Here is a 56,269-nt window from a genome sequence, read left to right on the forward strand (position 1 = left end):
GGTGAACGCGCCGGCCCAGCAATTGTTGGGACAACCGCTCGCCGCGGTGGAAAGCCTGGCCGGCCAGGCCGCGACCCGGGTGCAGAGCGTGCTGTCCGCCATCCCGGGCGCCGGCGCCGCCAACCTGTTCGGCGCGCTGGGGTTGGCGCCGACCGGCGGTCTCGGCGCCCTGACCACCGGGCTGCTGGGACCTGCCGCGGCAGCGCCCGCTGCCGTCCTCCCGGTCTCGTGGGCCACCGCGATCGAGAACCTGTACCTGGAGGTCGAGCCGTGGGTGGCCTACGGTTTCGACCTGGCCTCCTACGCGGTGGGCTGGTTGCCGTGGATCGGCATCCTGGGGCCGCAGATCAACTTCTTCTATTACCTGTTCGAGCCGATAGTGCAGAGCGGGTTGTTCAACATCCTCGACTGGCTCAGCGGCACGGTCAGCTTCAGTCAGGGTCTGAGCAATTTCTGGTCGGCCACCACGTCGTCGATCAGCCAGTTCATCAACACCGAGATCAACTGGTTCTGGAGCTTCTTCCCGCCGCTGCCGCCGCTGCCGCCCTTCCCCTGATCCACGCTTTCAGTGGCGGCGCCGCCACAACACCCACACCGGGGGTGCCACCCCGAACACGATCAACAGCAGCGCCGCATAGGCCATCACGCCCTGTCCGCCCAGGACGATGTCGCCACCCGGTCCGCCCAGACTCAGCACCGCAACCGTCAACAGCCAGGTCCACAGCGGCAAAGCGGCCAGCCGCGGCGACGTGGTCCACCGCGCCGCAGCCCACACCAGCGCACCGTTGAGCAGTCCGCTCAGCACAGCGCTCAGTGGGAATGGGACAGAGCCGATGTATAAGGGCAGCAGGAGCGCCCCGGCCAGGGCTGACAACACACCGTCGACGGCCAGCAGCGCCAACACGACAAACCGGATCGCCGGATCCGTCGCGCCCACCTCTTCGATCGAGGTGGCGCGTGGCTTGGTATCGGTCAGGTTGGGACGCTGTCGATCTGCGAGACGATCGATCCCAGCACCCACTGCAGGCTGTCGAGGCGGTCCTGCCAGTGCTGCAAGTTGGGGTCCAGGTCGGGGTCCATGTGAGTTTCCTCCGGTAAGACTCTCAAGGCTGCCTTATAAAGCCTACGTGCCCGGGCCGTTGAAGCCCAGCCCGGCCAGTAGATCCGTCTCCCAACCGCGCTCGTCGCGGCCACCCGCCGCGCCGTCAATAAGGACGTAGTGTTCGGCTGCCATGATGGGCAGCGCCAGATTGTTCGACAGTGCACAGGCCCGGCCGGTGGGGCCCACCGTCACCTGCGTGGCATGAGCGGTGAGCGCGGCGGCCTTGGCGGCCTGCGCGTCCGCGTCGGCCTCGACGACGGCGGTGACGCTCTCGTCGGGGAAACCGAACGGAGTGTCCAGCGGCGGCAGCACCCAGTCGGGGCGCAGATCGTCAGGGACCAGCGAGCGCAGTTCAGCCGCCACCGCCGCACGCGCCAGCACGGTCCAGTAGAACTTCGGCACGCTCCACGGGTCACCGGACCCGTCCGGCTTGCCGGCCTGGGCCACGGCGGCGGTACACACCGCGTGGGTACGAATGTGGTCGGGGTGTCCGTACCCGCCGTCGGGGTCGTAGGTGACGACGACGTGTGGTCGCAGCTCGCGGATCAAGGCGACCAGCTCACCTACTGCCGCCACTTCGTCGGCGTCGACGAACCGTGGGACGGTGCGGTAGCCACCGCGCGGCTCGGTGCCGGCCATGCCCGAATCGCGCCAACGTCCGGCGCCACCCAGGTAGATGGGGTCGCCGACGCCCAACGCGGCCAGGGCTTGCCGTAGTTCGCCGATGCGGTAGCCGCCGAGCTGGTCCGCGCGGTCGGCGGCCAGTTGCGCCCAGCGGTCGCCGATGACCTCGCCCTCTTCACCGAGGGTGCACGTGACGACGTGGACCTGCGCACCGCGGGCGGTGTAGTGCGCAATGGTCGCGCCGTTGCTGAGGCTCTCGTCGTCGGGATGCGCATGCACGAACAGCAGCCGCGGCTTGGACATGGACGAACCCTACCGCCGTCGGGGAAATCGCCCCGCTGCCGCCGAGAGCCCACCCGGCTGTGGCCCCGCTGCCGCCGAACGTCACGCAGCTGCGGCCCCGCTGCCGCCGAACGTCACGCGAGCGTGACGCTGGATGCCGAACGTCACGCCAGCGTGACACTGGACGCTGGCGCCCACCCAGCTGCGGTCCCTCTGCCGCCGAACGTCACGCAGCTGCGGCCCCTCTGCCGCCGAACGTCACGCCAGCGTGACGCTGGACGCTGGCGCCCACCCAGCTGCGGCCCCGCTGCCGCCGAACGTCACGCCAGCGTGACGCTGGACGCCGAACGTCACGCCAGCGTGACACTGGACGCTGCCCACCCAGCTGCGGCCCCGCTGCCGCCGAACGTCACGCCAGCGTGACGCTGGACGCCGAACGTCACGCCAGCGTGACGCTGGACGCTGGCGCCCACCCAGCTGCGGCCCCCGTAAACGACCAGTAGGAACGCCAACGGCTACTATCGTCAGATGTCGCAGGTGAGCCACACTGTCGGCCGGAGCCGCCGGCGCGGCGAAGTACTCGAGCGTGCGCTCTACGCCGCGACGGTGGCCGAACTGGCCGCTGTCGGATACGGCGGCCTGACGATGGAGGGCATAGCTGCGCGGGCCCACACCGGCAAGGCGGCGCTGTACCGGCGCTGGACCAGCAAGCACGACCTGGTACAGGCCGCGCTGATCCACACCGTGCCGCCACTGCCCGAGCCGAGACCCGGGCAGTCGGCCCGGGAGAACCTGCTGACGGTCTGCACGGCGCACAGCGACGTGCTGGCCGGCAAGACCGACTTTCCCGGCCTGCAGATCATCAGCCAGCTCATCCACGAACCCGAGTTGCGCGCGATCTTCGCCGACGCCGTGGTGGCGCCCCGCATGAAAATCATCGAGTCGATCTTGCAGACCGCGGTCCGCGACGGCGAACTGGATCCCGCCACCCTGACCCCGTTGACCGTGCGGATCGGCCCCGCCTTGATCAACCACCACTTCATGCTGACCGCCACGCCACCAACGCGGCGCGAGTTGGCGCTGATCGTGGATACCGTGATACCGCCCAAACCCGTTGCAGCGCAGGCGGATTAGGCGCTGAACGGCTCGGTGACCAGCCCGACGAAGTTGAGGCCGGCCGCCAGACCCTGACCGAAAGCTCCTGCAACGCCGCCGATTTGGCCGCCGTTGTAGGACTGCGCCCCGGTACCCTGCAACAGGGTGGACGTGAAGTTCGCCGGCTCCTCGACACCGAAGAACAGGTTCACCGCCTGCTCACCGGTACCCAGCAACAGGTTCCCGGCGTTGAAGCTACGGTTGAGCACCCCGTTGAAGGCGCTGTCGGTGCCGAAGAGTTGCTGCTCGAACGCCACCTGGTTGGCCACCAGCGCCTGATTGAAAGCGATCTCGTTGGCCAACAGGTTCGAGGTGAACCCGATGTGCGACGCCTCCAACTGTCCGAACGGGACCGACGGGATCCCCGCTATGGCCACCGTGGGCGCCAGACCCAGCACATTGGCCGGGACCGTCAAGCCTTGATAAAAGGCGCCGGCCAAACCGCCGACCTGCCCACCATTGAATGGTTGTGCGCCGCTACCCAGCAGCAGGCTGGAGGTGAAACCGGCCGGCTCGGGTGCACCGAAGAACAGGTTCACCGCCTGCTCTCCAGTACCCACCAACAGGTTGCCGACGTTGAAGCTGCGGTTCAGCACTCCGTTGAGTGCGCTGTCGGTGCCGAAGATCTGGCGCTCCAGCGCCACCTCGCTGGTCACCAGCGCTTTGTTGAACGCCAGCTCGTTGGCCACCAGGTTGGTGTTGAAACCGATGTGCAACTGCTCCAGCTGCTGCAGCGGCCCCGCGGCCGCGGCATTCGCGGCCGCCTGCAGCGGAGTGGCGTTGGCCGCCTCCGCACCGGCGTAGGCATTCGCGCCGGCCCGCAACACCTGCACAAACTGGTCGTGGAACTGCGTGGCCTGGGCACTGAGTTGCTGGAACGCCCGCCCGTGCGAATCGAACAATCCCGCGATCGCCGCTGAAATATCGTCGGCGCCGGCGGGTAGCACCCCCGTCGTCGCCCCCGCGACCGCCGAACTGGCCGCCCCGACCGCCGAACCGATACCGGCTAGATCGGTGGCCGCAGCCGCCACGAATTCCGGCACCGCCGCTACAAATGACATCGCACACCCCCGTTAGCGCCACTGCAGCCTCCCCGACTGCACATGTGGCTATCGACAATGAGCGAATGCTAGCGATATCCGTGGCGCCGGACCGGGGTTTTCTCTGAATTGCATTGGAAAATCCGGTGCAGCCCGCTGAGCAGCTGAGATCGCTACGTGCCGACCGAACCGCCGACGCTCACGCCGCCCGACAGGGCGGTGGACAGCTGGGTGAGCAACGCCGGCAATCCGCCGGTGAGCGTCAACTGAATCGGGAAGCCGAGCAGGCTGAGCAGCGCCGCGTCGAACAGCCACTTCTGTTCGAAGGCGCCGAGCAGGCCGCCGGTCTCCAACCCGCCGAAGACGTCGGCCTCGCCACCGAGTTGCAGGTCGCCGACGAATCCGCCGCCTACCGGCGCGCCGAGCAGCACATTGATGGTCTGCTGCCCCGCCCCGATCGTGAAGTTGATCATGTTCCCGAAGTTGTTCAGCGCGCCGTTCAGCGGACTGGCGGTGCCGAACAGGCCGACCTGCAACGCGATCTGGTTGGCCACCAGGTTCTGATTGAACTCCAGCTGGCTGGTGAGCAGGTTGGTGGCCAGGTCTGCCCGGAAGGCGCCGAACTGCTGCACCAGCGACGCATCGCCGCCCAGGGCCGCGTTGAGCAGCAACAGCTGGTCCACGATCCCGGTCAGGCCGCCGGTAGGGGCGATGCCCGGTACCGCGCCGCCGATGAGCAGGCTGCCAATGAAGTCGTAAGGCATCTCCGCACCCAGCAGCACGTTGACGGTTTGTTCTCCGGTGCCCAGCACCAGGTTGAACGCGTTGAAGCCGTTGCTGATGGCGCCGTTGAAGGCGAACTCGCTGCCGAACAGGGCCCGCTGCAGAGCGATTTCGCCGGAGACCAGGGCCTGGTTGAACGCCAGCTGCCCGTTGACAAAGCTGGCCAGCAAGCCGGTCTGGATCAGACCCGCCTGCGTCAGAGCCAAACTCGGCGCGCCGGCCGCGAGGTTCACCAGCGCGGCCACGCCGGAGAAGTCGCCGTTGACCGCCCCGGTGAAGGCAGCGTTGACCTGGGCGCCCAGCCCCGACAGCGCACCGTTGAAGTTGGCCGTCAGCGCCGGCAGATCCAGCCCGAACGAGCCCACCAGGGCGGGCAGGCCGACATTGAAGCCACCGCCCAGGCCGGCCAGTGCGGCATTGAAATCGCCGACCAGCCTGGCTCCGGTCTGGCTCAGCACGGACAGATCCGGCAATCCGAGGTTTCCGGACAACGCCCCGGTCAGGGCGGCGTTCAGTTGCGCGTTCAGACCCGAGAGCCCGGCGTTGAGGCTGGCCGCCAGGCCGGTGAGATTGAACGGGAATCCACCCGGCAGGGCGGGAAGTACCAAACCGAAGTTCAGCGCCGGCAGCCCGGCGATGAAGTCGCTGAACAATGCGGCGCCGGTCTGCGTCAGGGCCGAGAAGTCGGGCAGGCCGACACCGAAGTTGCCCGACAGGGCTGCGTTCAGCGCCGCGTTGAACCCGGCACCCAACCCGGAGAGCTGTCCGCTGACGTTCGCCGCCAGGGCAGGCAGGTTCACCCCGAAGCTGCCTGCCAGCGCCGAAAAGTCAGGCAGCCCCCCGGCAAACGCCCCGGTGAGCGCCGTACCCAACTGGGCGCCCAACGAGCTGCCGGTCTGAATCAGACCGTTCAGACCCGCGATCCCCGAATTCAATTGCGCGATCACCGAATTGCCCGTCTGCACCAGTACGGAAAGGTCCGGCAGACCCGCGCTGAGGTTCCCCGAGAGGGCGGCATTGAGTTGAGCGCCGAGGGCGGACAGGTTGCCGCCGAAGGCACCCGACAACCCGCCGAATCCGACGTTTCCGGTGCCGTTGACCGCCAGGCTGGCGTTGAAGTTAGCCGGAACCTGCGCTCCCACAAGAAGATTCAGGCCTTGCTGGCCCGCCCCCACAACGGAGTTGAATGCGTTGAAGCCGGCGTTGACCGCTCCGCCCAGTGCGTTGTCGGTACCGAAAATCAGTTGCTGTAAACCGAGCTCGGCGCCCACCAACGATTGGTTGAACCCGATTTCGGCGTTGACCAGGTTGGTGGTGAAAGCGGCGTGCGCCTGAGCGAACACGTCCAGCGGCGCGGCCGGCGCGGCTAACAGACCGGTCAGCGCCTGCGCGGCGCCGGCTTCGGCTGTCGCGTATGCGCTCGCCCCCGCGGCCACCGTCTGGACGAACCGCCCGTAGGACTGGGCCACTTGTGCGCTGAGCTCCTGGTAGCCCACCGCATTCTGGGAGAAGAGCGCCGCTATCGCCACCGATATCTCATCCTCGGCGGCGGACAGCAGCGCGGTGGTTGATCCCGCCGCGGCTGTATTGGCGGCGCCCAGCGCCGAGCCAATTCCTTCCAACTGCGACGCGAACGAGGCAACTATTTGTGGCTCGACAAAGACAGATGACATGGTGACCCCTCACCTAGCAAGACGCTGGTTGACCCCAACTCGCCATGTTGCCCCCGACGGCACCCGGGCGAACGTATCGCGGGTGTTGACCGCTCGAGCGAAATCCAAACCATATTTTTCGTAACAATTTGGCACGAGCGCAATTAGCCGCCGAAAGCCCCGGCCAGAGGGCCGTGTGGCGGTTGATTTTCCCTGGTGAGGGCCGTCAGGGGCCGGTCTTCACCCACTGGCCGGCGTCCCCGACGATGCCCACCGGGACCGCTCCGGTCAGGCTGACGTTCTGCACGCTCGGTCCCGCCCCGACGATCGTGGTGTCCTGCAGGATCGGCAGCACCGTCGACATGTTCCACAGCCGAGGTTCGACGGCGGTGATCACGTCGTTGATGTTCTTGCTGCCGTTGAGGGCGGCGTCGATATTGGACTCGAGGCTCGGATCGCAGGTTCCGGTGAGGTTGGACGGCGCCTTGACCAGCGCTCCCGGCTCCGGTGGGCGGCTGGAGGTCGTCGGTACCGGGGTCGTGGCCGGTCCGGCCGACGGGCTGGATGTCGTCGAGCCGGCCGGGCTGGTCGTCGACGCGATCGGCGGTGAGACCTGGGTCGCCTGCAGCGCGGCACAGCCGAACCGGGAGGCCAGCGACGCGGCAAGGTTTCCGCCGGCCTGATGCCAGCCGACCAGCGCGTCCACCTGGTGGTTGGTCAGGGCTTCGCGGTACAGCGTCACCGGATCCAGCGCCAGCACGCTGGCGGCGATGCCGACATTGCGCAGCTGGTCGGCAGCGGTGTTCGCGACTGCCACTGAGGTCGGGTCGTTGACCGCCACCCCGATCACCAGCGACAACTGCTTGCCGTCCCTGCTGATCCGGCCGTGAATGCCTTCCGATGGTCCGGTACTCACCGCAGCGCTGGGCGGCGTAGCGGATGCGGTCGTGGTGTCGACCTGGAAACCGGCGGCCTCCAACAGACCCAGCGCCGCGACCCTGCTCATCGCCGCGGGCGCCGTCGGGACATAGCCCGGGTCACTGGGCGAACGGATCAGAGCCTGGTCCAGGGTGACGGTGTTGTCACTGCCGGCCCCCACCGCCGCGAGCAGGTCGACGCCCAGCAGCCCCAGCACTGCTCTGCGGACCTGCACGTCGGCCAGCTTCGGTTCGTTCGCCCGCAGCGTCAGCTGCATGACGCGCGGTGTCACAATCCGCGCGGTCCGCACGTCGGGAATCGCCGACAGCTGGGCGAACGCAGCCGAACCACCGTGTACCTGGGCCACCTGGGTATCGCCGTTGCGCACCGAATCGGCCAGCGCGGCCGGCGCCCCGGCGCGGCGGAACTGGATCAAGGCGGGCTTGGCGGGGGCACCCCAGTACCGGTCGTTGCGCGCAATCAGGATCTCGTCGCGCTGCGGGTCGATGTTCTCCACCCGGAACTGGCCGCCCGTCACCGGCAGCGCACGGGCCAGCCCGGAGGCAAACCCGCCCGGCACGTCCTTGACGATGTGCGCCGGCAGCAGGTTGTTGAACAACTCCCGCCACGCCGGGTAGGGCTGGGCGAAGGTGACGACGGCCTGCTTACCGCCCTCGAGCGACTGCACCGACGTGATCAGGTCATACCCGGCCGGGTCGACCACTCCGGGCTGGCTGACCATTTGGCGCCACAGGTACCAGAAGTCGTCCGCGGCGATCGGCGCATTGTCGGTCCATTGCGCCTCGGGACGGATCTTGTAGGAGACGGTGAACGGGTTTTCGCTGGTCACTTCGGCGGACACCAGCAGGGTTGGATCCATTTCCCAGCGCGATCCCGTTGCGGCATTCGGGTCGGGCACCGGCCGGAAGGCGCTGGGCAGCACCAGCGCGCTGATCGCGGCGTTCACCGGGGACAGATCTGAGAGCAGATGCGGATTGAACCCGGCGCCGATCGAGTCGATGCCCATGATGATCTGGGTCGGGTGCTGCGGAGGGGGCGGCGTGTTGCGTGGGGTATCGGTGCTCTGCGGCGCCGGCGGCGGACTCACCGTGCAACCTGAGAGCACCAGACCGATCGCGGCCACCAGCACGCCGAGCACCACCAGGACGTAGCGGGCTCGGTGCAGCACGCCCCACAGCGTATCGAGCAGCACCCGGTTTAACCCCGAGCCTTCGCGCGCGACCGCGAGCGGGCCCGGGATGTCGCATCCAGTTCTACTTTGCGGACCCGGACGATCTCCGGGGTCACCTCGACGCATTCGTCGGCCGCACAGAATTCCATGGCCTGTTCCAGGTCGAGTTCCAGCGGCCTGGCCAGTGTCTCCATCACGTCGGCGGTCGAGGAACGCATGTTCGTCAACTTCTTCTCGCGGGTGACGTTGACGTCGAGATCCTCAGCGCGCGGATTGATCCCGACGACCATGCCTTCGTAGGTGTCCTGGCCCGGTTCGACGAAGAACTGGCCGCGGTCGGCGAGTTGCAGCATGGCGAACGGGGTGATGGTGCCGGTGCGGTCGGAGACCAGCGACCCGGTGTGCCGGGCGCGGATCTCGCCGGCCCAGGGCCGGTACCCGTCGAACACGGCGTTGGCGATGCCGGTGCCGCGGGTCAGGGTCAGGAAGTCGGTGCGGAAGCCGATCAGACCCCGGCTGGGCACGATGAAGTCCATCCGGACCCAACCGGCGGCGTGGTTCTTCATCTCCTCCATCCGGCCTTTGCGCCCGGCCATCAATTGGGTGATGGCGCCGACGAATTCTTCGGGACAGTCGATGGTCATCGCCTCGAACGGCTCGTGCAGCTTGCCGTCGATGGTGCGGGTCACTACCTGGGGCTTGCCGACGGTGAGCTCGAAACCCTCCCGGCGCATCTGCTCGACCAGCACCGCCAACGCCAGCTCACCGCGGCCCTGCACTTCCCAGGCGTCGGGCCGGCCGATGTCGACCACCCGGATGGAGACGTTGCCGACGAGTTCGGCGTCCAGGCGGTTGCGGACCATGCGGGCGGTCAGCTTGTGCCCGGAGACCTTGCCGGCCAGTGGCGAGGTGTTGGTGCCGATGGTGACCGAGATCGCCGGTTCGTCGACGGTGATGCGCGGCAACGCGTGCGCGTGGTCGGGGTCGGCCAGCGTGTCGCCGATCATGATCTCGGGCAGCCCGGCCACGGCGACGATGTCCCCGGCCACCGCCTCGCTGGTGGCACTGCGCTCGACGCCCTCGGTGGCCAGCAGTTCGGTGATCTTCGCGTTGGTGATGACCGGCAGTCCGTCCACCTCGCGCATCCACGCCACCTGCTGGCCCTTGCGCAGCTTGCCGTTGTAGATGCGCACCAGCGCGAGCCGGCCTAGGAAGGCTGACGCGTCCAGGTTGGTGACCAGGGCCTGCAGCGGCGCCTCGGGGTCACCGGTCGGAGCGGGGACGTGTTTCTCGAGGACTTCGAACAGCGGATCCAGGTTGGTGCCGTCCGGAACCTGTCCGTCCAGGGGTTGGGTGGTGCTGACGACCCCGGCCCGCCCCGATGCGTACAGCGTCGGCAAACCCAGCGCATGTTCGGCGGCGGCGGCGGCCTCGTCGTCGAGGTCGGTGGCGACATCGAGCAGCAGGTCGTGGCTGGCTTCGACCACTTCGGCGATGCGCGCGTCCGGCCGGTCGGTCTTGTTGACGACGAGGATCACCGGCAGATGCGCGGCCAGTGCCTTACGTAGCACGAACCGCGTCTGCGGCAACGGCCCCTCGGACGCGTCGACCAGCAGCAACACCCCGTCCACCATGGACAGTCCGCGTTCCACCTCGCCACCGAAGTCGGCGTGACCGGGGGTGTCGATGACATTGATTACGGTGACCGTCCCATCCGGACCGTGGCGGTGCACGGCAGTGTTCTTGGCCAGGATGGTGATGCCTTTTTCCTTCTCCAGGTCACCGCTGTCCATGATGCGTTCCTGGGTGTCGTCGCCGCGGTGGGTCAGGGCGCCGGACTGCCGCAGCATCGCATCGACCAGGGTGGTTTTGCCGTGGTCGACGTGAGCGACGATGGCGACGTTACGGAATGGCACGTCGGTGATTGTGGCAGCGGGGCTCGCGGATAGCGAACTGGGTGAGGCCTGGATGGGCTGATTGTCAGCCGATTCACTCTGCGGCCAAGGCGGAGAAGTGCGAGTTCAAGACGCCCCCAGCGCAGAATCAGCGCTGGGAAAGAGGTCGCGGGTCAGAGCGCGCGGGCCAAGTCGGCCAGCCAGGCGCGGTCGGCCGGCACCCAGTCGACGTCGGGCAACTCGTCGGCGGTCACCCACCGCAGCGCCTGGTGGTCGTGGGCGCGCGGTTCGCCACCGAGCAGCCGGACCCGGTAGGCCCGCAGCGTCGTCGCCGCATTCACGGTGATGTCTTCGCCCAGGCGCTCGACGACTGCCACGTCGACCCCGAGCTCCTCACTCAACTCGCGCACCAGCGCATCGGGCTCGGTCTCGCCGGGTGCCACCTTGCCGCCGGGCAGTTCCCAGCGTCCCGCCAACTCCGGTGGTCGATTGCGCTGCGCCACCAGCAGAGTCGCGTCGCGGATCAGGGCTCCCGCTACGACGATCTGGTTTGGCATGGGCAGTGAGGGTATACCTACGAGCCATGGCTGTGTTATCCGACGAGCAAGTAGACGCCGCACTTCCCGAGCTCAACGGCTGGGAACGGGTCGACGGCACCATCCGGCGGGCCGTGAAGTTTCCGAAGTTCCTGGACGGTATCGACGCGGTACGCCGGGTGGGCGAGCACGCGGAAGCCAAGGACCATCACCCGGATATCGACATCCGTTGGACGACAGTCACTTTCGCCCTGGTGACGCACGCCGAGAACGGCATCACCCAGCACGACATCGACATGGCGCGCGATATCGACGGGATCGTCGGCGACTGACTCAGCGATCGCCCGGCTGCGCGGGTGCGGGCGCCTCGGTTGACGTGCGGCGCGTCCCGGCGATCCAGACCAGCGTCACCATCGCGGCCACCGGGTAGACCAGGCCCGCCCACGCCAGATACCACGGCCGGCTGATCACCCAGATCGTCGGCTGGGCGAAGCTCAGCAGCCAGGGCACGCCGATGACGGTGAGTACCAGCCAGCCCCACCCGAGGATCTTCGCCCCCGGCCGTTCCCCTAGCGGCCCGTGGATCAGCCAGATCATCAACGGCACCAACCAGACCCAGTGGTGCGTCCAGGAAATCGGTGACAGCAGCAACCCGAATATCTCCACTACCAGCAACCTGCCCAGCTGGTCGGCGGCCGCCAACGCCCGCCACGCCAGGACCGCGACCAGGGCCGTCACCGCGATGGCGATCAGCACCAACGGCCCGTAACCGGCGTCGTAACCCAGGATCCGCGAGATGGCGCCGCGCCAGGACTGGTTGAACGACGTCGCGACCGGCCCGATCCGGTGCGCGTCGCCCAGCAGGTCGGTGAAGTAGTAGCGGGCCTGGTCGCCCACGATCAGTAGCGACACCCCGACCGTCGCCAGGAAAACGATCGCCGAGAACAGCGCCGCCGCCCACCGACGCGCACCCAGCAGGTACAACCCGGCCACCGCGGGAGTCAGCTTGACGCCGGCCGCAAGCCCGACCAGCAGGCCCGACCACCACCACCTGCTGGTGCACACCGCCCACAACACGGCAAGGACCAGGAAGACGTTGATCTGCCCGTAGTCGAAGTTGCTGCGCAGCGGCTCGATCCAGATGGCGGCCGCAGTCCACAGCATCGCCGCGCGCCGGTCTGCAGCCACCCCGAGCAACCGTTGGCTCAGCCGCACCACGCCATAGAGCGCCGCCACGGTCGCGGCCTGCCACAGGAAGGCCAGTACCCCAAACGGCAGGACATGCAGCGGGTAGAACACCACCGCAGCAAACGGTGGATAGGTGAAGGGCAGCGGAAAGTCGGGGGTCTGATCGGCGTAGACGTAGCTGTACAAGGTGCCGGGGTGGTTCAGAGCCGAGGCGCCTCCCACGTATACGTGCAGGTCGACGAAGTTCGCGCCGTGCGGGGCCAGGTACGTCCAGCCGAATCGCGCGCCGACGCTGAAGATCAGCGCCAGCGGTGCCAGCGAAGCGACCCATCGCCGGTTGGTGGGCATTGCCGCCGGGGCGGCCGAAGTGGTGTCTATCCGCCCGACTTTAGTCAGCGCACCATTCTGCGGGTGTGGCGCCGCGTTGCATCACGGCGGCGTAACGAATCCCAGGTGGCCGGTCACTGCTGCCACTCGTATCAGTAACGATCCCGTAAATGCCACACGTGTCACTTGAGTCACTTCTGTACCAGGCTAGCTTCGTCCACAGGGGCCTCCGGGGGCCTGCTGAAGCCAGTTGAAGACAACCAGGGAGAGTCATGCCATCCATTTGGACCTACGCACGGGCCGCCGCCGTTCTGGTCGGTTCGTCCGCCGCACTACTGACCGGCGGTATCGCCCACGCCGACCCCGCGCCGGCGCCGGCGCCGCCCAACATTCCTCAGCAGCTGATCGCTTCGGCCGCCAACGCCCCGCAGATTCTGCAGAACCTCGCCACCGCTCTGGGCGCCACCCCGCCGTTGGCGCCGGCGACGTCGCCGGCTCCGCAGGGTGTGCTGCGCGCACCGGACCCGGCGCCCGCCGCTCCGGGCGGGTTGAGCCTGCCCGCGGTGATCCCGGGTCAGGCCGCACCCGCACAGGCCGCACCCGCACCTGCCGCGCCCTCACCCGGGACGGTCCCGACGATTCCCGGGGTGAATGCACCGATCCCAGGGATCGGCGCTGCGCCTGCTCCCGTGGCACCTGCCCCGGCCAGTGTCCCGTCCATTCCGGGCGTCAACACGCCGCTGCCGTCCCTCGCCGCGCCGGCGGCTGCCGCCCCAGCCCCGGCCGCTGTGCCGGGCATCCCCGGTGTGACGTCGCCACTTCCGGGTTTGAGCGCTCCGGCGGCGGCTCCGGCTGCACCCGCGGCGTCGCTGCCCGGGCTGGCGTCGTCACTTCCTGGACTCGCTGGCGCGATTCCGGGTCTGAGCGGAGCGATTCCGGGGTTGTCGGGCGCCGGGGCACCCGCCGCCGCCGCGCCCGCGGCAGCAGGTCCGCAGACCCTGCTTGCGGCGCTGCCCTGAATCCTGTCCGCCGACGGCTGACCAACTACTGAAAACCGGGAGAAACACCGTGGCAAGCACTTGGAGTCTGTCCAGAGGTTTGGCCGCAGTCGTCGTCATATCGGCTGCCGCGTTCGCACTCAGTCCGAGCGCGGCAGCCGACCCGGCGGCACCGCCGACCGACCCTGCCCAACAGCTACCTGGGCTGCCGGCGTTGACCCAGTTGAGTCCGATCATTCAGCAAGCAGCCAGCGACCCGACCCAAGCCACGCAACTGTTGATGGCCGCGGCGCAGGCGTTCACCCGCAACCCGGCGGCACCCGCCGAATCCAAGAACGTCGCGTCGTCGGTCCATCAGTTCGTGGCCGAACCGGCCGTGCCGGCGGCCAACCCCGCCGAGTCCGGTCCGGTGCCGCACGTCCCCGCGCCCGGGGTGGTGCCCGGCGTCCCGCAGCACCTGCCGGCCGGCGTCGATCCCGTCTACGCCGCGGGCCCGCCACCGGTGGGCGAGCCGGTCAATCCCCGTCCGGTGTCGCCACCGCTGCCCGGACCCGCGCCGGTCCGTGCCGAGGTCCCGGCACCGAGTGCACCACCGGCCGCACCCGCACCCGTCGCCGCTCCGGCGGCCGCCGCGGCCACACCCGCACCCGCCCCTGCCCCGGCAGGCGCCCCCGCTCCCCCGCCGGGTTTCGGCCCGGACACCCCGCCCACCCAGGACTTCATGTATCCCTCGATCGGCACCAACTGCCTGGGTGAGGGCTCGAACGCCCTGGCCACGGCGCTGTCGGTGGCCGGTCCGGCCGCCATCCCGACGCCGGGCCCGGCGGCAGGCCAGACCGCCTACGTCTTCACCGCGGTCGGCACCCCGGGACCCGCCGAGGTGCAGCGGCTGCCGTTGAACGTCACCTGGATCAACCTCACCACCGGCAAGTCCGGCAGCGCCACGCTCAAGCCGCGCACCGACATCAACGGTGAGGGGCCGACGACGCTGACCGCGATCGTCGAGACCGGTTCGGGCAGCATCATGTCGACGATCTTCGGCCAGGTGACGACCAAAGACCGGCAGTGCCAGTTCATGCCCACCATCGGCACTACGGTCGTGCCCTAGCACGCAACCGCCTTCGCCAGGCGGCGCGGGGACCTGCAGCTAGTAGGCCATGAACAAGATCGCGTCGCGGTCGTAGTCCAACCCCGGGTGCACGCTGGCCAGGTGAGCCTGGGTCAACTCCACCAGCTCGTCCTCGTCCTTGCCGACGATGGCTTCACCGCACGGACACGTAATGTGCGTCTTCACTTGGCCGCCTTTCCTGTTGCGTTCTCTTTGGCCGCAGCTTTCATCTGCTTCTTGTACGACCGCACCCGGCCGAGCGACTCGGCGTCGAAGATGTCGGCGACCGACAGATGGCTGCCGGCCTTGCCGTACTCGCCCGCTGCAGCCCGCCAACCCGTCGGCGTCACGCCGTACTGCTTGCCGAGCAACGCCAGAAAGATCCGCGCCTTCTGCTCGCCGAAACCGGGCAGCGCCTTCAGGCGCTTCAACAGTTCCTTGCCGTCGGGGTCCCCGGCTTGCCACACCGCTGCCGCGTCACCGTCGTAGCGGTCCACGATGATCTGCGCCAACGTCTGGATCCGCTTTGCCATCGAACCCGGAAACCGGTGTATCGCAGGCTTTTCCGAGCACAGCGCGGCGAACTTGTCTGGGTCGTAGTCGGCGATCTCGGCGGCGTCGAGGCCACCCATCCGGTCGGCGATCTTCTTGGGGCCGGCGAAGGCGACCTCCAGCGGAATCTGCTGATCGAGCAACATGCCGACGAGCAACGCGAAGGGATTCTCGCTCAGCAGGCCGTCGGCGGCCGGCTCCTGGGCAAGCTGCAGCTTCGGCACGAGCTCAGTCTAGAACTGCACGGGCGCAACACCACAGGCTGACCGCGATCCGACGTCGACCCCGCCGTGAGTGCACCAGGACCATCTTGTCGGACAACAGCTTTCGCGGAGCCTGACTAGCCGCTCTTGCGGCGGAATTCCCGACGATTGCCGACGGCACCGTGCGCCCGTGCCTGCTTACCGCTGCCATCCTTGTGGTCAGATCCCCCCGCCGACTTCGCGGACTTGCGTTCCAAGGCTTCCCGAAACTTGCGCTTGGTCTCGTCCTCCGGGGATTGCGATTCAGCCATGCTCGGCAGCCTATCGCTTGCCGGGCGGCATCCCGTACACGTGCGAGATCGGCAACGTCAGCAGCACCCGCCGGTCGGTGACCATAGTTTCGCGGTATTCGTCCCAGTCCGGGTGTTCACCGGCGATGTTGCGGTACAAGCTGATCAACGCCTCGACCGTGGCGTCGTCGGGCGCGGCGGCCGGCGGGGTGAGTTCGGCGACGCCCTCTGCGACGGCGTAGGACCAGCCGTCGTCGGCGTCGACCAACAGCGAGGCGCGCGGATCGCGACGCAGGTTGCGCGTCTTGGCCCGCGGCTCGGTGACCGAGACCTGCAGCAGCAGCTGCCGCGGGTCGAAGTGGTACTGCACGTTGGACAGCTGGGGACGCCCGTCGCGTTTGATGGTGGCCAGCACCCCAATCGAATTGCAACTGATCACGGCAAGCAGCTTGTCGTCGAAGACTTGACGCCCCATGCCGAAAGCCTACGTCCGATACCGGCCTGGTGAAATTGAGCCATGACCAAGTACGCGGCATTCTTGCGGGGCGTCAACGTCGGCGGCGTCAATCTCAAGATGGCCGACGTGGCCGCGACCCTGACCGAAGCCGGGTTCGAGAACGTGCGAACCATCCTGGCCACCGGCAACATCCTGCTGGAGTCGTCGGCCGGGGTCGCCGCCGTGCGTGAGAAGGCTGAGGCCGCCCTGCGCGAGAGGTTCGGGTACGAGGCGTGGGTGCTCGCGTACGACATCGACACCGTGCGCGCCATCGACGAGGCGTACCCGTTCGAACGCGAGCGCGACGGGTACCAGTCCTACGTCACGTTCGTCAGCGACGCCGACATCCTCGACGAACTCGCCGACCTCGAGCCCGTCCCGAAGGAGCAGATCAGCCGCGGCGACGGCGTCATCTACTGGCAGGTGCCCAAAGGCAGCACCCTGGACAGCACCATCGGCGCGACCATGGGCCAGAAGCGCTACAAGTCGTCGACCACCAGCCGTAATCTGCGCACCCTGGGCAAGGTGCTCAGGTGAGCCAGCAGCCGCACCAGGTGACGCTCACCGGTGTCTCGGAAACGGCGCTGCTGACCCTGAACGCCAGAGCCGGCGAAGCGCGCCGCCCCGACGCCATCATCGAGGACCCGATGGCGGTGACCCTGGCGGATTCCATCGACTTCGACTTCGCCAAGTTCGGCCGCACCGGCCAGGACATCGCGCTGCGGGCGCGGGCCTTCGACAGAGCGGCCCAGGAGTATCTCAGTACCCACCCCTCGGCCACCGTGGTAGCGCTGGCCGAGGGTCTACAGACCAGCTTCTGGCGGCTGCAAGCCGCTCTGCCTGACAGTCAATTCCGTTGGCTCACGGTCGATTTAGCGCCGATCGTGGATATCCGACGGCAGCTGCTGCCGGCGTCGCCGCGGGTGTCGGCACTGGCTCAGTCGGCGTTGGACTACAGCTGGATGGACGCGGTGGACCCCACCGACGGGGTGTTCGTCACCGCTGAGGGGTTGCTGATGTATCTGCAACCCGAGCAGTCGATGGAACTGATCACCGAATGCGCCAAGCGGTTCCCCGGCGGTCAGCTGATCTTCGATGTGCCGCCGCGCTGGTTCAGCCTGTTCACCCGGGTGGGCCTGCGGACGTCGTTGCGCTACAAGGTTCCGGAGATGCCGTTCAGCCTGTCGGTGGCGCAGGCCGCCGACCTGGTCAACACGGTGCCGGGGGTGAGCGCGGTACATGACGTGAAGCTGCCACCCGGGCGCGGCCGGGTGCTCAATGCCGCCATGTCGACGGTCTACCGGGTGGGCCTGTTGGACTCGTTGCGGCCCAACATCACTCTGCTGGAGTTCAGTCGTCCGGGACGTTCGTGAGGTAGCGCATCGCGTCGTTCTTGGTCAGCCCCAGGGCGTGGGCCACGTCGACGTACTCTTTGGCGGCGGCGGCCATCGCGGCGTCGGTCGGATCGAACCGGGAGATGAAAGTGCCGAACCGCCCGCGCGTTTCGACGACGGCCGCGGACTCGAGTTCGCGGTAGGCGCGGGCCACGGTGTTGGCCGCCACGCCGAGCTGGCCGGCCAGCTCGCGCACGGTCGGCAGCCGGGTGCCCGGCGGCAGCGAACCGGCCCTGACCCCGTCGATCACCTGGGTTCTGAGCTGGTCGAACAGGGGCTTGCCCGCCTTGACGTCGACCCTCAGCAAATCGCGCAGTTCCACAGTCCCAGTATTGCCCACGCGCAGCTATGTTTGTGGGATGCGAGTGGCGGTGCTGAGCGGCGCGGGCATTTCCGCGGAGAGCGGGGTGCCGACGTTCCGGGACGACAAGAACGGTTTGTGGGCCCGCTTCGATCCGTACGAATTGTCCAGCGTGCAGGGCTGGGAACGTAATCCCGAGCGGGTGTGGGGCTGGTATCTGTGGCGCCACTACCTGGTGGGTGGCGTCCAGCCCAACGACGGTCACCGGGCGATCGCGGAGTGGCAGAACCATGCCGACGTCACCGTCGTCACCCAGAACGTCGACGACCTGCACGAGCGCGCCGGTAGCGCCCGGGTGCACCACCTGCACGGCAGTCTCTTCGAATTTCGTTGTGCGCGTTGTGGTTCACGGTATGAGCAGCAGCTGCCGGTGATGACCGAAGCCGCGATCGAAGTGGAGCCGCCGGTGTGCCACTGCGGGGGGCTGATCCGGCCCGACATCGTCTGGTTCGGTGAGGCGCTGCCGCAGGGGCCGTGGCGGCACGCGGTGGAGGCGACCGAGAACGCCGACGTGGTGGTGGTCGTCGGCACCTCGTCCATCGTCTACCCGGCCGCCGGCTTGCCCGAGCTGGCCATATCGCGCGGCACCCCGGTCATCGAGGTCAACCCCGAGCCCACACCGTTGAGCAGCAGCGCCACCCTGAGCCTGCGTGAGTCGGCGAGTACGGCGCTGCCCGGGCTGCTGGAACGCCTCCCGGCGCTGCTGAACTAGAGCCTGGGCGCGTCGAACCTGCACTGGAGGCGCCGACCCTGTACTCAGGCCGTCGGCTGGGCCGGGATAGCGCCCTCACTACAGGCTCGGCTGCGCACAGATCCAGGTTGGTGCACAGCAGCGCGTTCGCCGGGCTCATTCGGTCAGGCACCATCCTTCGAAGGCGTGATCCTGCCGTGATGACGAACTCGGAATCCTCCCCCTTCATCGGCAGCGAAGCGATAGCCTCCGGCCGGCTGCGGCGGTGTCAACTGCGGTCTCGGTATCGCGCGGCGCTGCCCGACGTCTACGTCGAGCGTGATGCAGTGTTGACGCTGCGGCAGCGTACCGAGGCGGCATGGTTGTGGTCGCTCCGCCGAGGCGTAGTGGCCGGGCTGAGTGCTGCAGCCTGGCACGGCTCGCGATGGGTGGACCAGCAATCGCCGATCGAATTGATCTGGCGAAACACCCGACCACCACGTGGTATCCGCACCTACGACGTGCGCCTTAGGTCCCAAGACCACTCGGTGGTTGCCGGGCTCGCTGTCACGACGCCGCGACGCACCGCATTCGACATCGGTCGACGCAAGCCACTCGGCACGGCGGTAGCTCAGCTGGATGCGCTGCTGCGGGCCACCGCCGTCACCGTCGAGGACGTTGACGCCATAGCGCAACAGCACCGCGGCGCCCGCGGACTGAGGCAACTGGAAGCGGCGATGCAGCTGGTGGATGCCGGTGCGCAATCGCCCCGAGAGACCGCGCTGCGGTTGTTGCTACTCCGGGCAGGCCTGCCCCGTCCCACTACCCAGATACCGGTGACCACCGACCGGGGGCAGCTGTACTACCTCGACATGGGTTGGCAGCACCTGATGGTCGCCGTTGAATACGACGGGGAACATCATCGCGTCGATCGTTGGCAGTACACCAGAGACAACCATCGGCGCGAAGCGTTGGAGCGGCTCGGCTGGATCGTTATTCGGGTGACAGTGACCGATAGTCCGAACCAGATCGTCGCGCGAGTGCGCGATGCGCTGAACTATCGGGCGGCGAGCCTGTAATGGTGACGCCGACGCGGTACCCAGGCCGTCCGTGGGTCCGAAAACACGGCCTCACTACAGGCTCGGCGCAATGAGTCAGGCCCGCCGCGCCCGGCCCAACGCCAACTCCGAGACCGGCAGCGGCGCCCAGGCCGGCAGCGTCCACTCCCGGCGCGACGTGTACACCTCGAACCCGGCGTCGACGATCGCCTGCTCGGTATCGCGGTGGGTGTGACAGTTTCCGAACAGCTTCGGCCAGAGGGTCGCGTCGGCGACCCGCTGCAGGCGACCCCGGCCGCCGGTACTGGCGATGTGCTCCAGGAACCGCAGCTCCCCACCGGGCCGCAGCAACGAATGCAGCCGGCGCAGCACGCCGGTCTGATCGTGCACCGAGCACAACACCAGCGAGCAGACGACCGCGTCGAACGTCTGCCCGTCGTCGAGGTCCTCGGCCGTCTGATCGGTGACGAGCACCGAGACCGGTGCATCCGCAGCCGCCGCCCGGGCCCTGGCCACCAGCCGTGGCTCGGGTTCGGCGGCGACCACCTGGGTCACGGTGTCGGGATAGTAGGCGAAATTCGTGCCGCAGCCGGCGCCGACTTCCAGCACCCGGCCCGAAAGCCCGGCCAGATTCTCCCGACGCAACGCGCGCACCGCTTCGGCTTCGTGGGCGGCGAACACCGGCCACACCCGGGCGAAAAACGGGTTCTGCACCTTCGCGGCCGTCATGACCGCTCCCGCGCACGGTGTCCCAGCACCCACTCCGCCGACTGCTGGGGGCTGGCACCCGCGCCGACGATCCCGGCCACCAGATGCCCGCACAGCACCGTGGCCAGCACCCGGTCGGCGAATGCGTCGATGTCACCGAACGGCAGATGCGGCTTGGCGATCAGGATCGCTGCCAGCCCGTGCATCGCGGCCCACATTTCCAGCGCGATCACGGTCGGATCGTCGGCCCGGTACACGCCCTCGTCCATCAACGTCTGCACCGACGCGCGCAGGTGCTTGAACGCCGCGCTGTCCAACGCCATATCGACGTTGCTGCCCGAGCGCCACTCACCCATGGTGGCCAACCGGTACAGCTCCGGGGTGTGCAGCGCGAACCGCACGTAGGCCCGCCCTTGCGCCCGCAGCACCTCGACGGCGGACGGCTGCCCGACGACGGCATGCGCCATCTCGTCGTCGAGCCGGTCCAGGTAGTGCGCGCACACCGCGTCCAGCAGTGCGTCCTTGTCCTTGAAATGCAGGTAGATCGACGGCGACGTGACGCCCACCCGCTCGGCGACCGAGCGGATCGAGACCGACCGGGCCTGGCCGGTTTCGAGCAACAGATCGGTGGCCGCAGCCAGGATTTCGTGGCGCAGCCGATCCCCCAGCCCGCGGGGAGCGCGCCGGCGGCGCAGTCCGCCCACCGCCACGTCAACCATTGCGGGTCACCGAGGCGTGGATCTCGCGGCCGTTGTTGCCGGGCTGAGCCGCGGCCGGGCCGGCGTCCGCGACCGCTGCGTCCCGAGCGGCACCGGTCTGCTCGGCGGCACCGCCTTCGCTGATCCCGAACCGCTCGTGCAGCCACACCAACGGCTTGGGGGCCCACCAGTTCCAGCGGCCCATCACATGCATGAAGGCCGGCACCAGGACCATTCGCACCAGGGTGGCGTCGGCGATCACGGCGAGCGTCAAGCCCAGACCGAACATCCGCATGAACGACACGTGGGCGGCAATCAGCGCCGCGAACGACATCGACATGACCAGCGCCGCCGCGGTGATCACCCGGCCGGTGCGGGCCACCCCGCGTGCCACACTCTCGTCATTGGCGGCGTGCGCCTCGGCGGGGGTCGGCGTGGCCGGTCTGGCCGCCCCGGACGCCAGCCAGTATTCGCGGATCCGGGATACCAGGAACACCTCGTAGTCCATCGAGAGTCCGAATGCGATACAGAACAACAGCACCGGCATGTTCGCGACCAGGGTGCCGCTGGGGGTCGTCCCGAGTGCGCCGAGATGACCGTCCTGGAAGATCCACACCAGCGCGCCGAACGCCGCGGTCAACGACAGCATGTTCAACACCAGGGCTTTCACCGGTAGCACCACGCTGCCGGTGAGCAGGAACAGCAGCACGACCGTGACCCCGGCCATCAGGCCGAGTACCAACGGCAGGCGGTCGGTCACCGCGTCGACGCTGTCGCGGTTGACCTGTGCGACGCCGGCCATCTCGACCACCCGGTCGCCCGGACCGGCCACCTGGTGCAGCCGTTTGAGTTGGGTGTCGGAGGCCTGCGAGAACAGCGGCGCGGTGCTGCTCACGGTCAGCAAGGCGCTGCCGCCGGACATCCCGGTGGCGCCGCCGGGCGGGCCGGCGGGTTTACCTGCCACGAAGGAACCGGTCGGGGCCGCTACCGCCGCCACGTCGGGAACCTGGGACAGCGCCGCGGCGTAGGCGCTCAGGTCGTCGGGATTCAGGCCGCGGGCATCGGGCACGACGATCGGCACCGCGGTGGCCGAATCACGCGCGAAGTTGGTGCGCAACTGGTCGCCGACCTGATGCGACGACGCCGACGTCGGCAATACCCGGTCGTCGGGAAAACCCCACTTCACCGAGAAGAACGGCAACCCGAGCAGCAGCAGCAATGCCACCACCGCGCCGCCGAGTGGCAGCCAGCGGCGCATCACCAGCTTGCTGGACCGGTACCAGAACAGCTGCTCGACCGGCTTGTGCACCGGTTCGGGGCGACGGAAAACGCGGCGCAACAGCCGTCGCACGTCGAGTGCGTCGATGCGCGAACCCATCAGCACGATGGCGGCGGGGGTGACCACGATCGAGGCGGTCGCCACGAAGGCCACGGTCGCAACGCCCGCGTAGGCGAAGGATTTGAGGAAGTACATGGGAAACAGCACGGTCGCCGCCATCGACAGCGCCACCGTGACCGCCGAGAAGATCACGGTCCGGCCGGAGGTGGCCATCGTGCGGATCAACGCCTGCTCGCTGTCGCACCCGTCGGCGAGTTCGTCGCGGTATCGGCTGATGATCAACAGCGTGTAGTCGATGGCCAGGGCCAGGCCCAACGCGGTACTCAGGTTGAGCGCGAAGATCGACACCTCGGTGGCGAAGGTGACCAGCCGCAGCACCGACATCGACCCCACCACGGCCAGCGCGCCGAGGGCCATCGGCAGCGCCGCGGTCAGCAGTCCGCCGAACACCCAGACCAGCACCAGGAAGCTGAACGGAATCGCGATCATCTCCATGACCAGCAGGTCGGCCTGGTTCTGTTTGTTGATCTGTGCGTATTCCATCGCCGAACCGCCGGCCTCGACCTTGACGCCGTCGCGATCGTGCACGATGCGGTCGGCGAGGGTCTGGGCGTTCTTCTGCGCGTCGTTCTCCCCGCCTTTGAGGTTGACGACGATCAGTCCTGCCCGACCGTCCTTGCTGACCAGTTCGGTCGCGGCGGCGGGCGGCGCGGTCCACGGCGACGTGGCGTTGTACACCAGCGGAGATTGTTTGAGTTCGTCGACGATCTCCGTGCCGACCTTGCGAGCCTGCTCGCTGTCAGCCCCGCCGGGGGCGGTGACCAGGATCAGCATCTGCTGGCCACTCTGCCCGAACTTGTCGGTGAGCACCGCGATAGCGCGCGCGGACTCGGAGTTCGGGTCCTGAAAGCCGCCCGGCGACAGACTGTTCGCGACCGGGATGCCGAAGATCGCCGCGGCGATGAAAACCAGGACGGCGATGCCGATGATGCGTCGTGGTGCCGCGATGGCCAGCCGGGCGATTCCCTGGAGCATGTCGATGTCCCTCCGTGGCTGCGTAAGCCACCCCGCCCGGACCCCGCACTATACTCCGCGAAAACTTAGCAACGTTAACTTACGAGTGTCAAATAGGACTCGGCGCCAGCGACGACTGCAGCTATCCGACGGTTCATCGGGTGCCGTATTGGGTATCCTCGCGCGGCTGTGGCGAACCTACCCGTGGGTAAGAATTGCCACCATTTTCCGAATCGTGACTCAAAGATCCCTTAATCCACGCCCTTACGCTCAGTGTCATGTGGATCGACGACACCAGTGCCGATGTCATCAAGGCTGACTTCGAGGCCCTCTACCACGGCGACATGCTTGTCGAGGGCGAGACCTCGGAGCAGTTCGAAGAGTGGCAACCCCTCCCGACCGCGAGCTGAGGTGAGAGTATGGGCGTCATAGCACGGCTGCTGATGGCCGAACCGACCGCGTCCCGCTGGTTCCGCCGATAGGCGAGCAACCGCGGTTCCCGAAGTAAGCCCCCCGCATAGCGCGGGGGGCTTTTTCGTGCCTGGGGGTGGGGCCGGTGCGCCGAGCCTGAACGGGTGGCGCCGAGCCTGAACGCAGGCCGCCATAGCGCGGAAACCTACGCCCTCACTACAGCCTCGCGGCTACGGGCGCGGAATGGGCTACCGCGGCGCCATCCGGATCGCACCGTCGAGCCGGATGACCTCGCCGTTGAGCATCGGGTTCTCCACGATGTGCACGGCCAGCGCACCGTACTCGTCCGGGTCGCCTAACCGGGCCGGGTGCGGCACCTGCTTGCCCAGCGATTGCTGCGCCTCCTCAGGCAGCGACCCCAGCAGCGGCGTCTTGAACAAACCCGGCGCGATGGTGACCACCCGGATCAGCTCCCGCGACAGGTCGCGTGCGATCGGCAGGGTCATGCCGACCACACCGCCCTTGGACGCGGAGTACGCGGCTTGGCCGATCTGGCCCTCGAACGCGGCGACCGAGGCGGTGTTGATGATGACGCCCCGCTCCTCTCCGATGGGTTCGGCCTTGGCGATGCGCTCTGCGGACAGCCGCAACACGTTGAACGTGCCGATCAGGTTGACCCCGACCACCTTCTTGAACGCGTCCAGCGGAAACGGTCCGTCCTTGGATAGCGTCTTGATGGCATTGCCGATGCCGGCGCAGTTGACGTTGATGCGCAGCGTGCCGAGCGATTCGGCGACGTCCAGCGCGGCGCTGACGGCGGATTCGTCGGTGACATCGGCCGCGACGAAGCGGGCGCGATCGCCCAGAGCGCTGACCGCGTCCTCACCGCGCAGGTCCAGCACCACCACCTGCGCGCCGGCGTCCAGCAACCGCTTCGTGGTGGCCAGGCCCAGACCCGATGCCCCACCGGTGACGACTGCGACGGCGTCCCTGATCTCCACGTGTATGTCCTTCCCGTCCCGCTTCCCTACCTACTGGTTGGTTGGGACTATACCCAGTCCCGCAGCACCGCTTCGACGTCCCCCAGCTCGGCCTGGCGTGGGGTGTCCGCCGGGGTCCGGGAGAACCGTGGTGCCGGCATCGGCTGCAGACCGCCATTCACCTCGTAGAAGGTGTTGCGTTCGGTGATGTGCGGCTCGGTCTCGACCTCACCGAACGCCAGGATCGGAGTCACGCAGGCGTCGGAGTCGGCGAACACCTTGGCCCAGTGGTCGCGGTCGTGGGCGGCAAACGTCCGGGTCAGCACTGCGCGCAGCTCCGGCCAGCGCGAGACGTCGTTCTGGTCGGGCAAATCGGCGGCGTCCAGGCCGAGCCCGGCCAGCAGCGCCGCATAGAACTGCGGCTCGATGGAACCCACCGCGACGTAGCGGCCGTCGGCGCACTCGTAGGTGTCGTAGTAAGGCGCCCCGCCGTCGAGCATGTTGGTGCCGCGCGTATCGGTCCACATGCCCGACGTGCGCATCTGCCACATCATCTGGATCAGCACGCTGGACCCGTCGATCATGGCGGCGTCCACCACCTGACCCTGGCCGGAGGTCTGTCGTTCGAACAGCGCCGACAAGATGCCCAGTAGGCAGAACATCGAGCCGCCACCGAAGTCGCCGACCAGGTTCAGCGGGGGTACCGGCCGCTCGCCCGCCCTGCCGATCGAATGCAGGATGCCGTTGAGCGAGATGTAGTTGATGTCGTGACCGGCTTGCTGGCTGCGCGGGCCGGTCTGTCCCCAGCCGGTCATCCGAGCGTAGATCAACCGCTCGTTGACCTTGGCGCAGTCTTCGGGTCCCAGACCCAGTCGTTCGGTGACGCCCGGCCGGTAGCCCTCGATCAGCACATCGGCTTTCGCGACGAGCTTGAGCACCAGCTCGCGCCCTTCGTCAGACTTCAGGTCGGCGGCGACGATCCGCCGGTTGCGATTCGTGGTGTCGTTGACGGCGCCAGCGGGGTGCGCCGATGGGCGGTTGATCCGTACTACGTCGGCACCGAGGTCGCCCAGGATCATCGAGGCGTGTGGGCCCGGGCCGATGCCGGCCAGCTCGACGACGCGCAATCCGTGCAGTGGTCCCGCCATGGTGTCCGACCTTTCGTCAGCTTCGTTGCCTAACAACCGGTTGATCACATATTCGCAGCCGCGGTCGACGGCGATGCAGCCCGGTCACTTAATCTGGGCCTCATGCCCGCATCTGCAATCGCCACCCTTGCGCCCGTCGACGGCCTCGACGTCCAGCTGACCGACGGCGTGCTGTCGGTGACCATTAACCGGCCGGACAGCCTCAACTCGCTGGTCACCCCGGTGATCACCGGCCTGGCCGACGCCATGGAGTCCGCCGCCACCGATCCGGCGGTCCGGGTGGTGCGACTGGGCGGCGCGGGGCGCGGTTTCAGCTCCGGCGCCGGGATCAGCGCCGACGACATGTCCGGCAGCGGTGGGGTGCCCCCGGACGAGATCATCCTGGAGATCAACCGGCTGATCCGGGCCATCACCACGCTGCCGCACCCGGTGGTAGCCGTCGTGCAGGGCCCGGCGGCCGGCGTCGGCGTGTCCATCGCACTGTCCTGCGACGTCGTCTTGGCTTCGGAGCAGGCGTTTTTCATGCTGGCGTTCACCAAGATCGGGTTGATGCCCGACGGCGGCGCGTCGGCCCTGATCGCGGCCGCGATCGGCCGGGTGCGCGCGATGCGGATGGCACTGTTGCCCGAGCGGTTGAGCGCCGCCGAGGCACTGCAGTGGGGGTTGGTGACGGAGGTCTATCCGGCCGAGCAGTTCGACGCCGAAGTGGACAAGCTGATCACCCGGTTGGTCGAAGGCCCGGCGGTGGCGTTCGCCAAGACCAAGACGGCGATCAACGCAGCGACGCTGACCGAACTGGACGCCGCCCTGGAGCGGGAATTTCAGGGGCAGTCCGGCCTGCTGCAGGCGCCCGATTTCAAAGAGGGCACCCGGGCTTTCCAGGAGCGCCGCTCCGCCAACTTCAGCGATTCCTAGCGATCACCGACCCGTCCACGCCGCTGTCGGCTCCGAATCACTGCCGTGACGACTGATCAAATTCGCTGCCTGGTGACCGGGGCGACCGGATATATCGGTGCCCGGCTGGTTCCGAAATTGCTCGACGAGGGCCACCGGGTGCGGGCGTTGGCCCGCACTCCGAAGAAGCTGGAGGACGTGCCCTGGCGGGACCGGGCCGAGGTGGCCAAGGGCGACCTCAGCGACGTGGACTCGCTGATCGAAGCGTTCGACGACGTCGACGTGGTCTACTACCTGGTCCACTCCATGGGCGGGTCGAAAGACTTCGCCGCCGAGGAGGACCGTGCGGTCCGCAACGTGGTGACCGCGGCGCAGCGCACCGGCGTCCGGCGCATCGTGTATCTGGGCGGCCTGCACCCGGAGAACGCCGACCTGTCACCGCATCTCGAGTCGCGCAAAGCGGTGGGCGATCACCTGATCGAGTCCGGCATCGAGACGGTGGTGCTGCAGGCCGGCGTGGTGATCGGATCCGGGTCCGCGTCCTTCGAGATGATCCGGCATCTCACCGACCGGTTGCCGGTGATGACCACCCCGAAGTGGGTGCATAACAAGATCCAGCCGATCGCGGTGCGCGACGCGCTGCATTACCTGGTCGAAGCGGCGACGGCGGCGGTGCCGGAATCCCGGACGTGGGACATCGGTGGGCCCGACGTCCTGGAATACGGCGACATGATGCGCACCTACGCCGAAGTCGCCGGCCTGCACACCCGGCGCCTGATCGTGCTGCCGTTCCTGACGCCGGGCATCGCCAGCCTCTGGGTGGGCACCGTGACTCCGATCCCGTCCACGTTGGCGCGGCCCCTGATCGAATCCCTGGAGTGTGACGCGGTGATGCGCAACTCCGACGTGGACTCCATCATCGAACCGCCGCCCGACGGTCTGATCGGCTACCGCCGGGCCGTCGAACTCGCGCTGGGCCGCGCCGCCCGCGGCCTGACCGAAGCGGACTGGGATTCGCTGTCGTCCGAGCCGGCCGACCCGCTTCCCGGCGACCCGGACTGGGCGGGCGAGATCTCCTACACCGATGTCCAGACCCTGGCGACCGCCGCGCAACCCGACGACGTCCGCCGCGCCGCCGAACTCGCCGCCGTCGACCGAGGCTGGCAGGTCGCGGTGCGCGGACCCGGTCGCACCGTGCGGTTGCGCGGTACCAGGCGCGCACCCGGACGGGACTGGCTGGAACTGACGGTCGAGCCCCGCAACGGCAGCGGCAGCCTGTATACCCAGCGCGCGGCATTCATCCCGATCGGCATTCCCGGCCGGGTCTACTGGTTCGCGGTGCGCCCGGCGCGCCGGGCGGCGCTGCGGGCGCTACTGCGCGATGTGCAGAGCCGCCTGACGGTGGTCAGGCACCTGACTGTCGTCAAACCCCAAACAGGGGAGGCAGTACAAGCACCATGATCAGACCCCAGAAGAAGTGCGTCAGCATTGAGGCCAGGATGCCGCCGGTGGCCCGGCGCAGCAGCGCGCTGACCGTGCCGAGGATGATCCCGGCGAAGCCCAGCATGAAGTTTCCGGCGGCCATGGTGGCCAGCACGTACAGCACGGTCGAGATCACCAGCGGATGGTGCCGGCCCAGCGCGGTGTAGAGCGCGCCGCGGAAGAACGTTTCCTCGGCCACCCCGTTGACCAGGGTGATCAGCACAACCAGCAGGAACGACCCCTGGTTGGCGTACTGCAGCACCCGGGTGATCAGGGCGGCCACCGGAGTTATCTCGCGGACGATCAGCGCGCCCACCACGAAGGCGCCGCCGAGCAGCAGCCCCACCGACGTGCCGGTGATCACCGGGCGCTGGTTGCGTCCGCGCCAACAGATCCCGCCCAGATGCAGCGGGCCGGAGACGAAGGCGCCGGCGAACCAGACCGCGGCCAGCGTCAGCGTCAGCCAATAGAAGGCCGGGTCGCCGGGCTTGCTGCGCAGCGAAAACCCGAGCACCACCGCACCGGCGACCAACGTGATGCCGACAACGATCCGCCGTCGCAACACGACGGCGGGCGGCTCGTGGTGCGGCACCGCCACTTTGAAGATCGCGTTGCGGAACTCTTCGAACGCGGAGGCGCGGCGCGGACAGGCGGCTTGGGCGGTCTGTGTCATGCAGGGCGGACCTTCGGGGTCAGGGCGAGCAGGATGTCCAGGTAGGTGCGCAGCGCACCGGCTAGCGGGCCGGGAACGCTGTTCACCAAACGCAGCGTAGGCCGCACCAGCGGCGGTGTCACCGACCCGGCCAACTGCCGGATGCGAAACGCGTCGCCGCCTGCCCACACCGGATCTGTGTCGGCGAGGTGATGTGGATCGGCCAGCGCGTTGACCGGGCGCGGCGGGGCGAAGGTGTGGCCGGAGAGCGCCAGCGCGATCGCCTGGTCGGCGGACAGCAGACCGCCGGGCGGGTCGGGGACGTGGTCGCTGAGCACGCTGGCCGAGGCTCGCATCGGGTGATCCAGCGACTCGACCAGGTCGCCGGCCAGGCCCTTGGGTACCGGCAACGCCACCGCGGTGAACAACGACGCCACCGAGGTGTCGACACCGGGTATCCGCACACCGGCGTGCCAGCGACCCGAGATACGGGCGTACTTCTTCAGCATTTCGCGGTAGGACGTGGTCTCCGGGCCGGCGATGTCGTAGGCGCCGGCCGGCACCTGCGCCGGGTCGGCCGCGGCGACCAGATAGTGCAGCACGTCGCGGATGGAGATGGGGTCCATCGGGTTGTACATCCACGCCGGCAGCGGCAGGAACGGAAACCGGTCGGCGACGTAGCGCAGGATCTCGAACGACGTGGAACCCGCGCCGATGATCATCGCGGCACCCAACCACACCAACTCCGGCCCGCCGTCGACCATCAGGGCCGCGGCCACCTCCGCACGGCTACTGAGGTGTTCCGACAGCGCCTCGTCCTCAGGCACGAACCCACCCAGGTAGATGATGCGGCGTACGCCCGCCTCCTTGGCTGCGGCGGCTACGTTGGCGGCCGAGATGTTGTCGGCGTCCCGGAAGTTGGCCTGTCCAATTCCGTGGATCAGGTAGTACACCGCGTCGATGATGCCGGACGCTTCGGTACCGCTGACGAAGGCGGCGCGCGCTGCCGCGGGGTCACTGGCGTCCAGCTTGACCGGAATGACCTGCTCGAACCAGCCGAACTGCTTGAGCCGTTCCGGATTCCGGGTGGCCGCCAGCACCTCGTGCCCCTCAGCCAGCAACGCCGTGATCAGGCGCGAGCCCACATATCCGGTGGCTCCGGTCACCAGAATCCGCATGTTGTCTACCTATCCGTCGAATGTCGGCGATCTCGTCGCCCCGAAAGTCCCCGTTGTTACGTACCCCGCCACGAGCCGTCGCAAATCGACGCAGGTCAGGACGTCGTTTGGACCCGGACCGGCCCGGCATCGTGACCCTGATCACCCAGTCGATACTGGGGGCCGAGTTAGGTTCCCGGACCAGGCAGCGCAAAGATAGCTTGGTGGCATTCGATCGGGACGACAGTGGCGGCGGCATCGCCCGTCGACCCGGAATCGGTGCCCGGCCTGGTGAAGCGATGGTAGAGCCGTGTATCAACTGCTGATCCTGGCGGTCGTGCTGGAACGCCTTGCCGAACTGCTGGTTTCGCAGCGCAACGCGAAGTGGTCTTTCGTCCAGGGCGCCAAGGAATTCGGTCGCGGCCACTACCTGGTCATGGTGGCCGTGCACACCGCGCTGCTGATCGGCTGCCTGGTCGAACCGTGGGCGCTGCACCGGCCGTTCATCCCGTGGCTCGGCTGGCCGATGGTGGTGGTGGTGGCGCTGTGCCAGGGTCTGCGCTGGTGGTGCATCAAGTCGCTGGGCAAACGCTGGAACACCCGGGTGATCGTGCTGCCGCATGCGCAGCTGGTGAAGCGCGGCCCGTACCGGTTGATGAATCACCCGAATTACGTTGCCGTCGTCGCCGAAGGAGTCGCGCTGCCGCTGGTGCACACCGCGTGGTTGACCGCGTTGTGTTTCACGCTGGTCAATGCCGCCCTGCTGGTGGTCCGGGTGCGGGTCGAGAACGCGGCCCTGGGTTACACGTGACAGGCTACGACGCGGATCTGCTGGTCGTGGGCGGCGGTCCGGGAGGTCTGGCTACCGCGTTGCACGCACGGGCGCAGGGGCTTTCGGTGATCGTGGCCGAACCGCGGGAGGGCCCGATCGACAAGGCGTGCGGCGAGGGCCTGATGCCCGGCGGCCTGGCCGAATTGACCTCGCTGGGCGTCGACCCGGCCGGCCTGCCGTTCCACGGCATCGCCTACGTCACCGAGCGCCGCCGCGCGGAAGCGCATTTCCGCACCGGTCCGGGGCGCGGGGTGCGTCGCACCACACTGCACGCCTCGCTGGCGGCGCGCGCCAAAGAGCAAGACGCCGAATGGATTCGGACGAAGGTCAGCTCTGTGCAGCAGGACGCACACGGGGTGAGCGCCGCCGGGGTGCGCGCCAAGTGGCTGGTCGGCGCCGACGGGCTGCATTCAGCGGTGCGCCGCGCCGTCGGCATCGCGGCGACGACGGGCACCCCGCGCCGCCATGGCCTGCGCTGGCATTACCGGGTGGCGCCCTGGTCGGAGTTCGTCGAGGTGCACTGGTCGCGGTGGGGTGAGGCCTACGTCACGCCGGTGGAACCGGATCTGGTCGGAGTGGCCATTCTGTCCCGGCAGCGGCCCGACATCGACTGGTTCCCGACGTTGGCCCCGCACCTGCGTGATGCCGTGCGCGGACCGGCCCGGGGGTGCGGGCCGCTGCGGCAGGTGGTCTCGCGGCGGGTGTCCGGGCGGGTGTTGCTGGTCGGCGACGCTGCCGGCTACGAGGACGCGCTGACCGGCGAGGGCATCAGCCTGGCGGTCAAGCAGGCCGCCGAGGCGGTACGCGCGATCGTCGAGGACGCACCGGCCTCCTACGAACGCGCCTGGCACCGCGTCACCCGCGACTACCGCTGGCTCACCCGGGGTCTGGTGCTGGCCAGCACACCGTGGCCGGCCCGACGCGCGATCGTGCCGGCCTGCACGCTGGTTCCACCGTTATTCCGTTGGGGCGTCAACACATTGGCATCCTGAGCGCCGGTCCCCGACGCGTGGTCTCTGCGCTTCTCTATCGCACGTGAAATCTTGGCATTGCCGGTGCAACTACGGTGGAAAAATCGACGAAATCCCACCCTGGACTCACTCGCAATGCCCTGATGTCACAATCAATGCCGGGACTTCCGCATACTTCCCGAGTGCAACTGATCAGGATCTGTCCGCCCCTAGCGCGCCTGCCAAACCGGCTCCCGTTTCTCCGCGAACGCCAACGGCCCTTCCTTGGCGTCCTCGGAGCGGATCAGCGTCTTCATCTCCCGCACGGTGCGGTCCCAGCCGGGTTCGTCCCCGGTGATGACGCCGTCGTCCACGCCGTAGGCGATGCGTTTGCTGGCCTGCACCGATAGCGGCGCATTGGCGGTGACGCGCCCGGCCAGCGCCAGCGCCGCGTCCAACACCGAACCTTCACCGACCACCTCGTTGATCAGACCCCACCGCAATGCATCCGCCGCGCTCAGCGGCTCCCCGGTCATCAGCAGTTCCATCGCCACCTTGCGCGGCAGGTGGTCCATGATCCGGAACACCCCGCCCGCCGCGGCGATCAGCCCGCGCTTGACCTCGGGCAGCCCGAACTGGGCGCGCTCGTCGGCCACCACGAGGTCACTGGCCAGCGCCAACTCGGTGCCACCACCGAGCGCTGTGCCGTTGACCGCGGCGATGGTCGGCTTGTCGATGAAATGGTGGACGTAGCCGGCAAAGCCGTATTCCGGGTGATCGGGGTGGTACAGGTTCTCCCGACGCGCGATGGCCTTGAGATCTGCACCGGCGCAGAACGACTTGTCCCCCGCCCCGGTGATCACCACCGCCCGCACCGCGGGATCGTGCTGTGCCTGCTCCAGCGCGTCACCGACGGCAATGCTGACCGAGGCGTTGATCGCGTTCCGCGCCTCGGGCCGGTTGATCGTGATGATCAGGACATTGCCGCGGCGCTCGGTGAGAGCGCCCGGCACGTCCGTCACAGCAGCTCGAGGATCGTGGCGTTGGCCTGCCCGCCGCCCTCACACATCGTCTGCAGTCCGTAACGAATCCCGTTGTCCCGCATGTGATACAGCAGCGTGGTCATGATCCGGGCGCCGGAGCCGCCCAGCGGGTGGCCCAGCGCGATCGCGCCGCCGTTGGGGTTGAGCTTGGTCTCGTCGGCGCCGATGTCCTTCAGCCAGGCCAGCGGTACCGGCGCGAACGCCTCGTTGACCTCGTATGCGCCGATGTCGCCGATGGACAACCCGGAGCGCTTGAGCACCTTCTGGGTGGCCGGGATGGGCGCGGTCAGCATGATCACCGGGTCGGCACCGGCCAGCGTGGCGGTGTGCACCCTGGCGATCGGCTTCATGCCCAGTTCCTTGGCCTTCTCGGCGGACATGAACAGCAGGGCCGCCGAGCCGTCGGAGATCTGCGAGGAGTTGCCGGCGTGGATGACGCCGTCCTCTTTGAAGGCCGGCTTCAGTGACGCCATCTTCTCCATCGGGGTGCCGCGGCGAATGCCCTCGTCTTTGAGGACGACGTTCCCCTCACTGTCCTTGATGCCCACGATCTGGTCGTCGAAGGCACCGGAATCCTGTGCGGCCGCGGCCTTTTCGTGTGAGTCGAGAGAGAACTGGTCGAGGGTCTGCCGCGACAGACCCCACTGCTCGGCGATCATCTCCGCGCCGATGCCCTGGTTGGGGATCTGGCCGTTATAGCGGCCCAGGAATCCCTCGGGGTAGGGACGTCCGCCGTTGGCCAGCGAGGCACCCATCGGGGTGCGCGACATCGACTCGACACCGCCGGCGACCACCACGTCGTAGTGGCCGGCCACCACGCCGGCCGCGGCGAAGTGCACCGACTGCTGGCTCGATCCGCACTGGCGGTCCACGGTCACCCCCGGCACGGTCTCCGGCCAGCCCGCGGTCAGCAGAGCGGTCCGGCCGATGTCGAGGGCCTGCTCGCCGGCCTGCATGACGCAGCCCCAGATGACGTCGTCAACCAGTTCGGGGTCCAGGCCTGCCTTATTGACCAGACCGTTGAGGACCTGCGCGGACAGTTCGGCCGGGTGCACCCCGGACAACCCGCCGTTGCGCTTGCCGACCGGGGAACGCACTGCTTCGACGATGACTGCTTCAGCCATGGGGATGTCTCCTTTGACACGTGTTATTTCTTCGATTGTCGACCAGCACGCTGCACGGTCCGGTGGCGGGGTGGGTTTAGCGGGTGTTGGTGACGGCGGTCACGCCGAGGAGCGCACGGTAGGCCGGCGGTCGACGAGACCAGGTCTTCGTCCGCGCGTTGAGCGTCGGTCACGTTTCGTTCACTTCGTGCAGGGCCGGCGAAGTAGGGTGCCGCCACATGACCACTCCCGCACCCGTGTCCCGGTGGGAAAGCTCGTTCATCTCGCATAAAAATGAGTCGCTGGAAGCGGTGATCGAAGAGGCACGGCACGCCGCGAACGCGCTGGGTGCGCAGGGATGGGAGATCGTCGGCTCCTCGGTGCAACGCACCCAGGTGGCCCACCACTTCAAGGACTACGACAAGGGCGGGGACCGCCTGCTGGAGTGGAGCATCGTGTGCACGTTGAAACGGCCGCTGCCGGCCGAGTAGCGGTCCGTCCTGGACTCGGGCTGGGCGGCGGTAGATTCGGGGGCGTGTCGGTCCAGACCTGACGCACCCTCGACGAAACGGAGTCCCACCATGCCATCCGTGGCCAATCCTGTTCCCGCGCAGGACCTTTCCGGAATCCTGGGCTGCCGGTTCATCTACACCTACGCCAACGGTTGGCAGTACGAGATGTACGTGAAGAATCAGCACACCATCGACTACCGGATCCACACCGGACACGTCGGTGGCCGCTGGGTCAAAGGCCAACAGGTCGACCTGGTGCAACTGGACTCCGACAGCTTCAAGATCTCGTGGACCGAACCCACCGGCACCAGCGTGGCCGTCAACGTCATGCCCGGCAAGCGGCGACTGCACGGCGTCATCTTCTTCCCGCAGTGGATCCGTCAACACGGCGAACGCACGGTGTGTTACCAGAATGACCATCTCGACGAGATGCACGCGTACCGCGATCAAGGACCGACCTACCCGATCTTCGTCGTACCCGAATTCGCCTACATCACCCTGTTCGAGCAGGTCGGTACTGACGACGAGTCAGTGATTGACCGGGCGCCCGCCGAACTCCCGCAAGGCTGGGCAGACCGCACCGACGTCCCGCACGCCTCGGACCGTTGATTCGACACGGATCGGGTGAGCCGGTCGTGCTGTTGCACGGCGTGACCGGCAGCGAGTTGATGTGGCGGCGGGTGGTGCCGTTATTGGCGCAGCAACACGAGGCGATCGCGTTGACCGCACTCGGTCACCGGGGTGGCCGCAACCCGACGGCCAGACCCGTCCGGATCGCTGACGTCGTCGACGACGCCGAACGGGCACTCGACGAACTCGGGCTCGACCGTCCACATCTGGCGGGCAATTCGATGGGCGGATGGGTGGCGCTCGAACTCGCCCGCCGGCACCGCGCACGAACGGTGTGCGCGCTGTCGCCGGCCGGTTGCTGGACGACGGGCACCGGCGACCAGCAGCACGCCACCACCGCGCTGCGGCGCGTCGTCTGGCTCACCGAGCACACCAGGCAGGTGCTCCCGGTCGCGGCACGAGTCCCGCTCGTACGGCGAATTGCCCTGCGAGACAACGTTGTTCACGGCAACCGTCTGACTCCGGAAGAATTCGTCGACCTCGCCGACGACCTGCTCGGCTGCACTGCCCGCACTGACCTCCTCAGCAGCGACGAACAACTGGAGCCGATGCACCCGCTGCCTTGCCCGGTCGTGCTGGCCTGGGCGGCACGCGACCGGATCTTCCCGCCCGCCGTCAACGGTGCGCGCGCGCGAAAGTTGTTCCCGCAGGCCCAATACCGGATCCTGCCCGATGTCGGTCACGTCGCGATGCTCGACGATCCCGACCTCGTCGCGCGCACAATCCTGGACACGACCCAGCTTCGCTGAGCCCGCCGGCTCAGCCCGCGGGGTACCCCACCGTCTTGACCTCGGTGTACTGGTCGAATCCGACGACGCCGTTCTGACGACCCACCCCGCTGTCCTTGTATCCGCCGAACGGGGCGTCGGCCGCATACGGAGCGCCGCCGTTGACTCCCATGAAACCGGCCTTGATCCGGCGCGCGACGGCCAGCGAGCGATCCAGCGATCCGGACATCACGTTGCCGGCCAACCCGTACTTGCTGTCGTTGGCGATGCGGATCGCGTCTTCCTCGTCGTCGAAGGGGATGACCGAGAGCACCGGGCCGAAGATCTCCTCCTGGGCAATCGTCATCGAGTTGTCGACGTCGGTGAAAAGCGTTGGGCGGACGAAGAATCCCTTGTCGAAGCCGGTCTCGGCATCCGGTCCGCCGACCAGCGCGGTGGCCCCTTCTTCGACACCCTTGCGGATGTAGCCCATGACGCGGTCGCGCTGCACCTGCGAGATCACCGGGCCGCACAAGGTGCCGGGGTCCTGCGGGTCACCGCAGGTGACGTTCTCGTAGATGCTCTTCAGGATCGCCACCCCCTCCTCGTAGCGGGATCGCGGCAACAGCATCCGGGTCGGGTTGGCACAGCCCTGCCCGGCGTGCATGCACGGCGCGATGCCGATCGCGCAGGCCATCCCGAAGTCGGCGTCCTCCAGCACGATGGTGGCCGACTTGCCGCCCAACTCGAGGAACAGCCGCTTCATGGTGGCGGCACCCTTCTCCATGATCCGTTTGCCGACCACCGTCGAACCGGTGAAGGAGATCAGGTCGACCTTGGGCGACAACGTAAGTTCTTCGCCGACAAGGTGATCCGATGCGGTGACGACGTTCACGACGCCGGCCGGGATGTCCGTCTTCTCGGCGATCAGCCGGCCCAGCCGGGTGGCGTTGAACGGCGTATTGGGCGCCGGTTTGAGCACCACGGTGTTGCCGGCGCCCAGCGCCTGGCCGAGCTTGTTGACGGTCACTTCGAACGGGAAGTTCCACGGCACGATCGCGCCGACCACGCCCACCGGCTCCCGCCAGACTTTGATGGTGGTGTTCGTGCCGGTCAGGCTGATCACCCGGTCACCCAGGTCGGTCTCCCACGCGTACTCGTCGATCAGGCGGGCCGGATACTTCAGCCCGTCGGCCAGCGGGGCGTCCAGCTGGGGGCCGAACGTAATCGCCCGGGGCGCGCCGACCTCGAGGATGAGCTCCTCGCGCAGCTCCTCCTTCTCCTCCTCGATCGCGTCGTGCAGCTGCAACAGACAGCGCTTGCGCAGCTCGCGGTTCGTCGACCAGTCGGTCTCGTCGAACGCCCGGCGGGCGGCGTCGATGGCCCGCTGCATGTCCTCCTTGGAAGCATCCGCGACCTCGCCGAGCGGCTCCTCGGTGGCGGGGTTGATGTTGGTGAAGGTGCCGGCCTGACCGTCGACGAGCTTGCCGTCGATCATCATCTTCGGCTCAAACCGGACCTTTACAGTTTCAGTCATACCTGTCACTCTCTTCTGACTCGTACGAGGGGCTACGGAGAGCCTTACCGGAAACTAGCCGATTGGCAAGTTGCGGCCGCTGCGGGGTCCGCTACCGGGGGTCGAACAGCACCGGAACCGAGGTGGGCGACCGGAAGACCTGCCCGCGGACGTGCGGGTCGTCGGCGTCGGGGTCCAGCCGCAGGTTGGGCAACCGGTCCAGCAGCAGATTGATCGCGGTGCGCATCTCCAGCCGGGCCAGGTGCATACCCAGGCAGACGTGGACGCCGTGTCCCCAGCCGAGATTCGCCTTGGGAGGGCGGTGGATGTTGAACGTGTCCGGGTCGTCGTACCGGTCTTCCTGCCGGTTCGCCGAACCCAGCATCGGCATCACCGTGGCACCGGCCGGGATGGCCACCCCGCCTAATTCGGTGTCACGGGTGGTCACCCGGGTGATGGTGAGCAGCGGCGACTCCCACCGCACGCCTTCCTCGATCGCCTGCGGCAGCAGCGAGCGGTCCGCGCGGATCGCTTCCAATTGGGCGGGGTCTTTCAGCAGTGCGAGCAGCAGACTGCCCAGCGACCGGTATGTCGTCTCCACGCCGGCCGGCAGCAACAGGCGCAGAAACGAGAAGATCTCCTCGTCGGCGAGCTTCTGCCCGTCGATCTCGGCCGCGCCGAGGGCACTGATCAGATCGTCCTTCGGCTCGGCGCGCCGAGCCTCGAGAATCGGCGCGAAGTACTCACACAGCGCCGCGGCGGCGGCGAGCCCGCGCTCGGGGTTCATCAGCCAGCTCAGCAGCGAGATCGACCACCGCTGGAACTGCGGGTAGTCCTCTTCCGGCAGGCCCAGCAACCCCGCGATGATCTGGCTGGGGTAGTCGAAGGTGAACTCCTTGACCAGATCCGCCCTGCCGTTGGGCGCGAACTCGTCGATCAGGCTGTTGGCCACCCGGGCGACCAATTCGTCTTGGTAGCGCGCCAGGGACTTCTGGGAGAACGCCTTGGAGACCAGCGACCGCAGCCGGCCGTGGACCGGCTCGTCCATGCCGAGCATCACCCGGTCACCGAGCACCGGACCGAAGGCCGCAATGACCGCTGCCGAGGAGTAGGTTTCGTTGTCGCGCAACATCTGCTGGATGTCCTCGTGCCGGTACACGATGAACATCGGCAGCGATTCCTCGTGCGGCAGCGCCCCCGACGTCTCGAGGCGCTGTACCGGCTCCTCGCGGCGCAGCCTCGCCAGTTCGGTGTACGGGTCGCGGACGTCTCCCGAGATCGCGTCGTCGAAAGCGCCGAAGTCGTCCAGATCGTCAAACAGCTGTTCCATGCGCATCCTCCCCATCACTTGCCTCCCGGCGGCGCGCCGCCAGGCGCTGCAGTACCGACTGCGGCAGCACCCGTGCCGCGAACACCATGGCGCGCTGATCGATCGTCAACGGCCATACCCCGTCCTGCATAGCCCCTTGTCTCGGTATGCCCAGGATGACCCGCGACATGTGGTGCATACCTGCTGCGGGCAGAATCCTGCTCAACGCCAACAACATTGACGCATCCGGCCCCACCCCGCGGCGCCGGAACGGCACCCGGTCGTCCAGTGCCTTAACCAGTCCGTCGGTGAAGCGCTCGGGCGGCCTGGCGAGTTTCATCGCAAAGCGCCCGCGGGTGTCCATCGTGGTGTGCAACCGGGCGTACGGCCCACTGAAGTCGCGGTCGTCGATGGTGCCTGCGTCGGTAATGATGTCGGTGTCGTAGGTGCCGGACACCAAGACGGTGACGCCGAGGCCGAATGGCGCGACCTCGCAGGCCATGGCTTCACCCCAACGCTCCAGTGCGCCCTTGGCCGCCGAATACGGCGCGGTGGCAGGCTGTCCGCGCACGCCGGCGGCGCTGGACACCAGCACGATGCGCCCCTGTCCGGCGGCGCGCATCGAGGGCAGCAACGCCTGCGTGAGCGCAACGGGTCCCAGGACGCTGGTGTCGAACATCCTCTGCCACAACGCCATATCGGTCTCTTCCACCATTCCGGCGGCGGAGATGCCCGCGTTGTGCACCAGCGCATACGGAGCGCCGACGGCTGCTTCGATCGACTTTGCAGCCGCCGCAATGGACGCGGCGTCGGTGAGCTCGAGCTCCACCCCGATCAGCCGGTCGTCCTCCGGTGTCGCCCCGGTGGCCTGTCGCAGCACCGCAAGTGCCGCTTCTGGCGATCGCATGGCCGCAACAACGCGCCACCCCTCACGGTACAACCGCACCGCGGAGGCGAATCCCAGCCCGCGGGACGCCCCGGTGATGACGACGGTGCGCGGCTCAGCCATGTTTGTCGGTGCCTTGCCCGACGGCGCACGCGCCCTCACCCGGCGGCGGCGGGTCGACGTGCGGCCGTCCGTTCGGCATCCCACTCGCCCACGTCGACCAGATGCCCACCGAGTACGGTCCCGGGGCACCGGCCTTCTCGTAAAAGCCCTGCGGGTCATACACTTTGGCTTCCGGGTACGGCCACGGACAGGCGACCGACGTGGCCAACCCGCTGGCTTTGATGGCGGCGAACCAAGCGCCGTAGGCGAAGTAGGACACGTTGATGATGGCGAACATGACCAGGAAGGTGCCCAGCACCGGTCTACTCGGGAAGAGCTTCGCTTTCGCGGCCAGCTTTTCGGCCACAGCTTTTCCGGTGTCGTCGCGATAGCAGAGGATCGCCGCGGGCACCATCACGAAGGTCACCGAGAACGATTCCCAGATCAGCGGGAACTGGAAGGTGGTCCCGGTGAACACCGATCCCCACGGAATCACCTGCGAGTAGATGTACATGCCCCAGTGCACAAGGGTGTTCTCCAGCAAGGCATCCATCACGAAGCCGATCGCACAGGTGATCAGACCCAAACTGACCAACGGGTGCTTGGACACGAAATGCTGGGGCCCTTTCCTGGCCTGCAGTTTGCGCAGAATCCACACCGCCGGGAAGTACGGGCCGAAATAGAACATCACGTAACCGAAGACGACGAACGGCTCCACCGTCGGCGACAACGACACCAGCGGCCAGGACTCCGGCCAGTGGATGAGGTCGGGGTTGTAGACCGCGAACGGCGCCCAGTTCATGATCGGGTCCTGCCACACAATCAGCGTGGTGCACAGGAACATCAGCATCGCCGGACTGCCCGGATTGCGTCGCCATCCCCTGATGAACACCACCAGCAGCACCACCAACGCCACCGCGGTAGCACTGTCCAGGAAGGTGATGTAGTCCAGGCCGAACATGAATTCGACGGGGCGTGGCCGGCCCTGCACGTTGGGGTTGGCCACCCGCGGATCAAGGGCGGTGCGACAGTTGACGATGAAGAACAGCGCGAACGCCGCCAGCGCGGCGCCCGCGACCCAGCCGCCCCACTTGCGCTTCTCGGCCAGCGCGGGTGACTTCTGTTCTGCCACAACGGTTTGATCAGTACTCATCGCTGGCGCGCCTCACTCTCCGAACCGATCGACCAAATGCGAGTTGACCCCATCGGCGTCCAGGGTTCGCGCCACCAGATAGCCGGCGCCCATCCACGCCCGACGGGTCCACTTGCCGAACGACACCCGAGTGCCGGGCGCGCCGGAGGCCGCAGGCATCATCTTGACCCGCTCCAGTGCTTCCTTGACCCCGCGTGGACTCAGCGGGTGGGCATCGGTGAACGCCCGCACCAGGGTGGCGGCGACATCGCGATTCACCACGGTCACACAGAATTCGGGGCGACTGCCGTCGTATTTCTGCGCATAGGCGTCCAGGAAGTCCTGCCCGATCTGGTTGGCCTCGTCGTACTGGTCCACCCCGGTCCAGCCCATGAACGCGTTCCACATGATCGGGTTGACCCACGCGTTCTGCCAGGCGGTGGTGGTGAAGCGGGGCGGGTCCCAGTCGACGGCCTGCAACGCGGGATTGATGAAGACGATCCCGAAGCCGAAGCCCAGGTGCACGATCGCTTCGGACTTGGCCTCGTGCAGGGTTCGCACCGCCTCGTTGATGTCCTGGGCGGTCTGTGCCACCGTCACCTCGGCGACGATTCGAATCCCTTTGCGCCGACAGGCACTTCGCAGGTTCTTCAGGTAGCTCTCACCGATCAGGCTCTGCTCCACCAGAACCCCGATCTCGGTGAGTTCGCGTTTCGCGATGAGGTCGGCCAGGAAGATGGGCTCGTCGGTCATCGAGCCCTGGGGGAACGCGAAGGTCCACTCCCCCAGCCAGTCGTCGGTGCCCGTCACACTGATGGCCGGAACCTTGAATCGCTCCTCGATCGCTTCGCGCAACGGAACGCAGTTGTCGGTGATGTTCGGACCGAAGACCACCAGACAGCCCTCGTCGACGAGTTCGCCGTAGGCGTCGATCACCGCTTTCACCGAACCTTTGGGTAGACCTTCGACCTCGCGGTAGATCATCTGCACCGGACGGTCCATCAGGCCCTGGGCGACGGCCTCTTCGAAGATGAGGTCGAAAGTCTGGGTGAAGGAGGCGAACAGGTCCTCCGGGAAGCCCGGCGGCAGCTTGAAATCCATCAGGTAGCCGACCTTGATCGGTTCCGCCTGGCTTTCGTAGGACATCTGACCTCCCCGGACGACTGCGTGGGACCGCAATCATCACAAACCTAATATTTGTTCAGACCCTAACGCCGGTGATATGCGGCGTCAATTGCCAGCCCCGTTGGCAGCGCCGAGGTACACCTCGATCATCTCGGCCAGGGCCTTACCCACTGCCGCGTCGTCGGTCAGCGGTCCGGCTATCGCGGCCAGCGCCGCCTCCGGCATGCTCAGCCCCTCCGCCACCAGCCTGCCGGCTGCGATGAGCACCCGGGTCGAGGCGACCTCGCGGAGTCCACCGGTCTCCAGCCGGCGGATGGCCTGTCCGAATCGCACCAGTTCGGCAGCCGTGTCCGCATCCACCCCCGCCTCGTGCGCCACGATCCCCTCTTCGACATCCGGTGCGGGGAAATCGAATTCGATGGCGACCATACGTTGGCGCGTCGAGTCCTTGAGATCCTTGAGCACGCTCTGGTAGCCGGGGTTGTACGACACCACCAGACCGAATCCGGGTGCCGCGTCCAGCGTTTCGCCCAGCCGCTCGATGGGCAGTTGCCGCCGGTAGTCTGCGAGCGGATGCAACACCACCGTGGTGTCCTGCCGAGCCTCCACCACCTCGTCCAGATAACAGATCGCGCCTTCGCGCACCGCCCGGGTCAGTGGGCCGTCCACCCACACCGTCTCGTCGCCGCGCAACAGATACCGCCCGACCAGATCGGCAGTGGTGAGGTCGTCGTGACAGGCGACGGTGATCAATGGCCGGCCCAGGTCGTGTGCCATCGCTTCGACGAACCGGGTCTTGCCGCAGCCCGTCGGGCCTTTCAGGACCAGCGCCAGGCCCTGGCGGTACGCCGCTTTGAACACGGCCTCCTCCCGGCCGACCGCCTTGTAGTAGGGCCGCAAGTTCTTCACCTCAGGGGTTGCGCCGTTCCGGTAAGCGAGTCCGGACTCGTTGGCCATGGCTTCCCTTCTCCCGCCGTAGGTAGCAGCGTAGCCGGAACAGATGTTTGTTTCAAGTGCGAGGGCCGCTGCTGTACCGATCGGCGTGAACACGCGAACGCTGTTCTGGGACAACAGATCATGACACGCGGCGCTGGACCTCCGCGGCGCGCAGGGCGGACCTAAACAGTGGACCGATCACTCCGGCGAGCTGATCCGGGCGGGCGATTGTCGCGTGCGCGGTGCTGCCGAAAACACGGCGCAACGACTGCACATCAGTTCCCGCGCCGATCGTCAGACACACGCATCCGGTGCCTCGCCGACGCGCTTCGGACAATGCGCGGCGCGCGTCGGCCGCACCGTAGGGCCGCTCGTAGCCGTGGTCATAGGCCAGGCCGTCGGACAACACCACCAGCAACCGTCGCGCCGTGCCGCCGCGCGCCTCCAGCACCGTCGAACCGTGCCGGATCGCCGCGCCCAACCGTGAATACGCACCCGGCTCCAGGCTGTTGAGCCGTCTCATCACGCGCGTGTCGAAATGGTCATCAAACCGCTTGACCGGCACCATGTTCACCGCACCCCGCCCTTGCGAGTAGTACGCGTAGAGCGCCACCCGGTCCCCCAGGTCGTGCAGCGCAACGGCCAGGTTGGCGACCGCCGCGCGCTGCTGCTCGTGCACCGTGCGCCCCACCGTGCCGGGCTCGGCGGTCGACCCTGACACGTCAAGCAACAACAGCACCGACAGGTCCCGCCGTCGCCGCAGACTGTCCAGGTACACCGCTTCCTCGGGCGCCGAGCCGGCCCGTATCTCGACGCGGGCCTCCACCGCTGCGTCGATGTCGATGTCGTCGCCCTGCGACTGACGATGGCGGCGGTGCAGACCCATGCCGAGTCGAGACAGTGGACGCCGCACGAAGATCGCGCCGTCGATCGCCTGGGTGGCGGCGGCCTTGATCGTGGGTTCGACCTCGCGCACGGTGCACCAGGCAGGCCGATAGCGTTTGTTGCCCGCATCCCATTCGGGATATCGCGCACCGCCGGCCTGCGCCTGATGAATCCGGTCGTCCTCACTCGACGTCGACGCCAGCGACGACACGGCGTACGCCCCGCGCTTTCCGGAGTCGGTGTGATGCGTCGGGTCGTCCGCGCCGGGCGGTCCGCCCCCGCCGCCGGTCTTGCGTGCGGACGACAGCATCTTCTTGAGCCACTTGCCGATGAAACCGCCGCCGCCGACCGGGCTGGTGAACAGGTCGGGATCGTCGGAATCGTCGATCTCATCGTCGTCCTGCTCCTCGAGCCGCTCCGGCTCCTGCGCCTTCGTGCTCCGCGGAACATGTTGGGCGCCAGCCTGTTCCGTGGCTTCCACCTGCCGCTCGCACGCGGCCAGCACCTTAGCGGCGCGGAAAACACCGAATACTTGCGCGGGGTCGTCGAGCACGGTGCGTCCTTCGGCGATTCGCAATGAAGCGGCCGGCGAGTCGCTGCGATCGGCGATGTCGCGATCACCCAGGGAAGCCAGCGCTGTCGGCAACAGGTCGCGGTGGGCGACCAGGGCGCGGTGTGCTTCGATCGACAGATAGCGGTTGGCCAGTCGTCGGTGCCGGACCAGTGCTCGCACGACCTCGGGTTGGAGGCTGCCCGCCGCGATCAAAGAGGCCTGCACCGCAACCATCTCGCGCTGACGGCGGACGGTGTCCGACGGATCCAGATAGATCGTCTGGCCATCGGTCCACGCCGCCGCACCCGATTGCAGGGCCACGACCGCTACCGGACGACCGGCCAGGGCGGAGGCGAGCATGCCCAGCCCCGCACCTACTGGTGCGTCCTTCCCCACCCGCGACCACCACCTTTCGATGACCAAATATCTGTTCCACCGTAAGGTCGGGTCGCGGCGCAGTCAACGAGAGTCGCTCCACCGACGGGGATCCGCCGTGATTGACCAAATATCTGTTCCAACGTAGAGTTCGGCTTGGCCGTAGCCGATCGCATGGGGTCGAATAGGAAACGTGGACTTCTCATACCCGGTGGAAGTTGAGCGCTTCCGCGACGAGTTGCGCAACTGGTTGTCGACGAATCTGACCGACGAATTGCGCGCCGCCCGGCGACCGTCCGCCCGTGATGACGCGGTATTCGAACAGCTGCGCGCCTGGGACGCGACCGCGGCCGACGCGGGCTGGGGTGCCGTCGCCTGGCCGCGGGAATACGGTGGCCGCGGTGCCACCGTCCTCGAACAACTGGTGTACACCGAGGAGACCACCCGGGCGCGAGCGCCGTTGCCGCTCAATGTGATCGGGATGAACAATATTGCGCCGGCGATCATGCAGTACGGCACCGAATCGCAGAAGACCACCCTGCTGCCCCGGATGATGCGAGCCGACGACATCTGGTGCCAGGGCATGTCCGAACCCGAGGCAGGTTCCGACCTGGCCGCACTACGCACCAAGGCGGTTCGCGACGGCGACGAATTCGTGGTCACCGGGCAGAAGATCTGGACCTCGCTGGGCCATAAGGCCAAGTGGTGCCAGCTCTACGTCCGCACCGATCCGGACGCCCCGAAACACAAGGGCATCTCGTGCCTGATCGTGGACATGACGCTGCCCGGCATCGAGGCGCGTCCGCTGGTGACCCTCAACGGCGACACCGATTTTGCCGAGGTGTTCTTCCACGACGTGCGGGTGCCCGCCGACGCGCTGCTCGGGCCGCTCAACGCGGGCTGGCAGGTCGCCACCACCACGCTGAGCCACGAACGTGCCGGTGCGGCGCGGCTTTACGCCGAATTGCATGTGCGACTGGACGAGCTGATCGCCGACCTGGCGGCGGTGGATGGTGGCGCCGCGCTGCAGGACCCGGTAGTGCTGCGCCGGCTGGGTGAACTCGGCGTGCGGATCAAGTATCTGGAAGTGCTCTGCCTGCGCGGCATTTCCGCGACGTTGCACGGCGGATCCGAGCAGCAGGCACTTGCGGCGGCCAGCCTGGCCAAGACCGTATGGGGTGAGGTCGGGCAGAGCCTGGCCGCTCTGGCTTTCGACGTACTGGGCACCCGCGGCGTGCACGGCCACTGGGCCGACTACCGGTTGTCGTCGCGGTCGCTGACCATCGCCGGCGGCACGAGTCAGATCAACAAGAACATCACCGCACAGCGCGTCCTGGGGTTGCCGCGCCGATGAACCTCGAACTGACCGAAGAGCAACTCGCCCTGCGTGCCACGGTGCGACGATTTCTCGTTGAGCGGGCACCGATTTCGGAGCATGTGCGTCTGCTGCTCGACGATCCCACCGGTACCACCGATGCGGTGTGGCGCGGCCTGGCCGAGCTGGGGGCCACCGGCCTGCTGGTGCCGGACGAACTCGGCGGCGCCGGGATGACGATGGTGGAGGCCGGCATCGTCGCCGAAGAACTCGGCGCCGCGCTGCACCCGGGCCCCTGGTTGTCCACTGCCGTGGCGGCCGCGCGGATCCTGACCCGTCTCGGCGGCGATCCGGCCGGGCGGATCCTGCGCGGGATCGCCGACGGCACCACGGTTGCGGTCTTGGCCGAGCAGTCACAAAAGCCCCTCATTTCGTCCCGAAACGGGGGCGTTTGTGTCTGCTCGCCGCCGTTGACGGTGCCCGACGCGGCGGCGGCCGATCTGCTGCTGGTCCTTGCCGAAGACGAGGACGGCACCGCGCTGTTCGCGGTCGAGACCACCGACCCCGGCGTCACCATGACACCCGAGCGCGGTATCGACAAGACCCGCAAGCAGTTTCGGGTCGATTTCGACAACGCCGGCGCACAGCGGCTCGGTACGCTGACCCCCGACGCCATCGACGCGGTGATCGACGACGTCCTCATCGCGATGGCCGCCGACGCACTCGGGGCCGCGCGGGCCGTGCTGGACATGACCGTCGAATATGCCAAGACGCGAAGGCAATTCGACCAGCCGATCGGGTCTTTCCAGGCCGTCCAACATCTCTGCGTCGACATGTATGAGACGGTGGAGCTGGCGCGCAGCGGTGTGGTGCACGCACTGTGGGCCGCCGACTCGTGTCCCGAGCAGCGGCACCTGGCGGCGTTGCGGGCCAAAGCTTTCGCCGGCCGGTTGGCCGCCGTCGGCGACACCGCGATTCAGGTTTTCGGCGGCATCGGTTTCACCTGGGAACACGATGCGCACCTCTACCTCAAGCGGCTGCTCAGTTGGAGCGCGTATCTCGGCAGCCCCGATCGTTATCTCACCGAGGTGGGCGTACAGCTCGCCGGAAGCACCTGATCATGGATATCGATTACCTGCTCAGCGCCACCCGGTCCGCGCGCAAGTCCCTGGACCTGGATGCTCCCGTCGATCCGGCCGAGATTCGCGCCTGCCTGCAAACCGGGCTGCAGGCCGCGAACGGCTCGAATTCGCAGACCTGGCGGTGGCTGGTGGTCACCGACCCGGATGTGCGCGAGCAGATCGCACAGTTCTATCGGGAGGCCTATCTGCGTCGGGTCGGCGGCCAACTGCTCGCCAAGTTCCTGCCGGCCGGGACGCCGGAGAGTCGGCTGATGTCATCCACCGGGTGGCTGGTCGACAACATGTCCCGGGTGCCGGTGCTCGTCATCCCGTGCTACCAGCCGTATCTGCCTCGCATCGAGGGTGACGAGTCGTTCCATCTGGCGACGCTGTACGGCTCGATCTTCCCCGCGGTATGGAACTTCCAGCTGGCACTGCACACCCGCGGCTACGGCACGTGCATCACGACGCTGCACCTGCATCACGAGGCCGCGGTCGGCGAGTTGCTCGGCATTCCAGCGAGCTACGTCCAGGGTTGTCTGCTACCTGTCGGGCGGCTGCGCGCCGGCCACACGTTCCGGCCAGCTCCGCGAGTGCCGATCGAGAAAGTCGTTGCATCCAACCACTGGACCGGCCCGCCCATTTAGCATGGTCAACGCGTCCGTCGCGGGTCTGTAAGCAGCGCGTTTGCCGCGGCCAGTCTGATAACCTCTAACAAAGATTTGGTTCGGCGGGAGGACGCGATTCGCATGGTGTTCGCTCTGCGATCCGCGTCGTCCGGCAGGCTGGCGCGCCGCCGACCATGACCGACAGCGCAATCGAAAGCGGGACCCGGCGGACCGAGATCCTCGAGACCGCTGCTTCGCTGATCGCTTCCTCGGGTCTGCGTACCTCGCTGCAGGAGATCGCCGATGCGGCAGGCATTCTCCCGGGTAGCCTCTACCACCATTTCGAGTCCAAAGAGGCGATTCTGGTCGAGCTGATTCGTCGCTACCAGGCCGATTTGGACCGCATCGGGCAGAGCGCTCAGGCCAAGCTGGACGAGCCGGATCCGCGTCCGCCCGCCGAAAAGATCGTCGAGTTGGGCCGCGCGATCGCCAACTGCGCGGTGCGACACCGGGCTGCGCTGCAGATGTCGTTCTACGAGGGCCCCAGCGCGGACCCCGAATTGATGAAGCTGACCCGCCAGCAGCCCACCGCAGTGCAGGAGGCGATGCTGCAGACGCTGCGCGCCGCTCGATCCAGTGGCTACATCACCGACGCCGATCTGCCGATCCTGGCCGATCGGATTTGTCAGACCATGCTGCAGGTCGGTCTGGACGTCATGCGGCACAATTCCTCAGCCGACCAGGTGGCGGCATTGCTGTGTCGAATCATCTTGCAGGGCTTGGCATGCCGACCACCTGCGGATCGGGTGCTGGATCGGTCGAAGGCTTTCAGCGCGGCCACCGACGTCATCGACACATGGGCCGACGACAACGAAGCCGACCCGAGCGATAAAGCGGCTCACTTACGTGCGGTGGCCCGAACGGAGTTCGGCCGCAAGGGGTACGAAGTCACCACCATCCGCGACATCGCATCGGCAGCCGGATTGGGTACCGGCACCGTCTACCGGGTGATCGGTTCCAAAGACGAACTGCTGGCGTCGATCATGCGCTCGTTCGGCCAGAAGGTCGAAGCCGGATGGGTCGCCGTGTTGCGTGCGGAGGCGACGACCATCGAAAAGCTGGACGCGCTGAGCTGGGTCAATGTCAACGCTCTGGACCAGTTCTCCGATGAGTTCAGGATTCAACTCGCGTGGATGCGTCAGTCTCCGCCCCGCGACGCGGTCAACCCGGGTTGGTCCTACACGACCCGGTTGCGTCAGATGAAATCGCTGCTCTCCGAAGGCATCCGGTCTGCAGAGATCCGCCTCGAGGCGCCGTCGGCCACCATGTTGGCGCGCTGCGTCATCGGCATGCAGTGGATACCGGAGAACATCCTGCGCGAGGTGGGCACCCGCACGTCGCTCATCCTGGCGCGGGACACCGTGTTGCGCGGCGTCGCGGTGCGCGGCAAGTAGACCAGTCATCCGTTTCGGGTGCCACGCGTAACGTCGACGTCATGGCGAACATCATCATCATCGGCGGCCACGGCAAGGTCGCATTGCAGCTGGCCCGAATCCTGACCGAGCGTGGCGACCAGGTGACCTCGATCGTCCGCAATCCCGGCCACACCAGCGACGTTGCGGACACCGGTGCCGAACCGACCACGGCCGACATCGAGGAGCTCGGCACCGACGACATTGCCGGCCTGCTGGCGGGTCACGACGCCGTCGTCTTCGCCGCCGGGGCCGGTGGCGGCGACGCGGCGCGCACCTATGCCGTGGACCGCGATGCCGCGATCCGGGTGATCGACGCGGCAGCGCAGGCCGGCGTCAGCCGGTTCGTCATGGTGTCCTACTTCGGCGCCGGGGCGAACCACGGTGTGCCTGAGGATGACTCGTTCTTCGCCTACGCCGAGGCCAAAGCGGCCGCGGACGAACACCTGCGCGCCACCGACCTGGACTGGACCGTGCTGGGACCGGGCCGACTCACCGAAGACCCGGGAACCGGGCGCATCGCGATAGGCGAAGCCAAAGGATCGGTAGCGCGGGCCGACGTGGCAGCCGTCGCCGCCGCCGTCCTCGCCGACGACTCGACAATCGGCCGGACCGTCGAGTTCAACAACGGCGACGTCCCGATCGCCGAAGCGCTGGCGACCTGAAGATCGCGCACAGAGTAGCCTTGGCGACGCAGCTGGTCTGCCGTCGTCGCACCTGTGGCGCCGGCATCAAGCGAGGCCTTGATGGCTCGCGAGAGGGAATCCGGTGAGAATCCGGAACTGTCCCGCAGCGGTATGCAGGAACGACCGCCGTCTTTGACAAGCACTGGTCCCGTGAACGGACTGGGAAGCGACGGCCAGTAGGAGCACCACCCGGTGCGCGCCTGTGAGTCCGAAGACCTGCCAGCTGTGCCGGACGCGCCGCGTTCGGCGGCACATCGCCTCGTGGAATGGGCGTTTGGCCGGGGCCGTTGCGGTTGATGCATGCCGTAGCGCGATCGGTTGCGCGTCCGCGGGCGGTGTCCACACCGTCGAATCCGAAGGACCAGCTCGTGACCGCACCAACTTCTCCGAAATTCACCGCCACCATCACCGGCTCCCCCCGCATCGGCCCGCGCCGCGAACTCAAGCGCGCAACCGAGGGCTACTGGGCCGGCCGCACCAGCCGATCCGACCTGGAGTCGGTCGCCGCGTCGCTGCGCCGCGACACCTGGACTCAGCTGGCCGCCGCCGGCCTGGACTCGGTGCCGGTGAACACGTTCTCCTACTACGACCAGATGCTCGACACCGCGGTCCTGCTCGGCGCGCTGCCGGCCCGCGTCGGTGGGGTTTCTGACGAGCTGGACCGCTACTTCGCGGCGGCGCGCGGCAACGACGAGATATCGCCGCTGGAAATGACCAAGTGGTTCGACACCAACTACCACTATCTGGTCCCTGAGATAGGCCCGTCCACCCGGTTCGGGCTGCACCCCGACAAGGTGCTCGCCGAGCTGGAGGAAGCCCACGAGCTGGGCGTCCCCGCGCGTCCCGTCATCATCGGTCCGGTCACGTTCCTGCTGCTCAGCAAGGCCGTAGACGGCGCTACGGCTCCCATCGAACGATTGCAGGAACTGGTGCCGATCTACACCGAACTGCTGGCGCTGATCGCCGACAGCGGCGCCCTGTGGGTCCAGTTCGACGAGCCCGCCCTGGTCACTGACATCTCCCCCGACGCTCCGGCACTCGCGGAGGCGGTCTACAACGCTCTGGGTGGAGTGGCCCACCGGCCGTCGATCTACGTCGCCACCTACTTCGGCAACCCGGGCGCGTCGCTGGCAGGGCTGGCCCGCACACCCGTCGAGGCCATCGGTGTCGACCTGGTCTACGGCGCTGACACGGGGATCGCGGCCGTTCCAGAACTGGCCGACAAGACGCTGGTGGCCGGCGTGGTGGACGGCCGCAACATCTGGCGCACGGACTTGCAGTCCGCGCTGAGCAAGCTGGCGAGTCTGCTGGGCTCGGCGGCCACGGTGGCGGTGTCGACGTCGTGCTCAACCTTGCACGTCCCGTATTCGCTGGAACCCGAAACCGGCCTGGACGATGCACTGCGCAGTTGGCTGGCGTTCGGCGCCGAGAAGGTGCAAGAGGTCGTCGTTCTCGCGCGTGCACTGCGCGAGGGACGCGAGGCGGTCGCCGATGAGATCGAGGCATCCAATGCGGCGGTGGCCTCGCGCAAGCAGGATCCGCGCTTGCACAACGATCGCGTCCGCGCCCGCATCAATGACATCGTGGCGTCCGGCACGCATCGCGGTGACCCGGCTGAGCGGCGGGCCAGTCAGGAGGCGCGGCTGCAGCTGCCTGTGTTGCCCACCACGACGATCGGTTCTTACCCGCAGACCTCGGCGATCCGCGTCGCACGGGCCGCGCTGCGATCCGGCGAGATCGACCAGACGGAGTACGAGCGTCGGATGAAAGCCGAGATCGCCGACGTCATCAAACTGCAGGAGCAACTCGGGCTGGACGTGTTGGTGCACGGCGAGCCGGAACGCAACGACATGGTGCAGTACTTCGCCGAACAGCTCGACGGCTTCTTCGCCACCGACAACGGCTGGGTGCAGTCCTACGGCAGCCGCTGTGTCCGCCCGCCGATCCTGTTCGGCGATGTGTCCCGGCCGCACCCGATGACGGTCGAGTGGATCACCTATGCGCAGTCGCTGACCGAACAGCCGGTGAAGGGTATGCTGACCGGTCCGGTGACCATCCTGGCGTGGTCATTCGTCCGCGACGATCAGCCGCTGGCCGACACCGCCAACCAGGTCGCCCTGGCGATCCGGGACGAGACGGTGGATCTGCAGTCGGCCGGGATCGCGGTGATCCAGGTCGACGAGCCGGCGTTGCGGGAACTGCTGCCGCTGCGACGCGCCGAGCAGGACGAGTATCTGCAGTGGGCCGTGGCGGCTTTCCGATTGGCCACCTCCGGGGTGGATGACTCCACCCAGATCCACACCCATCTGTGCTATTCGGAGTTCGGCGAGGTGATCGGCGCCATCGCCGACCTGGACGCAGACGTCACCTCCATCGAGGCGGCGCGGTCGCACATGGAGGTCCTCGACGACCTCAACGCGATCGGATTCTCCAACAGTGTCGGCCCCGGCGTCTACGACATCCACTCACCACGGGTGCCGAGTACGCAGGAGATGGTCAAGTCGTTGCGGGAAGCATTGAAAGCTGTCCCCTCACAGCGTCTTTGGGTAAACCCCGACTGCGGCCTCAAGACCCGCCGGACCGATGAGGTGACCGCGTCGCTGGAGCACATGGTGGCCGCGGCGCAGGAGGTGCGCGCGGGTCTGTAGCGCCCACGCTCGCCGAGCGTCACGCCAGCGTGACGTTCGGCGTCCACCGCCACCCCAGCGTGACAGTCGACGCGAGGAGAGTCTTGCCACGCTCGCCGAGCGTCACGCCAGCGTGACGTTCGGCGTCCACCGCCACGCCAGCGTGACACTGGACGCGAGGAAAGTCTCGCCACGCTGCCACGCTCGCCGAGCGTCACGCCAGCGTGACGTTCGGCGTCCACCGCCACGCCAGCGTGACACTCGACGCGAGGAGAGTCACTCCGACAGCACCTGGACCGGCACGTCGTCGGCCCAGGGCTGCCGGGTCACCATGTCGGCCACCCGCAGGTAGCCGTGCTCGAATTCCCCTGTGGCGGCGTCGTACAGCCGATAGCGCTGGGTTTGCCGGTGGATGGGCTGCGCGTCGAGCAGCACCACCCGCACCTCGCCGGGTTCGAATTGGCACCGCCGCTGCATGGCCTGGATCAACTGTTCGTTGTGCAGGTGGCCGTCGCCGAAATTCCAGCCGATCGCGGTGCTGCAGATCCGCTCCCCGTCGGTGATCACGTAGTCGTCCTCGTTCTGGCCGGCCATCGCCCGGTGCGCCAGCGTGAACAGCCCTCGGCCGTGGGTGTTGAACCCACGAAACGCATAGCCCATGTAGATCGGTATCTGCGCCGCCTCCGGACTGCCGTAATACCGCTCCAGCTGTGCCTGCGGCATGCTGGCGATGGCGACAATGCCCCGCGAGATCTTCTCGCTCGCAGAGGGTTTCATGCACCACAGGGTGGTGTCCCAGTTCCCGGCGTAGTACCGCATGCCGGGCAGGAAGGAGATCTTGCGCGGCACCAGGTTGCCCGCGATGACAATGCCCACCAACAACGCGAACAGAATGGCAACCGGCACAGGGTGTCTGAGGTCACCCAGCCCGAGCTTGGGATGGCCGACGAACAGCGTCAGCACCCCGAAGATCATGAAGACGTTCCATTCGAGCGGCACCCCCATCGGGATTGCGGACAAGATCCCCAGGTGGAAGAGCACCATGACGGTGGCGGCCACCGTCAACGGCCACCCGCCGCCGGCGAAGAACAGCACCGGCGGCACACACATCTCGATGAATGTGCTGATGTGGGCGATGATCCGGGACAGCCGGCCGGGGCGCAGGTCGTCGGGAAACTTTTCGAAGAAGCGCCGCTTGAGCCAACGGGTCCGCATCAGCGGGTTGTTGGACATCATCGTCGAGATGACGAACGGGAAGTGCTTGTTGAGCTTTGAGGTGGCCGCCCCCATCCAGATCACCAGGAACACCAGCTTGGCGGCGACGATCATGTCGATACCGCCGAACAAGAAGGTCACCGTCAGCGATCCGTAGACCTCGCCGCGCGCGGCCAGGAAAATGACTTTGTCGCGCAGCCCACATGCGCCCAGCACCAACAGGATCGCCACGATCTGCCACATCGGCAGCAGCCCGACCTTGCTGCCCACCTCCGGTATCGGGCCGCTGCCGTCGGTGAACAACGCGGTGAACAGCAAGATCAGCAGCAGCGCATACAGCGCCACGTCGACCGGCTTGCGTTTGGTGCCAAAGGTCAGCGGCACCCGATCCGGCCACGGTGGCAGCCGGATGGTGCCGAACCGTAGCCAGTACAGGATCGAACCCAGCGGCGGGAAGAACCGGTTGTTCAGCGGCCCGAAGCCGCAGCCCAGCCCGACCACCTCGAACAACATGGTGTAGAGCACGACCTTCTCGAACACGATGGGCTCGGCGTACCACGACCGGACATTGGTGAACCCGTCGATTCCCTTGGTGCTCAACACGATCAGCCACCCGATGAGGATGTACAGCAGGATCTTGCCGACGTAGAACAGGTGCAGCACCACCGGCGTGCCGAAACCCACCTCGGCCCAGTGCCGGGCCATCGGACGGATCTTCTCAGCGCGCGTGCCCTTGCTCCACTCGGCGAAGTCGACTTCCGGCAGTTGGGGCTTCAGGAATCCCATAAATTGACACACTAGAACGTGTTCTAGAAGTTTGGGACCTCAAGGCCGACCTCACGGCGCTCCCGGCGGGAGGAAGGGCAGCGCCGGCGGGCTCCCGCGCCGGGCCAACTCGAGTAGTGCGTCGACGTCGAGGTGCTGGTCGACGAGATCGCCGAGCAGGTCGAGGCGGCGCTCGCGGGCAGTGCCGAAGCGGGTGCCCGACGGGGCGATCCCGAGTGTCTCACGCAGGAAGACCTCGCGCAGGGCGTCACCTTCCAGAGAACCGTGCCACATGGTGCCGAACACGGCAGCGGCGCGCGCACCGCCGGGAAACGGGTCTGCGGCGCCGACCTCCACCCGGCCGTGGTGAATCTCGTACCCGGACGCCGGCACCCCCAGCCCCTCACCGCGCGGCAGCCGCAGCACCTTCTGGGCGTCGAACGTCGTCGTCACGTCGAGCAGACCAAGGCCGGGGACCTCGGCAGGTCCAGCCCCTTCGACGCCATGCGGGTCCCGGATCACCCGGCCCAGCATCTGGAACCCGCCGCAGATCCCCAGCAGTGGCTTACCCGCCGCGACGTGCAGCCGCACCGCGCGGTCCAAGTCCCGCGAGCGCAACCAGGCCAGGTCGGCGATCGTCGCGCGGGTACCCGGCAGCACGATGAGGTCCGCATCGCCCAGCGCCCGGGGGTCTGCGGCGAACACGACGTCCACTTCGGGTTCCAGCCCCAAAGCGTCGATGTCGGTGAAGTTGCTGATCCGGGGAAGCCGCACCACGACCACCCGGCGGGCCGGCCCGGCTGCGCGCCGGCCCGTCAGATCGAGCGCGTCCTCCGAGTCCAGCCACAGGTCGGGATGCCACGGCAGGGTGCCGTACGCCCGTCGCCCGGTGAGCCGTTCCAGGTCACGCAGACCCGGCGCGAGCAGGTCGAGGTCACCGCGGAACTTGTTGACCACGAACCCCGCGATCAACGCCTGGTCCTCGGCGGACAGCAGCGCGACGGTGCCCAGAAACGCTGCGAACACCCCGCCGCGGTCGATGTCACCGACCACCACAGTCGGCAGTCCCGCGTGCCGGGCCAGTCCCATGTTGACGTAATCGCCTGCGCGCAAGTTGATTTCGGCCGGACTGCCGGCCCCTTCGGCGACAATGACGTCGTAGCGGCCGGCGAGGTCGTCGAAGGCGCGGTGTGCCGCCGCGGCGAGCGTCCGGCGTCCTTGGAACCAATCCGTCGAGTCCAACTCCCCCCACGGTCTGCCCATCAACACCACGTGGCTGCGGTGGTCGCTGCCCGGCTTGAGCAGCACCGGGTTCATGGCGGGCTCAGGCACGACTCGAGCCGCGAGTGCCTGCACCCATTGCGCGCGCCCGATCTCTGCTCCCGCGCCGTCCGCACCAACACAGACCATCGAGTTGTTGGACATGTTCTGCGCTTTGAAGGGCGCCACCCGCACTCCGCGCCGCACCAGGGCGCGGCACAGTCCGGCGGCGACGGTGCTCTTGCCGGCGTCGCTCGTCGTACCCGCCACCAGCAGCCCAGACATCAGCACGAGCAT

General features: G+C 67.5%; 54 protein-coding genes and 1 riboswitch (1 of these 55 running past the window's edge). Of the genes, 23 read left to right on the top strand and 31 right to left on the bottom strand.

Translation table 11 applies throughout. The features are described 5' to 3' along the window. Positions 1–556, top strand: the 3' portion of a protein-coding gene (locus tag AC5Y3Z_RS21580; protein WP_463826743.1) for a PE family protein. 305 nt of this gene lie to the left of the window's left edge; only the last 556 of its 861 coding nucleotides appear in the window; the start codon falls outside the window, past its left edge; it ends in the stop codon at positions 554–556. 9 nt (positions 557–565) lie between these two features. On the opposite strand, the gene AC5Y3Z_RS21585 is transcribed toward AC5Y3Z_RS21580, so the two are convergent. Together AC5Y3Z_RS21585 and mshB are read right to left on the bottom strand one after the other, a co-directional pair. After that, positions 566–1,021, bottom strand: a complete 456-nt coding sequence (locus AC5Y3Z_RS21585; RefSeq protein WP_463826744.1) for a hypothetical protein — start codon at positions 1,019–1,021, stop codon at positions 566–568. A gap of 102 nt (positions 1,022–1,123) precedes the next feature. Further along, a complete protein-coding gene (gene mshB / locus AC5Y3Z_RS21590) occupies positions 1,124–2,029 on the bottom strand; it encodes an N-acetyl-1-D-myo-inositol-2-amino-2-deoxy-alpha-D-glucopyranoside deacetylase (RefSeq protein ID WP_463826745.1) in 906 nt (301 codons plus the stop codon). A gap of 507 nt (positions 2,030–2,536) precedes the next feature. On the opposite strand from mshB, the gene AC5Y3Z_RS21595 reads away from it, so the two are divergent. Further along, positions 2,537–3,142, top strand: a complete 606-nt coding sequence (locus AC5Y3Z_RS21595) for a TetR/AcrR family transcriptional regulator (RefSeq protein WP_463826746.1) — start codon at positions 2,537–2,539, stop codon at positions 3,140–3,142. Here the strand turns inward: AC5Y3Z_RS21595 and AC5Y3Z_RS21600 are convergent. The 5 genes from AC5Y3Z_RS21600 to AC5Y3Z_RS21620 form a co-directional block, all read right to left on the bottom strand. After that, positions 3,139–4,224: a PE family protein gene (locus AC5Y3Z_RS21600; RefSeq protein WP_463826747.1), complete on the bottom strand. Its 1,086-nt coding sequence runs from the start codon at positions 4,222–4,224 to the stop codon at positions 3,139–3,141. The genes AC5Y3Z_RS21595 and AC5Y3Z_RS21600 overlap by 4 nt on opposite strands. A gap of 152 nt (positions 4,225–4,376) precedes the next feature. Next, positions 4,377–6,659: a PE family protein gene (locus tag AC5Y3Z_RS21605; RefSeq protein ID WP_463826748.1), complete on the bottom strand. Its 2,283-nt coding sequence runs from the start codon at positions 6,657–6,659 to the stop codon at positions 4,377–4,379. A 205-nt stretch (positions 6,660–6,864) separates the two neighbouring features. Continuing rightward, on the bottom strand, positions 6,865–8,745 hold the full coding sequence (locus tag AC5Y3Z_RS21610) for an ABC transporter family substrate-binding protein (protein ID WP_463826825.1): 1,881 nt from the start codon (positions 8,743–8,745) through the stop codon (positions 6,865–6,867). 29 nt (positions 8,746–8,774) lie between these two features. Next, entirely contained in the window at positions 8,775–10,664 is a 1,890-nt protein-coding gene (gene typA, locus AC5Y3Z_RS21615; RefSeq protein ID WP_463826749.1) for a translational GTPase TypA, read from the bottom strand. 152 nt (positions 10,665–10,816) lie between these two features. Then, positions 10,817–11,200 carry a (deoxy)nucleoside triphosphate pyrophosphohydrolase gene (locus AC5Y3Z_RS21620; protein WP_463826750.1) on the bottom strand — a complete coding sequence of 128 codons (384 nt, stop codon included), beginning with the start codon at positions 11,198–11,200 and terminating at the stop codon, positions 10,817–10,819. 26 nt (positions 11,201–11,226) lie between these two features. On the opposite strand from AC5Y3Z_RS21620, the gene AC5Y3Z_RS21625 reads away from it, so the two are divergent. Then, entirely contained in the window at positions 11,227–11,511 is a 285-nt protein-coding gene (locus AC5Y3Z_RS21625; RefSeq protein WP_463826751.1) for a 4a-hydroxytetrahydrobiopterin dehydratase, read from the top strand. A 1-nt stretch (position 11,512) separates the two neighbouring features. On the opposite strand, the gene AC5Y3Z_RS21630 is transcribed toward AC5Y3Z_RS21625, so the two are convergent. Beyond that, positions 11,513–12,763 (bottom strand): mannosyltransferase, encoded by a 1,251-nt coding sequence (locus tag AC5Y3Z_RS21630; protein WP_463826826.1) that lies wholly within the window; start codon positions 12,761–12,763, stop codon positions 11,513–11,515. 203 nt (positions 12,764–12,966) lie between these two features. On the opposite strand from AC5Y3Z_RS21630, the gene AC5Y3Z_RS21635 reads away from it, so the two are divergent. Both AC5Y3Z_RS21635 and AC5Y3Z_RS21640 read left to right on the top strand, forming a co-directional pair. After that, positions 12,967–13,713: a hypothetical protein gene (locus AC5Y3Z_RS21635; protein WP_463826752.1), complete on the top strand. Its 747-nt coding sequence runs from the start codon at positions 12,967–12,969 to the stop codon at positions 13,711–13,713. A gap of 49 nt (positions 13,714–13,762) precedes the next feature. Continuing rightward, complete coding sequence (locus tag AC5Y3Z_RS21640; protein WP_463826753.1) at positions 13,763–14,800, top strand: Rv1157c family protein; 1,038 nt, start codon at positions 13,763–13,765, stop codon at positions 14,798–14,800. 39 nt (positions 14,801–14,839) lie between these two features. Here the strand turns inward: AC5Y3Z_RS21640 and AC5Y3Z_RS21645 are convergent, their stop codons facing one another. The 4 genes from AC5Y3Z_RS21645 to AC5Y3Z_RS21660 all read right to left on the bottom strand — a co-directional run bounded on the left by AC5Y3Z_RS21645 (position 14,840) and on the right by AC5Y3Z_RS21660 (position 16,320). Beyond that, positions 14,840–14,986: a hypothetical protein gene (locus AC5Y3Z_RS21645; RefSeq protein WP_063892814.1), complete on the bottom strand. Its 147-nt coding sequence runs from the start codon at positions 14,984–14,986 to the stop codon at positions 14,840–14,842. Beyond that, positions 14,983–15,576: an HhH-GPD-type base excision DNA repair protein gene (locus tag AC5Y3Z_RS21650; protein ID WP_463826754.1), complete on the bottom strand. Its 594-nt coding sequence runs from the start codon at positions 15,574–15,576 to the stop codon at positions 14,983–14,985. Before AC5Y3Z_RS21650 ends, AC5Y3Z_RS21645 begins: the two co-directional genes overlap by 4 nt. Before the next feature lie 116 nt (positions 15,577–15,692). Further along, positions 15,693–15,866, bottom strand: coding sequence for a DUF5302 domain-containing protein (locus tag AC5Y3Z_RS21655; RefSeq protein ID WP_463826755.1), 174 nt, complete (start codon positions 15,864–15,866; stop codon positions 15,693–15,695). Between the two features lie 10 nt (positions 15,867–15,876). Continuing rightward, positions 15,877–16,320, bottom strand: a complete 444-nt coding sequence (locus AC5Y3Z_RS21660; RefSeq protein WP_463826756.1) for a PPOX class F420-dependent oxidoreductase — start codon at positions 16,318–16,320, stop codon at positions 15,877–15,879. 42 nt (positions 16,321–16,362) lie between these two features. Here AC5Y3Z_RS21660 and AC5Y3Z_RS21665 point away from each other — a divergent pair, with 42 nt between their 5' ends. Beyond that, positions 16,363–16,878, top strand: coding sequence for a DUF1697 domain-containing protein (locus AC5Y3Z_RS21665; RefSeq protein WP_463826757.1), 516 nt, complete (start codon positions 16,363–16,365; stop codon positions 16,876–16,878). Further along, the gene (locus AC5Y3Z_RS21670) at positions 16,875–17,714 is read left to right on the top strand and encodes a class I SAM-dependent methyltransferase (protein WP_463826758.1); all 840 of its coding nucleotides are present in this window, start codon (positions 16,875–16,877) and stop codon (positions 17,712–17,714) included. The genes AC5Y3Z_RS21665 and AC5Y3Z_RS21670 overlap by 4 nt, the downstream gene beginning before the upstream one ends. Here AC5Y3Z_RS21670 and AC5Y3Z_RS21675 read toward each other — a convergent pair. Beyond that, positions 17,692–18,057, bottom strand: coding sequence for an Rv1152 family transcriptional regulator (locus AC5Y3Z_RS21675; protein WP_463826759.1), 366 nt, complete (start codon positions 18,055–18,057; stop codon positions 17,692–17,694). The genes AC5Y3Z_RS21670 and AC5Y3Z_RS21675 overlap by 23 nt on opposite strands. A 37-nt stretch (positions 18,058–18,094) precedes the next feature. On the opposite strand from AC5Y3Z_RS21675, the gene AC5Y3Z_RS21680 reads away from it, so the two are divergent. Both AC5Y3Z_RS21680 and AC5Y3Z_RS21685 read left to right on the top strand, forming a co-directional pair. Then, entirely contained in the window at positions 18,095–18,808 is a 714-nt protein-coding gene (locus AC5Y3Z_RS21680; protein ID WP_463826760.1) for an NAD-dependent deacylase, read from the top strand. 179 nt (positions 18,809–18,987) lie between these two features. Then, positions 18,988–19,845 carry an endonuclease domain-containing protein gene (locus tag AC5Y3Z_RS21685; protein WP_463826761.1) on the top strand — a complete coding sequence of 286 codons (858 nt, stop codon included), beginning with the start codon at positions 18,988–18,990 and terminating at the stop codon, positions 19,843–19,845. Between the two features lie 75 nt (positions 19,846–19,920). Here the strand turns inward: AC5Y3Z_RS21685 and AC5Y3Z_RS21690 are convergent, their stop codons facing one another. The 3 genes from AC5Y3Z_RS21690 to AC5Y3Z_RS21700 are packed head-to-tail and all read right to left on the bottom strand — an operon-like array spanning position 19,921 to position 23,604. Then, positions 19,921–20,553 carry a class I SAM-dependent methyltransferase gene (locus tag AC5Y3Z_RS21690; RefSeq protein ID WP_463826762.1) on the bottom strand — a complete coding sequence of 211 codons (633 nt, stop codon included), beginning with the start codon at positions 20,551–20,553 and terminating at the stop codon, positions 19,921–19,923. Next, the gene (locus AC5Y3Z_RS21695; RefSeq protein ID WP_463826763.1) at positions 20,550–21,251 is read right to left on the bottom strand and encodes a TetR/AcrR family transcriptional regulator; all 702 of its coding nucleotides are present in this window, start codon (positions 21,249–21,251) and stop codon (positions 20,550–20,552) included. The genes AC5Y3Z_RS21690 and AC5Y3Z_RS21695 overlap by 4 nt, the downstream gene beginning before the upstream one ends. Beyond that, positions 21,244–23,604, bottom strand: a complete 2,361-nt coding sequence (locus AC5Y3Z_RS21700; protein WP_463826764.1) for an MMPL family transporter — start codon at positions 23,602–23,604, stop codon at positions 21,244–21,246. Before AC5Y3Z_RS21700 ends, AC5Y3Z_RS21695 begins: the two co-directional genes overlap by 8 nt. Positions 23,605–23,861: 257 nt before the next feature. On the opposite strand from AC5Y3Z_RS21700, the gene AC5Y3Z_RS21705 reads away from it, so the two are divergent. Continuing rightward, complete coding sequence (locus tag AC5Y3Z_RS21705) at positions 23,862–23,993, top strand: hypothetical protein (protein WP_463826765.1); 132 nt, start codon at positions 23,862–23,864, stop codon at positions 23,991–23,993. Positions 23,994–24,242: 249 nt separating this feature from the next. Here AC5Y3Z_RS21705 and AC5Y3Z_RS21710 read toward each other — a convergent pair whose 3' ends face one another. Then, positions 24,243–24,995 carry a 3-hydroxyacyl-CoA dehydrogenase gene (locus tag AC5Y3Z_RS21710; RefSeq protein ID WP_463826766.1) on the bottom strand — a complete coding sequence of 251 codons (753 nt, stop codon included), beginning with the start codon at positions 24,993–24,995 and terminating at the stop codon, positions 24,243–24,245. A 47-nt stretch (positions 24,996–25,042) separates the two neighbouring features. After that, complete coding sequence (locus AC5Y3Z_RS21715; RefSeq protein WP_463826767.1) at positions 25,043–26,122, bottom strand: CaiB/BaiF CoA transferase family protein; 1,080 nt, start codon at positions 26,120–26,122, stop codon at positions 25,043–25,045. Positions 26,123–26,224: 102 nt separating this feature from the next. Between AC5Y3Z_RS21715 and AC5Y3Z_RS21720 the strand changes: the two genes are divergently transcribed. Together AC5Y3Z_RS21720 and AC5Y3Z_RS21725 are read left to right on the top strand one after the other, a co-directional pair. Continuing rightward, the gene (locus AC5Y3Z_RS21720; protein ID WP_463826768.1) at positions 26,225–27,037 is read left to right on the top strand and encodes an enoyl-CoA hydratase; all 813 of its coding nucleotides are present in this window, start codon (positions 26,225–26,227) and stop codon (positions 27,035–27,037) included. A gap of 45 nt (positions 27,038–27,082) precedes the next feature. Beyond that, positions 27,083–28,477: a DUF2867 domain-containing protein gene (locus tag AC5Y3Z_RS21725; protein ID WP_463826769.1), complete on the top strand. Its 1,395-nt coding sequence runs from the start codon at positions 27,083–27,085 to the stop codon at positions 28,475–28,477. Here AC5Y3Z_RS21725 and AC5Y3Z_RS21730 read toward each other — a convergent pair. Beyond that, entirely contained in the window at positions 28,440–29,171 is a 732-nt protein-coding gene (locus AC5Y3Z_RS21730) for a CPBP family intramembrane glutamic endopeptidase (protein WP_463826770.1), read from the bottom strand. The two genes, AC5Y3Z_RS21725 and AC5Y3Z_RS21730, sit on opposite strands and share 38 nt — an antisense overlap. Continuing rightward, complete coding sequence (locus AC5Y3Z_RS21735; RefSeq protein ID WP_463826771.1) at positions 29,168–30,328, bottom strand: NAD(P)H-binding protein; 1,161 nt, start codon at positions 30,326–30,328, stop codon at positions 29,168–29,170. The genes AC5Y3Z_RS21730 and AC5Y3Z_RS21735 overlap by 4 nt, the downstream gene beginning before the upstream one ends. Positions 30,329–30,617: 289 nt before the next feature. Between AC5Y3Z_RS21735 and AC5Y3Z_RS21740 the strand changes: the two genes are divergently transcribed. Both AC5Y3Z_RS21740 and AC5Y3Z_RS21745 read left to right on the top strand, forming a co-directional pair. Then, complete coding sequence (locus AC5Y3Z_RS21740; protein ID WP_463826772.1) at positions 30,618–31,118, top strand: isoprenylcysteine carboxyl methyltransferase family protein; 501 nt, start codon at positions 30,618–30,620, stop codon at positions 31,116–31,118. Next, complete coding sequence (locus AC5Y3Z_RS21745; RefSeq protein WP_463826773.1) at positions 31,115–32,131, top strand: NAD(P)/FAD-dependent oxidoreductase; 1,017 nt, start codon at positions 31,115–31,117, stop codon at positions 32,129–32,131. The genes AC5Y3Z_RS21740 and AC5Y3Z_RS21745 overlap by 4 nt, the downstream gene beginning before the upstream one ends. A gap of 188 nt (positions 32,132–32,319) precedes the next feature. Here AC5Y3Z_RS21745 and AC5Y3Z_RS21750 read toward each other — a convergent pair whose 3' ends face one another. Next, complete coding sequence (locus AC5Y3Z_RS21750; RefSeq protein WP_463826774.1) at positions 32,320–33,111, bottom strand: crotonase/enoyl-CoA hydratase family protein; 792 nt, start codon at positions 33,109–33,111, stop codon at positions 32,320–32,322. Next, the gene (locus AC5Y3Z_RS21755; protein WP_463826775.1) at positions 33,108–34,256 is read right to left on the bottom strand and encodes a thiolase family protein; all 1,149 of its coding nucleotides are present in this window, start codon (positions 34,254–34,256) and stop codon (positions 33,108–33,110) included. Before AC5Y3Z_RS21755 ends, AC5Y3Z_RS21750 begins: the two co-directional genes overlap by 4 nt. Before the next feature lie 218 nt (positions 34,257–34,474). Between AC5Y3Z_RS21755 and AC5Y3Z_RS21760 the strand changes: the two genes are divergently transcribed. From AC5Y3Z_RS21760 to AC5Y3Z_RS21770, 3 genes are all read left to right on the top strand, one after another. Then, entirely contained in the window at positions 34,475–34,726 is a 252-nt protein-coding gene (locus tag AC5Y3Z_RS21760) for a hypothetical protein (protein ID WP_463826776.1), read from the top strand. Between the two features lie 90 nt (positions 34,727–34,816). Further along, complete coding sequence (locus tag AC5Y3Z_RS21765) at positions 34,817–35,356, top strand: phenolic acid decarboxylase (protein WP_463826777.1); 540 nt, start codon at positions 34,817–34,819, stop codon at positions 35,354–35,356. 26 nt (positions 35,357–35,382) lie between these two features. Next, entirely contained in the window at positions 35,383–36,126 is a 744-nt protein-coding gene (locus AC5Y3Z_RS21770; RefSeq protein WP_463826778.1) for an alpha/beta fold hydrolase, read from the top strand. A gap of 10 nt (positions 36,127–36,136) precedes the next feature. On the opposite strand, the gene AC5Y3Z_RS21775 is transcribed toward AC5Y3Z_RS21770, so the two are convergent. From AC5Y3Z_RS21775 to AC5Y3Z_RS21805, 7 genes are all read right to left on the bottom strand, one after another. Continuing rightward, positions 36,137–37,621: an aldehyde dehydrogenase family protein gene (locus tag AC5Y3Z_RS21775; protein ID WP_463826779.1), complete on the bottom strand. Its 1,485-nt coding sequence runs from the start codon at positions 37,619–37,621 to the stop codon at positions 36,137–36,139. Between the two features lie 91 nt (positions 37,622–37,712). Then, complete coding sequence (locus AC5Y3Z_RS21780; protein WP_463826780.1) at positions 37,713–38,930, bottom strand: cytochrome P450; 1,218 nt, start codon at positions 38,928–38,930, stop codon at positions 37,713–37,715. Next, positions 38,914–39,918, bottom strand: coding sequence for an SDR family oxidoreductase (locus tag AC5Y3Z_RS21785; RefSeq protein WP_463826781.1), 1,005 nt, complete (start codon positions 39,916–39,918; stop codon positions 38,914–38,916). Before AC5Y3Z_RS21785 ends, AC5Y3Z_RS21780 begins: the two co-directional genes overlap by 17 nt. Continuing rightward, on the bottom strand, positions 39,911–41,050 hold the full coding sequence (locus AC5Y3Z_RS21790) for a spirocyclase AveC family protein (protein ID WP_463826782.1): 1,140 nt from the start codon (positions 41,048–41,050) through the stop codon (positions 39,911–39,913). Before AC5Y3Z_RS21790 ends, AC5Y3Z_RS21785 begins: the two co-directional genes overlap by 8 nt. Positions 41,051–41,062: 12 nt before the next feature. Further along, entirely contained in the window at positions 41,063–42,175 is a 1,113-nt protein-coding gene (locus tag AC5Y3Z_RS21795; protein WP_463826783.1) for an ABC transporter substrate-binding protein, read from the bottom strand. Between the two features lie 84 nt (positions 42,176–42,259). Next, complete coding sequence (locus AC5Y3Z_RS21800) at positions 42,260–43,111, bottom strand: CbbQ/NirQ/NorQ/GpvN family protein (RefSeq protein WP_463826784.1); 852 nt, start codon at positions 43,109–43,111, stop codon at positions 42,260–42,262. Positions 43,112–43,229: 118 nt separating this feature from the next. After that, positions 43,230–44,888, bottom strand: coding sequence for a nitric oxide reductase activation protein NorD (locus tag AC5Y3Z_RS21805; protein WP_463826827.1), 1,659 nt, complete (start codon positions 44,886–44,888; stop codon positions 43,230–43,232). Positions 44,889–45,096: 208 nt separating this feature from the next. Here AC5Y3Z_RS21805 and AC5Y3Z_RS21810 point away from each other — a divergent pair, with 208 nt between their 5' ends. From AC5Y3Z_RS21810 to metE, 6 genes are all read left to right on the top strand, one after another. After that, on the top strand, positions 45,097–46,257 hold the full coding sequence (locus AC5Y3Z_RS21810) for an acyl-CoA dehydrogenase family protein (RefSeq protein WP_463826785.1): 1,161 nt from the start codon (positions 45,097–45,099) through the stop codon (positions 46,255–46,257). Then, on the top strand, positions 46,254–47,336 hold the full coding sequence (locus AC5Y3Z_RS21815; protein WP_463826786.1) for an acyl-CoA dehydrogenase family protein: 1,083 nt from the start codon (positions 46,254–46,256) through the stop codon (positions 47,334–47,336). The genes AC5Y3Z_RS21810 and AC5Y3Z_RS21815 overlap by 4 nt, the downstream gene beginning before the upstream one ends. Before the next feature lie 2 nt (positions 47,337–47,338). Next, a complete protein-coding gene (locus AC5Y3Z_RS21820) occupies positions 47,339–47,986 on the top strand; it encodes a nitroreductase family protein (RefSeq protein ID WP_463826787.1) in 648 nt (215 codons plus the stop codon). A gap of 155 nt (positions 47,987–48,141) precedes the next feature. Continuing rightward, entirely contained in the window at positions 48,142–49,401 is a 1,260-nt protein-coding gene (locus AC5Y3Z_RS21825; RefSeq protein ID WP_463826788.1) for a TetR/AcrR family transcriptional regulator, read from the top strand. 41 nt (positions 49,402–49,442) lie between these two features. Then, positions 49,443–50,084 (top strand): NAD(P)H-binding protein, encoded by a 642-nt coding sequence (locus tag AC5Y3Z_RS21830; protein ID WP_463826789.1) that lies wholly within the window; start codon positions 49,443–49,445, stop codon positions 50,082–50,084. Between the two features lie 65 nt (positions 50,085–50,149). Continuing rightward, positions 50,150–50,343: riboswitch (cobalamin riboswitch) on the top strand. 58 nt (positions 50,344–50,401) lie between these two features. Beyond that, complete coding sequence (gene metE, locus AC5Y3Z_RS21835) at positions 50,402–52,753, top strand: 5-methyltetrahydropteroyltriglutamate--homocysteine S-methyltransferase (protein WP_463826828.1); 2,352 nt, start codon at positions 50,402–50,404, stop codon at positions 52,751–52,753. A gap of 255 nt (positions 52,754–53,008) precedes the next feature. Here metE and AC5Y3Z_RS21840 read toward each other — a convergent pair whose 3' ends face one another. Beyond that, positions 53,009–54,733: a DUF3556 domain-containing protein gene (locus AC5Y3Z_RS21840; RefSeq protein ID WP_463826790.1), complete on the bottom strand. Its 1,725-nt coding sequence runs from the start codon at positions 54,731–54,733 to the stop codon at positions 53,009–53,011. 51 nt (positions 54,734–54,784) lie between these two features. Continuing rightward, positions 54,785–56,257, bottom strand: coding sequence for a cobyric acid synthase (locus AC5Y3Z_RS21845; RefSeq protein WP_463826791.1), 1,473 nt, complete (start codon positions 56,255–56,257; stop codon positions 54,785–54,787). Positions 56,258–56,269: the final 12 nt, after the last annotated feature.

This window comes from Mycobacterium sp. NGS61 (genome assembly GCF_059812325.1).

What these genes read in the sequence shown, in the direction of transcription:
- mshB (WP_463826745.1), bottom strand. Translation starts at nt 2,029, where the DNA reads ATGTCCAAGCCGCGGCTGCTGTTCGTGCATGCGCATCCCGACGACGAG.
- AC5Y3Z_RS21595 (WP_463826746.1), top strand. Translation starts at nt 2,537, where the DNA reads ATGTCGCAGGTGAGCCACACTGTCGGCCGGAGCCGCCGGCGCGGCGAA.
- AC5Y3Z_RS21600 (WP_463826747.1), bottom strand. Translation starts at nt 4,224, where the DNA reads ATGTCATTTGTAGCGGCGGTGCCGGAATTCGTGGCGGCTGCGGCCACC.
- AC5Y3Z_RS21605 (WP_463826748.1), bottom strand. Translation starts at nt 6,659, where the DNA reads ATGTCATCTGTCTTTGTCGAGCCACAAATAGTTGCCTCGTTCGCGTCG.
- AC5Y3Z_RS21620 (WP_463826750.1), bottom strand. Translation starts at nt 11,200, where the DNA reads ATGCCAAACCAGATCGTCGTAGCGGGAGCCCTGATCCGCGACGCGACT.
- AC5Y3Z_RS21625 (WP_463826751.1), top strand. Translation starts at nt 11,227, where the DNA reads ATGGCTGTGTTATCCGACGAGCAAGTAGACGCCGCACTTCCCGAGCTC.
- AC5Y3Z_RS21635 (WP_463826752.1), top strand. Translation starts at nt 12,967, where the DNA reads ATGCCATCCATTTGGACCTACGCACGGGCCGCCGCCGTTCTGGTCGGT.
- AC5Y3Z_RS21655 (WP_463826755.1), bottom strand. Translation starts at nt 15,866, where the DNA reads ATGGCTGAATCGCAATCCCCGGAGGACGAGACCAAGCGCAAGTTTCGG.
- AC5Y3Z_RS21660 (WP_463826756.1), bottom strand. Translation starts at nt 16,320, where the DNA reads ATGGGGCGTCAAGTCTTCGACGACAAGCTGCTTGCCGTGATCAGTTGC.
- AC5Y3Z_RS21665 (WP_463826757.1), top strand. Translation starts at nt 16,363, where the DNA reads ATGACCAAGTACGCGGCATTCTTGCGGGGCGTCAACGTCGGCGGCGTC.
- AC5Y3Z_RS21680 (WP_463826760.1), top strand. Translation starts at nt 18,095, where the DNA reads ATGCGAGTGGCGGTGCTGAGCGGCGCGGGCATTTCCGCGGAGAGCGGG.
- AC5Y3Z_RS21685 (WP_463826761.1), top strand. Translation starts at nt 18,988, where the DNA reads ATGACGAACTCGGAATCCTCCCCCTTCATCGGCAGCGAAGCGATAGCC.
- AC5Y3Z_RS21690 (WP_463826762.1), bottom strand. Translation starts at nt 20,553, where the DNA reads ATGACGGCCGCGAAGGTGCAGAACCCGTTTTTCGCCCGGGTGTGGCCG.
- AC5Y3Z_RS21695 (WP_463826763.1), bottom strand. Translation starts at nt 21,251, where the DNA reads ATGGTTGACGTGGCGGTGGGCGGACTGCGCCGCCGGCGCGCTCCCCGC.
- AC5Y3Z_RS21700 (WP_463826764.1), bottom strand. Translation starts at nt 23,604, where the DNA reads ATGCTCCAGGGAATCGCCCGGCTGGCCATCGCGGCACCACGACGCATC.
- AC5Y3Z_RS21705 (WP_463826765.1), top strand. Translation starts at nt 23,862, where the DNA reads ATGTGGATCGACGACACCAGTGCCGATGTCATCAAGGCTGACTTCGAG.
- AC5Y3Z_RS21715 (WP_463826767.1), bottom strand. Translation starts at nt 26,122, where the DNA reads ATGGCGGGACCACTGCACGGATTGCGCGTCGTCGAGCTGGCCGGCATC.
- AC5Y3Z_RS21720 (WP_463826768.1), top strand. Translation starts at nt 26,225, where the DNA reads ATGCCCGCATCTGCAATCGCCACCCTTGCGCCCGTCGACGGCCTCGAC.
- AC5Y3Z_RS21730 (WP_463826770.1), bottom strand. Translation starts at nt 29,171, where the DNA reads ATGACACAGACCGCCCAAGCCGCCTGTCCGCGCCGCGCCTCCGCGTTC.
- AC5Y3Z_RS21735 (WP_463826771.1), bottom strand. Translation starts at nt 30,328, where the DNA reads ATGCGGATTCTGGTGACCGGAGCCACCGGATATGTGGGCTCGCGCCTG.
- AC5Y3Z_RS21755 (WP_463826775.1), bottom strand. Translation starts at nt 34,256, where the DNA reads ATGGCTGAAGCAGTCATCGTCGAAGCAGTGCGTTCCCCGGTCGGCAAG.
- AC5Y3Z_RS21760 (WP_463826776.1), top strand. Translation starts at nt 34,475, where the DNA reads ATGACCACTCCCGCACCCGTGTCCCGGTGGGAAAGCTCGTTCATCTCG.
- AC5Y3Z_RS21765 (WP_463826777.1), top strand. Translation starts at nt 34,817, where the DNA reads ATGCCATCCGTGGCCAATCCTGTTCCCGCGCAGGACCTTTCCGGAATC.
- AC5Y3Z_RS21775 (WP_463826779.1), bottom strand. Translation starts at nt 37,621, where the DNA reads ATGACTGAAACTGTAAAGGTCCGGTTTGAGCCGAAGATGATGATCGAC.
- AC5Y3Z_RS21780 (WP_463826780.1), bottom strand. Translation starts at nt 38,930, where the DNA reads ATGGAACAGCTGTTTGACGATCTGGACGACTTCGGCGCTTTCGACGAC.
- AC5Y3Z_RS21785 (WP_463826781.1), bottom strand. Translation starts at nt 39,918, where the DNA reads ATGGCTGAGCCGCGCACCGTCGTCATCACCGGGGCGTCCCGCGGGCTG.
- AC5Y3Z_RS21790 (WP_463826782.1), bottom strand. Translation starts at nt 41,050, where the DNA reads ATGAGTACTGATCAAACCGTTGTGGCAGAACAGAAGTCACCCGCGCTG.
- AC5Y3Z_RS21795 (WP_463826783.1), bottom strand. Translation starts at nt 42,175, where the DNA reads ATGTCCTACGAAAGCCAGGCGGAACCGATCAAGGTCGGCTACCTGATG.
- AC5Y3Z_RS21800 (WP_463826784.1), bottom strand. Translation starts at nt 43,111, where the DNA reads ATGGCCAACGAGTCCGGACTCGCTTACCGGAACGGCGCAACCCCTGAG.
- AC5Y3Z_RS21805 (WP_463826827.1), bottom strand. Translation starts at nt 44,888, where the DNA reads ATGCTCGCCTCCGCCCTGGCCGGTCGTCCGGTAGCGGTCGTGGCCCTG.
- AC5Y3Z_RS21815 (WP_463826786.1), top strand. Translation starts at nt 46,254, where the DNA reads ATGAACCTCGAACTGACCGAAGAGCAACTCGCCCTGCGTGCCACGGTG.
- AC5Y3Z_RS21820 (WP_463826787.1), top strand. Translation starts at nt 47,339, where the DNA reads ATGGATATCGATTACCTGCTCAGCGCCACCCGGTCCGCGCGCAAGTCC.
- AC5Y3Z_RS21825 (WP_463826788.1), top strand. Translation starts at nt 48,142, where the DNA reads ATGACCGACAGCGCAATCGAAAGCGGGACCCGGCGGACCGAGATCCTC.
- AC5Y3Z_RS21830 (WP_463826789.1), top strand. Translation starts at nt 49,443, where the DNA reads ATGGCGAACATCATCATCATCGGCGGCCACGGCAAGGTCGCATTGCAG.
- metE (WP_463826828.1), top strand. Translation starts at nt 50,402, where the DNA reads ATGCATGCCGTAGCGCGATCGGTTGCGCGTCCGCGGGCGGTGTCCACA.
- AC5Y3Z_RS21840 (WP_463826790.1), bottom strand. Translation starts at nt 54,733, where the DNA reads ATGGGATTCCTGAAGCCCCAACTGCCGGAAGTCGACTTCGCCGAGTGG.
- AC5Y3Z_RS21845 (WP_463826791.1), bottom strand. Translation starts at nt 56,257, where the DNA reads ATGTCTGGGCTGCTGGTGGCGGGTACGACGAGCGACGCCGGCAAGAGC.